Annotated in this window: 54 protein-coding genes and 1 riboswitch (1 of these 55 running past the window's edge); of the genes, 40 read left to right on the forward strand and 14 right to left on the reverse strand. The window is 48.0% G+C overall.

Annotated elements, in window-relative coordinates:
• From ACTHPG_RS26615 to ACTHPG_RS26640, 6 genes are all read left to right on the forward strand, one after another.
• The coding region (locus tag ACTHPG_RS26615; RefSeq protein WP_440392377.1) for a hypothetical protein at positions 1 to 401 on the forward strand (401 nt) is incomplete at its 5' end.
• Positions 402 to 553: 152 nt separating this feature from the next.
• Complete coding sequence (locus ACTHPG_RS26620) at positions 554 to 817, forward strand: AbrB/MazE/SpoVT family DNA-binding domain-containing protein (protein WP_440392378.1); 264 nt, start codon at positions 554 to 556, stop codon at positions 815 to 817.
• Positions 814 to 1,221: a type II toxin-antitoxin system death-on-curing family toxin gene (locus ACTHPG_RS26625; protein WP_440392379.1), complete on the forward strand. Its 408-nt coding sequence runs from the start codon at positions 814 to 816 to the stop codon at positions 1,219 to 1,221. Before ACTHPG_RS26620 ends, ACTHPG_RS26625 begins: the two co-directional genes overlap by 4 nt.
• Positions 1,222 to 1,402: 181 nt before the next feature.
• A complete protein-coding gene (locus tag ACTHPG_RS26630) occupies positions 1,403 to 2,134 on the forward strand; it encodes an ABC transporter ATP-binding protein (RefSeq protein WP_440392380.1) in 732 nt (243 codons plus the stop codon).
• Positions 2,135 to 2,154: 20 nt separating this feature from the next.
• On the forward strand, positions 2,155 to 3,402 hold the full coding sequence (locus tag ACTHPG_RS26635) for an ABC transporter permease (RefSeq protein ID WP_440392381.1): 1,248 nt from the start codon (positions 2,155 to 2,157) through the stop codon (positions 3,400 to 3,402).
• Between the two features lie 109 nt (positions 3,403 to 3,511).
• Positions 3,512 to 3,898, forward strand: coding sequence for a hypothetical protein (locus ACTHPG_RS26640; protein WP_440392382.1), 387 nt, complete (start codon positions 3,512 to 3,514; stop codon positions 3,896 to 3,898).
• Between the two features lie 167 nt (positions 3,899 to 4,065).
• On the opposite strand, the gene ACTHPG_RS26645 is transcribed toward ACTHPG_RS26640, so the two are convergent.
• Complete coding sequence (locus ACTHPG_RS26645) at positions 4,066 to 5,334, reverse strand: NAD(P)/FAD-dependent oxidoreductase (protein ID WP_440392383.1); 1,269 nt, start codon at positions 5,332 to 5,334, stop codon at positions 4,066 to 4,068.
• A 195-nt stretch (positions 5,335 to 5,529) separates the two neighbouring features.
• On the opposite strand from ACTHPG_RS26645, the gene ACTHPG_RS26650 reads away from it, so the two are divergent.
• The 3 genes from ACTHPG_RS26650 (at position 5,530) to nadE (ending at position 8,829) form a co-directional block, all read left to right on the forward strand.
• Positions 5,530 to 7,224: a two-component system sensor histidine kinase NtrB gene (locus tag ACTHPG_RS26650; RefSeq protein WP_440392384.1), complete on the forward strand. Its 1,695-nt coding sequence runs from the start codon at positions 5,530 to 5,532 to the stop codon at positions 7,222 to 7,224.
• Between the two features lie 222 nt (positions 7,225 to 7,446).
• Positions 7,447 to 7,881, forward strand: a complete 435-nt coding sequence (locus tag ACTHPG_RS26655) for a BrxA/BrxB family bacilliredoxin (RefSeq protein WP_440392385.1) — start codon at positions 7,447 to 7,449, stop codon at positions 7,879 to 7,881.
• Between the two features lie 138 nt (positions 7,882 to 8,019).
• A complete protein-coding gene (nadE, locus tag ACTHPG_RS26660) occupies positions 8,020 to 8,829 on the forward strand; it encodes an ammonia-dependent NAD(+) synthetase (RefSeq protein WP_440392386.1) in 810 nt (269 codons plus the stop codon).
• Between the two features lie 130 nt (positions 8,830 to 8,959).
• On the opposite strand, the gene ACTHPG_RS26665 is transcribed toward nadE, so the two are convergent.
• A complete protein-coding gene (locus ACTHPG_RS26665) occupies positions 8,960 to 9,775 on the reverse strand; it encodes an alpha/beta fold hydrolase (RefSeq protein WP_440392387.1) in 816 nt (271 codons plus the stop codon).
• 248 nt (positions 9,776 to 10,023) lie between these two features.
• Between ACTHPG_RS26665 and acpS the strand changes: the two genes are divergently transcribed.
• Both acpS and mutY read left to right on the forward strand, forming a co-directional pair.
• On the forward strand, positions 10,024 to 10,422 hold the full coding sequence (acpS, locus tag ACTHPG_RS26670; protein ID WP_339239409.1) for a holo-ACP synthase: 399 nt from the start codon (positions 10,024 to 10,026) through the stop codon (positions 10,420 to 10,422).
• Between the two features lie 29 nt (positions 10,423 to 10,451).
• Positions 10,452 to 11,816 carry an A/G-specific adenine glycosylase gene (gene mutY / locus ACTHPG_RS26675; RefSeq protein ID WP_440392388.1) on the forward strand — a complete coding sequence of 455 codons (1,365 nt, stop codon included), beginning with the start codon at positions 10,452 to 10,454 and terminating at the stop codon, positions 11,814 to 11,816.
• A gap of 315 nt (positions 11,817 to 12,131) precedes the next feature.
• Here the strand turns inward: mutY and ACTHPG_RS26680 are convergent, their stop codons facing one another.
• Positions 12,132 to 12,743 (reverse strand): superoxide dismutase, encoded by a 612-nt coding sequence (locus tag ACTHPG_RS26680; protein WP_150364015.1) that lies wholly within the window; start codon positions 12,741 to 12,743, stop codon positions 12,132 to 12,134.
• Positions 12,744 to 13,162: 419 nt separating this feature from the next.
• Here ACTHPG_RS26680 and ACTHPG_RS26685 point away from each other — a divergent pair, with 419 nt between their 5' ends.
• From ACTHPG_RS26685 to ACTHPG_RS26720, 8 genes are all read left to right on the forward strand, one after another.
• Positions 13,163 to 13,588, forward strand: a complete 426-nt coding sequence (locus tag ACTHPG_RS26685) for a GNAT family N-acetyltransferase (RefSeq protein WP_145326471.1) — start codon at positions 13,163 to 13,165, stop codon at positions 13,586 to 13,588.
• A 344-nt stretch (positions 13,589 to 13,932) separates the two neighbouring features.
• Positions 13,933 to 14,517, forward strand: coding sequence for a signal peptidase I (lepB, locus tag ACTHPG_RS26690; RefSeq protein ID WP_440392436.1), 585 nt, complete (start codon positions 13,933 to 13,935; stop codon positions 14,515 to 14,517).
• Positions 14,518 to 14,688: 171 nt separating this feature from the next.
• Positions 14,689 to 16,563, forward strand: a complete 1,875-nt coding sequence (queG, locus tag ACTHPG_RS26695) for a tRNA epoxyqueuosine(34) reductase QueG (protein WP_440392389.1) — start codon at positions 14,689 to 14,691, stop codon at positions 16,561 to 16,563.
• Between the two features lie 15 nt (positions 16,564 to 16,578).
• The gene (locus ACTHPG_RS26700; RefSeq protein ID WP_440392390.1) at positions 16,579 to 17,610 is read left to right on the forward strand and encodes an HD domain-containing phosphohydrolase; all 1,032 of its coding nucleotides are present in this window, start codon (positions 16,579 to 16,581) and stop codon (positions 17,608 to 17,610) included.
• 165 nt (positions 17,611 to 17,775) lie between these two features.
• The gene (locus ACTHPG_RS26705; RefSeq protein ID WP_017690778.1) at positions 17,776 to 18,039 is read left to right on the forward strand and encodes a YneF family protein; all 264 of its coding nucleotides are present in this window, start codon (positions 17,776 to 17,778) and stop codon (positions 18,037 to 18,039) included.
• 114 nt (positions 18,040 to 18,153) lie between these two features.
• Complete coding sequence (gene folE, locus ACTHPG_RS26710; protein WP_440392391.1) at positions 18,154 to 18,747, forward strand: GTP cyclohydrolase I FolE; 594 nt, start codon at positions 18,154 to 18,156, stop codon at positions 18,745 to 18,747.
• Positions 18,748 to 18,940: 193 nt separating this feature from the next.
• Positions 18,941 to 19,795, forward strand: coding sequence for a lipoate--protein ligase family protein (locus ACTHPG_RS26715; protein ID WP_440392392.1), 855 nt, complete (start codon positions 18,941 to 18,943; stop codon positions 19,793 to 19,795).
• A 71-nt stretch (positions 19,796 to 19,866) separates the two neighbouring features.
• Entirely contained in the window at positions 19,867 to 20,091 is a 225-nt protein-coding gene (locus ACTHPG_RS26720) for a hypothetical protein (protein ID WP_091039003.1), read from the forward strand.
• Between the two features lie 153 nt (positions 20,092 to 20,244).
• Here the strand turns inward: ACTHPG_RS26720 and ACTHPG_RS26725 are convergent, their stop codons facing one another.
• Both ACTHPG_RS26725 and ACTHPG_RS26730 read right to left on the reverse strand, forming a co-directional pair.
• Complete coding sequence (locus ACTHPG_RS26725) at positions 20,245 to 21,525, reverse strand: Fe-Mn family superoxide dismutase (RefSeq protein ID WP_440392393.1); 1,281 nt, start codon at positions 21,523 to 21,525, stop codon at positions 20,245 to 20,247.
• A gap of 156 nt (positions 21,526 to 21,681) precedes the next feature.
• Complete coding sequence (locus ACTHPG_RS26730; protein WP_440392394.1) at positions 21,682 to 22,707, reverse strand: alpha/beta hydrolase; 1,026 nt, start codon at positions 22,705 to 22,707, stop codon at positions 21,682 to 21,684.
• Positions 22,708 to 23,066: 359 nt separating this feature from the next.
• Here ACTHPG_RS26730 and ACTHPG_RS26735 point away from each other — a divergent pair, with 359 nt between their 5' ends.
• Both ACTHPG_RS26735 and thiC read left to right on the forward strand, forming a co-directional pair.
• Entirely contained in the window at positions 23,067 to 23,810 is a 744-nt protein-coding gene (locus tag ACTHPG_RS26735) for an IclR family transcriptional regulator (protein ID WP_076216717.1), read from the forward strand.
• 148 nt (positions 23,811 to 23,958) lie between these two features.
• A riboswitch (TPP riboswitch) is annotated at positions 23,959 to 24,072 on the forward strand.
• Positions 24,073 to 24,490: 418 nt separating this feature from the next.
• A complete protein-coding gene (thiC, locus tag ACTHPG_RS26740) occupies positions 24,491 to 26,275 on the forward strand; it encodes a phosphomethylpyrimidine synthase ThiC (protein WP_440392437.1) in 1,785 nt (594 codons plus the stop codon).
• Positions 26,276 to 26,823: 548 nt separating this feature from the next.
• Here the strand turns inward: thiC and ACTHPG_RS26745 are convergent.
• The 4 genes from ACTHPG_RS26745 to ACTHPG_RS26760 form a co-directional block, all read right to left on the reverse strand.
• Positions 26,824 to 27,513, reverse strand: coding sequence for a hypothetical protein (locus ACTHPG_RS26745; protein WP_440392395.1), 690 nt, complete (start codon positions 27,511 to 27,513; stop codon positions 26,824 to 26,826).
• Positions 27,514 to 27,692: 179 nt separating this feature from the next.
• The gene (locus ACTHPG_RS26750) at positions 27,693 to 27,860 is read right to left on the reverse strand and encodes a hypothetical protein (protein WP_440392396.1); all 168 of its coding nucleotides are present in this window, start codon (positions 27,858 to 27,860) and stop codon (positions 27,693 to 27,695) included.
• 496 nt (positions 27,861 to 28,356) lie between these two features.
• Positions 28,357 to 29,199, reverse strand: a complete 843-nt coding sequence (locus ACTHPG_RS26755; protein WP_440392397.1) for a zinc ribbon domain-containing protein — start codon at positions 29,197 to 29,199, stop codon at positions 28,357 to 28,359.
• Between the two features lie 81 nt (positions 29,200 to 29,280).
• Positions 29,281 to 30,231: a helix-turn-helix transcriptional regulator gene (locus ACTHPG_RS26760; RefSeq protein ID WP_440392398.1), complete on the reverse strand. Its 951-nt coding sequence runs from the start codon at positions 30,229 to 30,231 to the stop codon at positions 29,281 to 29,283.
• 348 nt (positions 30,232 to 30,579) lie between these two features.
• On the opposite strand from ACTHPG_RS26760, the gene ACTHPG_RS26765 reads away from it, so the two are divergent.
• From ACTHPG_RS26765 to ACTHPG_RS26785, 5 genes are all read left to right on the forward strand, one after another.
• Positions 30,580 to 31,278, forward strand: coding sequence for a response regulator transcription factor (locus tag ACTHPG_RS26765; RefSeq protein WP_253429893.1), 699 nt, complete (start codon positions 30,580 to 30,582; stop codon positions 31,276 to 31,278).
• Positions 31,271 to 32,377 carry an ATP-binding protein gene (locus ACTHPG_RS26770; RefSeq protein ID WP_440392399.1) on the forward strand — a complete coding sequence of 369 codons (1,107 nt, stop codon included), beginning with the start codon at positions 31,271 to 31,273 and terminating at the stop codon, positions 32,375 to 32,377. Before ACTHPG_RS26765 ends, ACTHPG_RS26770 begins: the two co-directional genes overlap by 8 nt.
• An 80-nt stretch (positions 32,378 to 32,457) precedes the next feature.
• Positions 32,458 to 33,321, forward strand: coding sequence for a M15 family metallopeptidase (locus tag ACTHPG_RS26775; protein ID WP_440392400.1), 864 nt, complete (start codon positions 32,458 to 32,460; stop codon positions 33,319 to 33,321).
• Between the two features lie 28 nt (positions 33,322 to 33,349).
• On the forward strand, positions 33,350 to 33,910 hold the full coding sequence (locus ACTHPG_RS26780) for a VanZ family protein (protein WP_440392401.1): 561 nt from the start codon (positions 33,350 to 33,352) through the stop codon (positions 33,908 to 33,910).
• 12 nt (positions 33,911 to 33,922) lie between these two features.
• Positions 33,923 to 34,132, forward strand: coding sequence for a hypothetical protein (locus tag ACTHPG_RS26785; RefSeq protein WP_440392402.1), 210 nt, complete (start codon positions 33,923 to 33,925; stop codon positions 34,130 to 34,132).
• 133 nt (positions 34,133 to 34,265) lie between these two features.
• Here the strand turns inward: ACTHPG_RS26785 and acnA are convergent, their stop codons facing one another.
• A complete protein-coding gene (gene acnA / locus ACTHPG_RS26790; protein ID WP_440392403.1) occupies positions 34,266 to 36,980 on the reverse strand; it encodes an aconitate hydratase AcnA in 2,715 nt (904 codons plus the stop codon).
• Between the two features lie 362 nt (positions 36,981 to 37,342).
• Between acnA and ACTHPG_RS26795 the strand changes: the two genes are divergently transcribed.
• The 14 genes from ACTHPG_RS26795 to ACTHPG_RS26860 all read left to right on the forward strand — a co-directional run bounded on the left by ACTHPG_RS26795 (position 37,343) and on the right by ACTHPG_RS26860 (position 53,178).
• The gene (locus ACTHPG_RS26795; protein WP_047841417.1) at positions 37,343 to 38,362 is read left to right on the forward strand and encodes an amidase domain-containing protein; all 1,020 of its coding nucleotides are present in this window, start codon (positions 37,343 to 37,345) and stop codon (positions 38,360 to 38,362) included.
• A gap of 137 nt (positions 38,363 to 38,499) precedes the next feature.
• A complete protein-coding gene (locus tag ACTHPG_RS26800) occupies positions 38,500 to 39,600 on the forward strand; it encodes a D-alanine--D-alanine ligase (protein ID WP_440392404.1) in 1,101 nt (366 codons plus the stop codon).
• A gap of 31 nt (positions 39,601 to 39,631) precedes the next feature.
• Entirely contained in the window at positions 39,632 to 39,955 is a 324-nt protein-coding gene (locus ACTHPG_RS26805) for a hypothetical protein (protein ID WP_062837611.1), read from the forward strand.
• A gap of 155 nt (positions 39,956 to 40,110) precedes the next feature.
• Positions 40,111 to 41,112, forward strand: a complete 1,002-nt coding sequence (gene uvsE, locus ACTHPG_RS26810; protein ID WP_440392405.1) for a UV DNA damage repair endonuclease UvsE — start codon at positions 40,111 to 40,113, stop codon at positions 41,110 to 41,112.
• 107 nt (positions 41,113 to 41,219) lie between these two features.
• Positions 41,220 to 42,083 (forward strand): inositol monophosphatase family protein, encoded by an 864-nt coding sequence (locus tag ACTHPG_RS26815; RefSeq protein ID WP_440392406.1) that lies wholly within the window; start codon positions 41,220 to 41,222, stop codon positions 42,081 to 42,083.
• Between the two features lie 229 nt (positions 42,084 to 42,312).
• The gene (locus ACTHPG_RS26820; RefSeq protein WP_440392407.1) at positions 42,313 to 42,603 is read left to right on the forward strand and encodes a hypothetical protein; all 291 of its coding nucleotides are present in this window, start codon (positions 42,313 to 42,315) and stop codon (positions 42,601 to 42,603) included.
• 205 nt (positions 42,604 to 42,808) lie between these two features.
• On the forward strand, positions 42,809 to 44,131 hold the full coding sequence (locus tag ACTHPG_RS26825) for a stalk domain-containing protein (protein ID WP_440392408.1): 1,323 nt from the start codon (positions 42,809 to 42,811) through the stop codon (positions 44,129 to 44,131).
• A 249-nt stretch (positions 44,132 to 44,380) separates the two neighbouring features.
• The gene (locus ACTHPG_RS26830) at positions 44,381 to 46,168 is read left to right on the forward strand and encodes a histidine kinase (RefSeq protein ID WP_440392409.1); all 1,788 of its coding nucleotides are present in this window, start codon (positions 44,381 to 44,383) and stop codon (positions 46,166 to 46,168) included.
• Positions 46,143 to 47,696 carry a response regulator transcription factor gene (locus ACTHPG_RS26835; RefSeq protein ID WP_440392410.1) on the forward strand — a complete coding sequence of 518 codons (1,554 nt, stop codon included), beginning with the start codon at positions 46,143 to 46,145 and terminating at the stop codon, positions 47,694 to 47,696. Before ACTHPG_RS26830 ends, ACTHPG_RS26835 begins: the two co-directional genes overlap by 26 nt.
• Before the next feature lie 220 nt (positions 47,697 to 47,916).
• The gene (locus ACTHPG_RS26840; protein ID WP_440392411.1) at positions 47,917 to 49,200 is read left to right on the forward strand and encodes an ABC transporter substrate-binding protein; all 1,284 of its coding nucleotides are present in this window, start codon (positions 47,917 to 47,919) and stop codon (positions 49,198 to 49,200) included.
• 139 nt (positions 49,201 to 49,339) lie between these two features.
• Positions 49,340 to 50,242, forward strand: coding sequence for a carbohydrate ABC transporter permease (locus tag ACTHPG_RS26845; RefSeq protein ID WP_440392412.1), 903 nt, complete (start codon positions 49,340 to 49,342; stop codon positions 50,240 to 50,242).
• A 5-nt stretch (positions 50,243 to 50,247) separates the two neighbouring features.
• On the forward strand, positions 50,248 to 51,087 hold the full coding sequence (locus ACTHPG_RS26850; RefSeq protein WP_253442366.1) for a carbohydrate ABC transporter permease: 840 nt from the start codon (positions 50,248 to 50,250) through the stop codon (positions 51,085 to 51,087).
• A gap of 133 nt (positions 51,088 to 51,220) precedes the next feature.
• Positions 51,221 to 52,402 carry a rhamnogalacturonan acetylesterase gene (locus tag ACTHPG_RS26855; RefSeq protein ID WP_440392438.1) on the forward strand — a complete coding sequence of 394 codons (1,182 nt, stop codon included), beginning with the start codon at positions 51,221 to 51,223 and terminating at the stop codon, positions 52,400 to 52,402.
• 359 nt (positions 52,403 to 52,761) lie between these two features.
• Positions 52,762 to 53,178: a sensory rhodopsin transducer gene (locus ACTHPG_RS26860; protein ID WP_440392413.1), complete on the forward strand. Its 417-nt coding sequence runs from the start codon at positions 52,762 to 52,764 to the stop codon at positions 53,176 to 53,178.
• 56 nt (positions 53,179 to 53,234) lie between these two features.
• Here the strand turns inward: ACTHPG_RS26860 and ACTHPG_RS26865 are convergent, their stop codons facing one another.
• From ACTHPG_RS26865 to ACTHPG_RS26880, 4 genes are all read right to left on the reverse strand, one after another.
• Positions 53,235 to 54,392 carry a Ger(x)C family spore germination protein gene (locus ACTHPG_RS26865; protein WP_440392414.1) on the reverse strand — a complete coding sequence of 386 codons (1,158 nt, stop codon included), beginning with the start codon at positions 54,390 to 54,392 and terminating at the stop codon, positions 53,235 to 53,237.
• A complete protein-coding gene (locus tag ACTHPG_RS26870) occupies positions 54,389 to 55,858 on the reverse strand; it encodes a spore germination protein (protein WP_440392415.1) in 1,470 nt (489 codons plus the stop codon). Before ACTHPG_RS26870 ends, ACTHPG_RS26865 begins: the two co-directional genes overlap by 4 nt.
• Positions 55,839 to 56,945 (reverse strand): GerAB/ArcD/ProY family transporter, encoded by a 1,107-nt coding sequence (locus ACTHPG_RS26875; protein ID WP_440392416.1) that lies wholly within the window; start codon positions 56,943 to 56,945, stop codon positions 55,839 to 55,841. The genes ACTHPG_RS26870 and ACTHPG_RS26875 overlap by 20 nt, the downstream gene beginning before the upstream one ends.
• 182 nt (positions 56,946 to 57,127) lie before the next feature.
• A protein-coding gene (locus ACTHPG_RS26880; protein WP_440392417.1) for a DMT family transporter crosses the window boundary here: on the reverse strand, positions 57,128 to 57,671 show its 3' portion. The gene runs 392 nt beyond the window's last position; 544 of the gene's 936 nt are visible here — the last part of the coding sequence; the start codon falls outside the window, past its right edge; its stop codon occupies positions 57,128 to 57,130.

The following is a 57,671-nucleotide window of genomic DNA, read 5'->3' on the forward strand; positions in this document are numbered from 1 at the left end:
AACGCAATAACAGCGTGAACGACCGTGAGCGTAACACGAGCAGTAACTTCATGAATGAAAGCCGCGGTGCGCTGGATCTGGGTCTGAACGCCAAAGCGGAAGGTGAGAGTGCAACAATGGCTCAAACTGAACGCAATAACAGCGTGAAAGACAGCGAGCGTAACGTGAGCAAAAACGTTGCGAGCGAAAGCCGTGGCGCCTTGGATCTGGGTCTGAACGCGAAGGCTGAAGGAGAGAGTGCAACGATGGCTCAAACTGAACGCAACAACAGCGTGAAAGACAGCGAGCGTAACGTGAACAGCAGCTATGCGAGCGAAAGCCGCGGTGCCCTGGATCTGGGTCTGAACGTGGATGCGGATGCAGAGAGCGAAACTACATCTATGGTGGAGACAAATCGCTAATATGAGATTTTCACTGTAATATGAAGAAGCAGGGGCTCCGGAACCCCTGCTTCTTTTTTATGCTTTTTAAAATTCAAAATAATATGCAAATGGACAAGAATTTCAGTATAATTGTTATAACAGTTGAATAGTATAACTAAGGAGGGAAATGAATGAATAGGGTGAGTGAAATGGAACGAAAAGTAACGAAATTTGGTAATAGTCTTGGATTAACCATGACGGATGCCTTCAAACAAATTGGTCTTGAACAAGGTGACATGGTTCAAATTGAGGTAAATCAGTCTAACGGGGAAATTATTATTAAGAAGTCTACAAAAGTCAATTTGCCTAACGGAATCAGTAATGATTTTATGGATACATTAGCTGATGTGATAGGTGAATACGATCAAACTTTGAAAGGTCTCAAGGATAGATGAGCATGACCCGGTATTTGAGCATACAAGAGGTTATTGCGATCAATGTCGCTATGATTAAGCGTTACAGTCCTGGAGAGCAGATTGGAGTTAAAGATTCTGGTCTGCTTGAATCCGCGATTATAAGAGCGCAATCATCAGCTTTTGGTAACGATGCCTACCCATCTATATATGAAAAATCTGCTGCGATTTTTCAATCTTTGGGCCAAAATCACCCTTTTCATAATGCCAATAAAGGAACGGCTTTTACCGCACTGGTAATCTTCCTGCGTTATAACAATGTGTATCTTAAAATGGATCAAACTTTTGCTGAGGACTTTACTGTCGATATGGTGAACCACAAGTACACATTCGAAGAACTGGTCTCGATTATTCGTACATACTGTGTTACTGAAAATGAAATATAATAGTAAGCAATAAGTCATACAATACTATGATTTATTGCTTTATTTTTTGCGGAAATAACAACGATCGAAAGTCGTTCTGTCATCGGAGTGCGAGTGTGAATAGTCTTTAATTCAACGGATGTAGATTACAATAAACTTAAAGAACGAATGAAACACCTGATCAGAACAGGGAGTGAATGATATGGGAACGGAATATAACAGTACAGCCATACAGGAGTCCATATTGGACGTACATATTACAGAGGCAGGATACGAGCCAGGACAATCGACCATTCGCAATATTCGAATGAATGTGGCGCGAGGAGAGCTGGTAGGCATTATCGGACCAAATGGTGCGGGCAAAAGTACCACGATTAAGACACTGCTTGGGCTGCTGGAACATGCGAACTATGAAGTGACGATTGGGGGAGAGGGTCGCTATGCCTATATCCCGGAGCAACCGGTTTTTTACGAATATATGACCCTGTGGGAACATCTCGATCTGGCCGCAGCGGCGTATGAAATGGAGGAAGAATTCTTTGTCGCCAGAGCGGAGGAACTGTTGATTCGTTTCGGCATGGACCACGTCCGGAATGATCTTCCAGCCAGTTTTTCGAAGGGCATGCGGCAGAAAATGATGCTAATGATCGGATTTCTGTCTTCGCCGGATATCTATATCGTGGACGAGCCGTTCATCGGGCTGGACCCTCGTGCAACCAAGGATTTTCTGAAATTACTGGATGATGAACGTCGCCGCGGCGCGGGTGTGCTCATGTCTACGCATGTACTGGATACCGCTGAACGAATCTGCGACCGATTTATTCTGATTGCTTCAGGCAGATCTGCTGCCGAAGGATCATTGGATGAGATCCGTGAAGCGGCAGGATTGCCGGAAGCCTCTTTGTTTGACTGTTTCGATGTACTGACGTCTTAGATAGAGAGAGGTGAGAGAGGATGGAAACTTCCCAGCATTATACACCACTTCGTTTATACAGGAGAAGACGCAAGGAGCATTTCAGGGAACAGATCAAAAATCTCAGACTCGTCGTGGATTGGACGGTGTGGGTATACCTGCTTGTTCCAGGTTTGCTCTATCTGATTGGGTGGTACATAAGTCTGTGGACCAAACCACTGCCTGCATGGGCGACAGGATTACCGCTCCCCGTACTGACTGGGCTGATTGATGTGGTTATGCTTACCGGTGGTGTGTTGATCTTTGTAGAGGAAGCGGATGTATTGTTTTTGAAATCAAGGCCGTTGTGGATGCGCACGTTAATGAGGCAAGGGCTCTACCGCGCCTGTCTGCAACATCTGGGCAAAATGATCGTGATTACAGCACTGACTGCCCCTCTGTGGTCCCGGGTCTATGAGATGTCGAACCTTCAGATTGCACTTATGGCTGTCTGGTTCGGTGCAGTCGCTTCATTCCAAGCCATAACATTGCATATGACGAAGGTTCGACATACAGGATGGCGACGCTGGATTCAGATGATTCCTCTCGTCATTGGCATAGGTTACATGACCATTCAGGCAACATTATGGATGTATGGACAGACGTGGAAAGTCATATTGGGTATCGGGGTGATCATGCTTCTTCTGATTACAGTTGGACAGATGAGGCTGTTGATGAAGGGAACGTTTGAAGGGGATGTGCGAGAGGATCTGCGGAGCAGACTTCAGCTTACAGCTCTAATGTTAAGTCGGGTGGTGAGCAAGCCGAATGCTCCACGAACACGTTCTATTATCTTCCGCAAACCGCGTAAACTGTTACGCCATCGGTCCATCGCGAATCGGACAGCGGAGATTGCTTTCAAGGCATTTTTCCGGAACTCAGCTACGATGAAATTGTATATGCAGCTTGGAGGACTATCTATCGCCGCGGTTGCATTACCACCTTTTCCGGTCAATGTTATTGTGTGTGCATTACTAATCATCATGTTGACGGTGATGTTTTATCGTTCCTGGGACGTTTTTGCAACGTCAGACTATGTTCAGCTCATAACGTATGACTCGGAGGCGCTGCATCTTGCAGGCTCAATGATGGTTCGGATGTTGTTTGTCCCAATTGGAATTCTGATGGGATTCACACTGGGATTGGCCTGGCTCGGCTGGATCGTGGGTATTCTGACCGCTGCAGGTGCGGTAGCCTTCGGACTCTGTGTATTATCTATTGCCGGATGGGTTCGGCTTACCCGTACCTAAAGGAATTCCTTTCTAAGTGAGAGCATATCACGCGCTATAACTGCCCATGCTATAGAAGTAGAATCTCATCTATGGATGATCAGAGATTAGCTGTAGCAAGGAGGAAGAGATGATGATGGATAATAGCGAACTACAGGTGCATTTCTCAGACGGTTCAGCGTTGAATGCCGCGAGGGCAACTTTGGAGGAATTGGGATATAAGCCGTATCAGTCCGGCCCGCTGGAATTGTATATCCCCACAGATCGCCAAGATCCGCAGTCTGCCGTAGAGATTGTTCAATCTCATGGAGGAAGTGCCGTATTTTCCTCGCAAACGGAAGAACTGGATCAGTTTCAGAATATATCGATTCCGGCTCATCTCGTGAATGAGGACTGGAATGAGGGGTATGCAAGCGGTAACCAGGAAATCCAAACGGAGCAAGGCAGACATAACTATAGCGAGGACCCAGCGTACGATGATTCGGCTGATGGATTCTCAGGCAGTGTCAAAGCATAGAGAAGGGAAAGACTACAAGCTAGAAGTGGTTCGTTCCATCTTTTCAAAAAGGGATAATGCCCAAAAACCCCGATATTCCACAGATAGTGGATATCGGGGTTTTTGGCATGTGAAGCAATTCATCATGCGATTAAAGTGTGTAATAGCTATTATTAAACAACCTCTTCTTATGAATTAACATGTTTATACCCAGCCGCATGCATGCCAGCCGTATATCCGGTGGAGAATGCAGCGGTGATATTATACCCTCCGGTGTAGCCGTGAATGTCCAGAACTTCACCGCAAAAGAATAGTCCTGGCAGCAGCTTGGATTCCATAGTTTTTGGGTATATCTCTTTTAAGTGAATTCCTCCTCCAGTGACGAAGGCTTCTTTGAGCGATCTCGTTCCGTCTGCACGGAAGGTAAAAGCTTTCATTAGCCCGCACAAGTTGCTCAACATGCCTTTGGGGAAATGGTGAAAAGTGAGGTCATCACTGATCTCTGCGCGTCTCATCAATAATGGAATCATGCGCTCTGGAACCCATGTTTTGAGTATATTTTTGACAGCCTTGCGGGACTCTTGTTCCAATACCTGTTGAACCTGTGCTTCCAATGCGCCTGCAGATAACTCCGGGAACAGATCAATACTCATGATAACCTGTGTGTTTCCAGACTTCATCTGCACTTTGCGGATAAATTGGCTACAACGCAGTGCAACCGGTCCAGACACTCCAAAATGCGTGAAGATCATATCCCCGCGATGAGAAATGACCGTTTTTCCTTTGACGTCCAATACAGATAAACCGATATCCCTCAAAGACAAACCTTGCAGTTCCTTGGATTGGATCCAACTCTCCCCAGACACAATAGGTACTTCGGTTGGATACAACTCCGTAATCGTGTGGCCCGCAGCCTCAGCCCAGGGGTAACCGTCTCCGGTTGATCCGGTTTGGGGTACGGATTTGCCACCAGTAGCGATAATGACAGAACGTCCAAGAATCGTTTTACCAGACATCAATTTAACACCCTGTACTTGCTGACCATTCTGAATGAGTTCCTTCACCGGTTCTTTGGTACGTATCTCGACACCGAGGAAGACAATTTTGCCTACCAGCGCATCCACAACTGTTTTCGCTTTATCGGTTACAGGGAACATTCTGCCGTTGTCTTCTTCTTTCAGGGCAATTCCGAGATTCTCGAAGAAACGCATGATTCCCTGGTTGTCCAGATTCTGAAAAGAACTGTATAAAAAGCGCCCATTACCCGGAATATGCCGGATGAGTTCATCCGTCTCCTTGGCATTGGTTACATTGCATCGACCTCCGCCAGAGATGCCGAGTTTACGACCCAGTTGATCTCCTTTATCCAGCAGAAGCACGGAGGCTCCATGCTCGGCGGCGGCAACGCAAGCCATTAGGCCCGCAGATCCACCACCAATTACAATGACATCATACATATGTTATTACCCTCTTTTTTCATTGAATTTGTCTGTTTTACGTAAAATGTGTCTACTCCTGGCTTTTTCTGAAATATAATGGAGTTACGAGCAGTTCTATTATGCAGTCTTAAGGGATATATTGTAATAAACTGTCGCCTATGTTTTAATCAGAAATACATGAGGGAATGTGCAGGCAGAGGAGGAGATGGCATTGTGGTTGCGTTAAAGGACATGCTTTTACAAGTACTGCTGGCAGGGTCGGCGGTATTTCTGATTCCCTTATTCCGTCTGGTACTTTCCAAGCGGGCTATTTTCAGAATGGAACATGCCGGAACCTTTCATACCAGTTTTGCCGTGACAAGTGTCGCGAGCATGTTACTGTGTCTGCTGTTTGCGCTCTATGCAAGCCCGGTAACCGTACCCATATCATTAAGCATCGTACCTGTGATACTTGTTATTTTGTATTGTAAGTCCGCTATAGGCGTAACGGTGTCCATTCTACATATTCTCTTCTATCTTCTGTTTGCGCATCCCTATGATCTGTACGGATTTCTTCTTTATACGGGCATTCTTCTCTATCCTATTGTATGGTTGTCTGCCAAACGATTCAAGCCTAATACACCTTCGCGCAAAATGGCGATCCTTATCATCCTGATTACAATGGAACTGGTTGTAACGAGTCTGTTATGGATCGTATCCCTCCAGAATGAATCCACATACTCTGCGACCTACATGATACTTACAGCACTTGGATATACCGCTGGAGCCATTATTACGGGCAGTCTGAGTCTGCTATGGCTGGAACGGATGAAGCACTATCGCGGGCTGGAGCAGCATCTCTCGGAAGTCCACCATCGATACATAGCCGAAACGGAGAAACTTCATCAGATTTTGAACGCAGTGCCGCTTTCCATTGCCACCGTAGATAAACAAGGCACGGTGATGTTTGTCAATGAAATGATGGAGCAAACCGCAAGAGAGCAGCTTCCTTGTACCTCCACGCCTGATCTCATTGGACAGCCAGCCAGTCAATTTGTTGAACAAGGTCAGGCGGATAAAATGGATAAAAGCATTCGCAGAGCTGTTGTTCATGGTGAGATTAGTGGATTAACCGTTCGTTACGGTGCGCACGTATTTCAGTCCCGAACCGTACCGATCTATGCCTTTCCAACAGACAATACGAGAGAAGTTACAGGTGCCATGCTGATCATTCAGGATATCACGGAGCTTGAGATGTTGCGAAGTGAACTGGATAATGTGGATCGTCTCAGTCTGGTGGGGCAGATGGCTGCAAGCATTACGCATGAGGTGCGTAATCCAATGGCGGTCGTGCGGGGCTTTCTTCAACTCATGCAGGAAAAGAGTCCGGACTCCCTGGATCACTATTACCGGATCGTTCTGGAAGAGCTGGACAGGGCCAACAGTATCATTAATGATTTCCTGTCTCTGGCCCAGAATCGTATTGCCGAGAAAGAGGAATCCCAGCTGCACGATATCATACATGAGCTCAGTCCATTGTTATGGGCTGATGCGAACCTGCGTGGTCAGAGTATTGAACTCATGCTGGCCCATAATGTGCCGAAGCTGCATCTCAATTCAAAGGAAATCAAACAGGTGGTGTTGAACCTGGCCCGTAACGGGATGGAAGCCATGAATGAGAAGGGTGTGCTTACGCTGGAGACGCGGATTGTGGATGATAAGGTGGAACTGTGTGTTCATGATACAGGACCGGGTATACCCAGGGTGAAAAAGGAAAAGCTGTTTGAACCTTTTTATACGACAAAAGCCAAGGGAACCGGACTTGGATTGTCCATGTGCCTGAGTATTGTTGAACGACATAATGGAACCATTACTGTGGAATCGGAGGAAGGCCAGGGTACCACCTTCAAAGTCGCATTTGAACGTTAGTCATTCAGCATATTTTGCCAGACATTGAGACATAATATTATGGAAGAAGCCTTTCCGCAGGCGGTTTCTGAACCTTGCTTTCATTGCTTATGGATGTATAATAGGAATAGCACATCATTACATCCATAATGTTCGATATGAATGTAACGTTGTTTTGGAAAGTTATTTGCCTTTAAATTCTATCGAGATCATAGAACAACCATTTATAAGGAGTGAAACCGAATGTCGATGTCATTTGATCAATACATGAAAGATATGGTTCAACCCATGCGGGATGAGTTAACTCGTCTAGGAATCCAGGAGTTGCGTACTCCAGAAGAAGTGGAAGCAAGCCTGCCGGATGCAAAAGGAACAGCACTGGTTGTCATTAACTCTGTGTGCGGATGTGCCGCAGGTCAATGTCGCCCAGGTGTGTCCCAAGCACTTCAGCACGATATTACACCGGATCACCTGTACACTGTATTTGCTGGTCAGGACAAGGAAGCAACTGCAAAAGCACGTGAATTCTTCGCACCGTATCCGCCATCTTCACCGTCCATTGCCCTGATGAAAGACGGAGAACTCGTTCACTTTATCGAGCGTCATCAAGTGGAAGACCGTTCTGCAGAGGAAATTGCGGCTGATCTGACAAGTGCATTTGAACGTTATTGCCGTTAATTCGCTCCATAGAACGCCCCGCCCTTCGGATCACCGATGCCGGGGCGTTTCATTTTGGATAGATAAGGTTATTGAACCATTCGGACCTTTCAAGATGGACATCAAATTTCATTAATTTAGAAACGGGGTGTGTGAACGATGAGTTTGCAACAACAGATCATCGCTGAATTGAAGGTTAAACCAAGCATCAATGAAGAAGAGGAAGTACGCAAGCGTGTTGATTTTTTGAAGACGTATGTGAAAAATGCGGGTGCCAAGGGCTTGCTGATTGCGATCAGCGGCGGTATTGACAGTGCAGTGGCTACGGCACTTTGCAAACAAGCAACGGACGAGCTTACGCAAGAAAACAACCAGGAGTACAAAACACTGGGGGTATTCCAACCTTATGGTGAGCAATCCGATATCGACCACAGCTATGCTGTAGCAAAAGCATACGACCTGAAGAATGTTGTGGAAACGAATATCGAAGATGCAGTGAATGAAATTGCACTGGAAGTGGAGCAAGGGTTCAAATCCTTGGGTAGCCCACGCCATATGACTCACCAAGGCAAAGGTAACGTTAAGGCGAGAACTCGCATGGTAATGCAATATGCGCTTTCGTTTGAAGAAAACCTGCTCGTTGTAGGTACGGACCATGCATCCGAAGCCATCACGGGCTTCTACACCAAATGGGGCGATGGCGCTGTCGATATCACGCCGCTGAGCACACTAAACAAACGTCAGGTACGTCAACTGGCAGCATATCTGAAGGTGCCACAGGCTATTTTGGACAAGGCACCATCTGCAGGGCTATGGGAAGGTCAGACGGACGAAGATGAGCTGGGAATTTCGTATGAAGCGAACAGTGACTATCTTGAAGGCAAACAGATTGATCCGGCTGCACAAGAGCGCCTCGAAGCGTTCTATACGCGTACACATCACAAACGCAATGCCATTCCTGGTATCTAATACGAATAATGAGCATGCTTGTTATATTAGGCAATGCACAAAAAAGAGTCGCTGCTCAGGGCAGTGACTCTTTTTTGTTATGTGGAATGGGCAAAAGAAAAATCGCGGCTCTACTAATGGTAAAGATGAGTTAGTTACTCCAGTCTTTGATCTGTTGCAGGGTCTGGGTGAGGGCTTGTTCCAGCTGTGGAGTGGTTTCTTTAAATGGATGAACGGTATTGAAGGTATGGGTTCCCTCATTAATCTGGTGCCATGGGATATCAGGGCGTGCTTGCACAAGTGCGGCAGAACCGTCCCGCAGGCGCTGGGGATCTTCTGTTCCCTGAATGAGTGCGACTCGCAAAGGTGAAGATGCCAGGCGGTCAATAATAGCGTAACGTTCGCTATGCTTGTCCAAGTCTTCCAGTATAGACACGTCCAGTGGCATCTGCTGACCTGTACGTCCGTTAACGACATGGCTGCGGCCATGCGTACGCATTTCTTCTTTCTGCTCCGCAGTGAAGAGATCCAGATTGGTTATGCCATTCCAGGAGATGACACCTGCCACCTGTTGGGGATGATCCATTGCATAGACGAGACTTACGCCCGCACCGCGGCTATGACCAACCAGGTATACAGGAAGTCCGGTGAATTCAGGCTGTGTAGCCACATGTTCCAGTACCAGGGCCAGATCGGCAAGCTCCCGGCTGTACGTATTCACTGCGAACTTTTCGAGTTCAGAGAATTGCTCCGGATATTCGCCGATACCGTTGTGAGAGAAATTAAAGGTCAACACATGATGCGTCTGGCTTAGTTGTGAAGCTGCATAGGGGAACATGCCCCAGTCTTTGAAGCCTTTGTATCCGTGTAACAGAATGATGACGCCTTGAGCGGATTGTTGTGCAGGGAAAAAGTCCCCGCGAATGATAGCCTCTACGTCAGTGGGCAATTCAAAAGTTATGGGCATGATTCAGACCTCCTTAGAATTTCAGACGATTCCTGATTCATATTTTAGCATATATGGTAATGCGGACAGATACTCGCTTCTGGGCGCCCCTCCTGCTACAATAGAATACGTGTTCGGATAGTTACGGATCATGTGATTGAATGGATAATTTATACAATGCATGTTCAAAAAGAGCGGTTTTCAGTACCGAGAAGATGAACCTTGTCAACTACCTTTATAGTATAAAAGATTAAGCGGGTGAAGCGTTGATGATATATGGCATTGGCAATGATGTGCTGGAGATAGGGCGTATGCGGAAGTTGCTGTCCGGTCGCCATGCTGAAGCTTTTCTCAAACGAATATTAACGCCAGCAGAGCGGGAGATTGCGTTCCATCGAGGGAAGCGGATGACGGAGTTTGTATCCGGTCGATTTGCTGCAAAAGAAGCGGTATCCAAGGCATTTGGCTGCGGGATCGGTGGTGTAATGGGGTTTACTGACATTGAAGTGCTTCCAGATGGGACAGGGCGTCCTGTGGCTTCGCTGTCCAGTCAAGCCTGGGAACGTCTGCAACTGCCTTACGATAAGCAATATGACATTCATTTGAGTATTACGCATCAGACGGAATTGGCAGCGGCCTTTGCAATTGTAGAACAGATGGAAAAGTAGCTAGCTTGGCAATAGGAGAGGAAGGGCTTATGGGTTTACAGGAACAGAAACAACATTTCAGCGTGAATTTGCTGGACTGGTATATGATCAACCGACGGGATTTGCCGTGGCGTCGCCACAATAATCCGTATTTCACATGGGTATCCGAGATTATGCTTCAGCAGACTCGGGTAGATACGGTCATTCCGTATTTCAATCGTTTTATTGGAAATTTTCCGACCGTGCAGGCACTTGCGGAAGCACCGGAGGAGGATGTCCTGAAAAATTGGGAGGGACTCGGCTATTACTCCCGTGCACGTAATCTTCAGGCAGCCGCGAGACAGGTTATGGAGCTGCACGAAGGCGAGATGCCTCAGGACAAGCAGGCTGTCTTCGCATTAAAAGGGGTTGGCCCCTATACGGCCGGGGCCATTCTCAGCATTGCCTTCAACCAGCCGCAGCCTGCGGTAGATGGCAATGTCATGCGGGTCCTGTCCCGATACTTCCTCATCGATGAGGACATTATGAAGGGCAGCACCCGGGTGTTGATGGAAGAGCTCGCAGGAGAGCTCATTCCGGAAGGGCGAGCGCGTGATTTCAATCAGGCGCTGATGGAACTTGGCGCGCTGGTGTGCACGCCCAAAGCGCCGCACTGCCTGACTTGTCCGGTCATGGAGCAATGTTCCGGCCGCATCGCCGGAAGAGAGCTTACGCTGCCGGTCAAGACCAAGGCGAAGCCGCCGCGCCCAGAGCAGCGGCTGGTCGCGATTGTGGAGGGCCGCGGTGATCATCGCGGCCAAGTGCTTGTGCGCCAGCGCCCAGAGACGGGCCTGCTAGCCCGTATGTGGGAGCTGCCGCATGTGCTCGCGGCGCCCGCCGCAGCCAGCAAGAAGGCGGCGCCGCTGGCGGATGAGCCGGCCATGGCATTGCTGGCCGGCAGTCTGTGGGCGGAAGGCTTCGCTGCCCGCCCGGAAGGGCTGGCTACCCATGCGGAGCATGTGTTCAGCCATATTGTCTGGAGCCTGCAAGTGTACAAGTGTACCGAGCAGGACCAGAGCAGTGAGCTTCCGCTGATCGCAGCGGAAGCCAGAGCTGCCTACGATGCACAGGCGGCAGCAAGGGAGGGCACAGCCTCATCATCAGCTGTGTCACCTGAGTCAGAGACAACACATTCATCGCAGCCAGGCACGCCTAATGTGCAGAATATCTCAACATCGCTTAACGATGGAGCGATGTTGGCACCATCTGATGGGAGTGACCTAGCGCTGAGCACCCCGATCATGACAGGTAAAGGCGATGGGTTGACCTACCGCTGGATCGGTCCGGAAGACATGGACAAGATGGCATTCCCGAACATATTTCTGAAGCTGATCAGCAGTTATTTTGCAGGTGCGTATGGTCAAGTGAACGATTAAATGGGGGAGCTAACGAACTCCAGAGGTCTTATATATGGATAAACCACTATTAAGAATTTTAACGAACCTGAGTGATGTTATCATAGCCAAATCAAATGCAAAAGTGCCCATCCAAGCCCGTACTTTGGGGAATAGCTACTCTGAGATTCGTTAGGTTCCGGATACGATGAAATATGGAGCAATAGCGTGTCCTTGGTTCGTTAGAAAGCAATATCCATTAACGATAACTATAGCGATAGCAAAAAGAGAGCCTGATCACGGTCACGATGACCGAATCAGGCTCTCTTTTATGTTATCTGTTGCATGCAAACAGTCTTATTTTGCAGAAGCGTAACGTTTGTTTACTTCATCCCAGTTGATTACATTCCAGAAAGCACCGATGTAATCAGGGCGTTTGTTTTGATATTTCAGGTAGTATGCGTGCTCCCATACATCCAGACCCAGAACCGGAGTCAGACCTTCGAAGAGAGGGCTGTCTTGGTTAGGTGTGCTAGTGATGGACAACTTGCCATCTTTGCCAACTACGAGCCAAGCCCAGCCGGAACCGAAGCGAGTTGTAGCTGCTTTAGCGAAATCTTCTTTGAATTTATCAAAGCCACCCAGTTCGCTATCAATAGCTGCTGCGATGTCGCCTGTAGGAGCTCCGCCGCCATTAGGTCCGATGATTTCCCAGAACAGGCTGTGGTTAGCATGTCCACCACCATTGTTGCGAACCGCTGTGCGGATGCCTTCAGGTACGCTGTCAAGGTTAGCAATCAGATCTTCCAAGCTTTTTTCTTGCAGTTCAGGAGCGCTTTCCAGAGCTGCGTTCAAGTTAGTTACATAAGTATTGTGATGGCGATCGTGGTGGATTTCCATCGTTTGTGCATCGATATGTGGTTCCAATGCGTCGTTAGCGTAAGGAAGTGCCGGTAATTGAAAAGCCATAATGAAATACCTCCTGAGATTTTAGGTTTTTTTTAAAACAGGTACATATGTAATAATACCCTTGCCACTAATATTAAACCGCATTCGAGCTAATTAAGCAACATTTTTGTTTATTAAGTCCCCCGAAGCGTTGATCTAATGATGGGCCAGAGATAACAAACATATTTTACCCTTTATGCAACTATTTATGTGTTTTTGGGTGTTTAAATGGCGATGAAGTTTAATATTCTAATGTAAACGGTTACAATTAAGCGCTTTCAAAAGAAAATGCGTGTTTTATGGAGAAAAGTATGGTTTAATTGACGGAGAAGCGGTATTTTCTCGTTTTTTGTCATTATATGAACATTGGGTTTTTGGTAAAAAGGAATTCCTTTTTGTAAAAAACCTCATCTAAGCTAACGAAAAGGGAGATTTAAGACATGCACGTTCGTTCCTTTCAGTTGAGTGATGCAAGCCAGATGACGGAGCTTCTCCAGGTTGCACTATCGGAAGAGTGTTATGAGAACACGATGGGCCCGTTTGCCCGTCAATTGTCATGGGATTCTGACCTGATCATGGTTGCGGAAGAAGAGGGAGACCTCGTCGGCGCTTTGATCGGTACGATTGATCACAACCAGGGTTGCATCTACCGTATTGCGGTACATCCAGACTATCGTCGCCGTGGAGTCGGCAAAACACTTGTCGAGGCTATGGAACAAAGGTTCCAGCAGCGTAAAGTCAGCCAGGTATGGGTGGCGGGTGATGAGCACAACAAAGTAGCCATGCCTCTGTATGAAGCTATGGGTTACGGTGCCAATCAGATTATGAGCGCTTTCCAGAATCTTAGTATTTTGTCTAAAGCTTAGTTCGTATGTTTAAAAAGAAATAAAAAAGATGTTCATTTCATATTAGGCATATCTCTTTAACGTGTAAGAACGTGAGGGATATGCCTTTCTATTTGTATGAGCTTTCTATACGTAATATTCCTCATATTTTCTCGTTCTCGGAACGCACTTCGGTGAATCCGATTCAATTAGACCACTGAACCTATCCCGGCTGTATTCATGACATCCAAGGTATTGGTGCTCATAACCAATTGTTTCACTCTCCCAAATGAAGTAGACTGAAAGGGAGTGTGGTCATCCATTTTACACATTTAATTCAACTAATTCATAAACGAGGTGTCCCTTTGAATTCCAATAACCTTTCAATGGAACATGTGACTTCCGAGGAACGTAACGAACCGCCAAAGCCTGAACAACCGGGGAAATCCTGGGTAGCTGAGCTGTGGGACTGGGTCAAAACGATAGTGGTTGCTTTTGTAATCATGATGCTGCTGAACCTGTTTGTGTTTAACCTATCGATGGTCAAAGGACAGTCCATGCAGCCGACACTGGTTGAGCGAGATCGCCTTTTCGTCAACAAAATCGTATATCATCTGGGTACGCCTTCCCGATCCGATGTGATTGTACTTCGTGATCCAAGCGAAGGTGTGGAGAAGAAGGATTTTCTGGTGAAACGGATCGTTGGACTTCCGGGAGATACAATTGAGGTCAGGGATCACCATCTATATGTGAACGGCGAGCGGCAAGCGGAAACGTACACCGATATTGAGGTACAAGACCCGGATTTTGGACCAATCACACTGGAGCCGGATCATTTCTTCGTGATGGGGGATAATCGTCATGAAGGCAAAAGTAAGGATAGCCGAGTGTTTGGCAGTATTACATCCGACCAGATTGTAGGCAAGGCTGAATTTATTTTCTGGCCGTTTTCTGAATTGAAGAAATTGTAAAATGCTGACAGGACAACAACTTCAGACTGCATTTTGCGTTAAACCATATAGACTCGTTCCGTTTGAATTCAAGTAAGCAAGGCATATATAGAACATAACGCCTGTCCTCTTATCGTGAGGCGGGCGTTCACTATTTACGGAATAAGTGTCGGAAGAAGAGAGGGAAGAGAAATGACGAGCGTACAGACCGGGGCAGCACAGGCCTCCGTATGGGAGAAGTTAAAACAGGAGATCAAGGCAGCTGGCCCCGGACTGGGCATTGATGATATCGGATTTGCTTCTGCTGATCCCTTTGTTTCCCTGAAGTCGCTGTTGGAGCAGTCGCGGGATAAGGGGTATGCTTCAGGTTTTGAAGAGCCGGATATTGAAAAAAGGGTGCACCCCGCCTTAAAAGATGGCGAGCCCGCTTCACTTATTGCGATCGCCGTGGCATACCCGTCCAAAATGGTGAATCCGCCGAAATCGGAGCCGGGAGCCTATCGGGGGATATTTGCCCGTTCTGCATGGGGGCAGGATTATCACCAGGTTCTGCGTACAGCGATGGACAAGCTGGTTAATTTCATACGGGAGCGCGTACCTGAAGCGATGATCGAAAGCATGGTAGACACCGGAGCACTGGTAGATCGTGCGGTGTCCCAGCGTGCGGGGATTGGCTTTAGCGCCAAGAACTGTGCCATTATATCACCCAAATTCGGATCATGGATTTTTCTCGGGGAACTGGTAACGAATATTCCTTTTCAACCTGACACACCTGTGACCGAAGACTGCGGTGAATGTACGAAATGTATCGATGCCTGTCCGACAGGAGCGCTAGTAGGGCCGGGGCAGTTGAATTCACAGCGTTGTATTTCTTTTGTAACCCAGACCAAAGGGTTCGTAGATGAAGAATTTATGCTGAAAATAGGCAATCGTCTGTACGGTTGTGATACGTGTCAGATCGTCTGTCCGAAGAACCGGGGCAAGAACTGGGATCATCATCCGGAGTTTCACCCCGATCCGGAGATTGTGAAGCCGCTTCTGCTGCCGCTACTGGACATCGGTAACCGGGAATTCAAGGAACGTTTCGGTCAGAGTTCCGCCGCCTGGCGGGGCAAGAAGCCGATTCAGCGCAACGCCGTTATTGCCCTGGGCAATTTCAAAGACAAAAGTGCTGTACCCAAACTTACAGAAGTATTAAAACGTGATCCGCGCCCCGAGTTGCGGGGAACCGCAGCCTGGGCGTTAAGCAGAATTGGAGGAGAAGACGCCATGAGAGCAATTGGGGAAGCTGCCGCTAACGAACAAGATGGGAACGTACTAAGCATGCTGCAGAAGGCCGAGGAGCGACTGCGTTCGTCCGAGACCTTACCCAAACAGCCGCAGGCTGGGCAAGTGAGTGAGAAGCAGCCAGAGCAACATGAAGAGCACAATGCATTACGGGTGTTACAACAGGATTTGAAAATGGAAGCCGGAAGTGAACCGGGTGGTGAGCAACCTGCACAGCCTGCCAAACCGGAGGCCGCAGCGTGGAGGCCCTCGGCAGTGACAGGTCTTCATGGCAAGCCCGTCTACTACGATGAAGTACTGACACCGATTGGTACATTAACATTATGCGCTACGGATGAAGGACTGTGTCACATCGATTTTGGCGCCTTTCACGTACGTGAAGCTCATCTGCAACAATGGGCGCGTACCTGGATTGGCGAGTATCGATATGAGAAGAATGAAGAGAAGCTCAGCGAAGCTGCACAGCAGATCCAGCAGTATTTTGCAGGGGAGAGAAGAACGTTCGACTTGCAGCTTGATCGGCTTGGAACACCATTCCAGCTACAAGTATGGCAAGTTCTGTCCGATATACCTTATGGAGAGGCCTCATCACACCAACAGGTTGCGGAAACCATCGGCAGACCCAAGGCTGTTCGTGCAGTTCTGGACGCCATTAGCAAGAATCCGATTCCGATTATTATTCCCTGTCACCGCATCAGCGGTAAAGACGGCACCCTGGTGGGTTATGTAGGCGGTCTGCAAACCAAGGAGCAATTGCTCGCATTGGAGCAGCAATCGTAAGAGCGGGGGACGTTCATGAAGTATGTAAACGTGGAGAGCGTGGAGGCGGGGGAGCTTCTGGGCAAGACGGTATATTCCAGTAACGGCACGGTACTGCTGTCTTCCGGAGTCCAGCTCACCGTATACATGGTCAATACGCTGAAGCGTATTGGCGTGACCATGCTATACATCCAGGATGAAGCGTACAAAGATGTGGATACAGAAGACATTCTGGATGAAACCACGAAAAGGGCAATAATTAACGAAATGAGTGTCACACTCGAATCCATTCGCTCCGGGAAAGATTGGAGTCCCAGAAAGGTCGCCCTCAGTATAGAGAAGTTGCTGAACGATGTACTGAACGGACGTGAACTGCTGGTGCAACTCACCGATATTCGTACCAAAGACAATGCACAGTATGTTCATGCGATGAATGTATGTTTGTTGTCTTCGGTCATCGGACTGAATATGGGACTCAATTATAATCAACTGAAGGACCTTGCTGTGGGGGCATTATTGCATGATATTGGCAAAGTGGGGGAACCTCCTGGCAGTGGTTCTGCTGCGAATTCTTCCCTGCACCATACATGGCGTGGATTCGAAGTGATTAAGAACAAACGGGAGTTCAGTCTGTTGGTTGCCCATACAGCCCTGCAACATCATGAGCATGTAGATGGTACAGGCATGCCGAGAGGGATCAAAGGCAGTGACATCCATCTGTTTGCGAGAATTGTTAGTGTGGCTAATATCTATGATAATCTCATTAACGGGTTATCCCAGGACAGCTTATTGCCACATGAGGCCTGTGAAGAGATGATGGCGTTGTCTGGCACGAAGCTGGATCGGGACATTCTGATTGAGTTCAACAAGAGTGTATCCGTGTATCCCAATGGTACAGCGGTACGACTATCTACCAAAGAGACTGGCGTCATTGTGCGTCAACATCGGGGATTACCCGGCAGACCTGTCATCAGGGTGGCGCGCGGAAGTACGCGTTATTCTCTGGATGTGGTTGAAATCGATCTGGCTCAGCATACAACCGTTTTCATTGAAGCTGTCATGACGTAGCTTGTGTACGATTCAACTGGAAAATCCGTTTGCTCAAGGCGTGCGGAAATGCTATGATACTTTCAGGAAATCCGGTCTGTGTCAGGTTTGCAACATATGTGTCTAACATCATGAAGTGACACGGGTTATCAGGCTTTTTAGAATGCATACAGAGGTGTCTAAGAGATGGATATTGTTATACCGATTATCACATTGATTGTTGGTCTGGTCGGGGGATTTTTCATCGGGGTGTTCTACTTGCGTAAACAACTCGAGAAAATGCAAAGCAATCCGGACATGCTTCAGAAAATGGCGAAGCAAATGGGCTACAACCTGAATGGCAAGCAAATGCAGCGTGCCCAGCAGATGATGAAGAATCAGCAGCCAGGAGCGAAAATGCCTCAGCCGCAACAGCATCCTGCGCGTAAAAGTTCGGGCCGCCGAAAATAATAGCAGGGAATAACTGCTTAAAGTGCGTGTTCAAAAATGTTGGGTTTTCAGTATTGAGAAGCGAACTTTTTGAACAATCTCTTACAGTAGTGGTTCGAAAGGAGGCGTTCGGCAGTGGCTGGCGTTAAAGATTATATGAATTCAAAAGTATCCGACAATCGGGAAAAGATCGAGTATCATGTAGAGCAGATCCTGAAATTGATCGGAGAAGATAGTACACGTGAAGGGCTGCTTGAAACGCCTGCACGTGTGACCCGAATGTATGAAGAAATCTTTGGTGGATATGAAGTAGACCCTCGTGATGTGCTTGGTGTCACGTTTGACGAGAATCATGAAGAACTGGTCATCGTCAAGGATATTGTCTACTACAGTCAGTGTGAGCACCATATGGCGCCGTTCTTCGGTAAAGTGCACATTGGGTATGTACCAAGCGGCAAGATTGTCGGTTTGAGCAAAATGGCTCGTCTGGTCGAAGTGGTAACACGTCGCCTGCAGGTTCAGGAACGTATTACTTCTCAGATCGCTGACATTCTGACAGAAGCTGTTGAGCCGCATGGCGTTATGGTCGTGGTGGAAGGCGAGCACTTGTGCATGTGTTCCCGCGGCGTGAAGAAACCGGGAAGCAAGACGGTAACGTCTGCAGTACGTGGTTCTTTCCGTGAGAATCCGGCACAACGTGCAGAGTTCTTGTCTCTGGTAAAAGATTAAAATTCGGTACGTCCATTTCATGGACAAGTCGGATGAGTAGGTCCTTGTGGTTTTGGAAGCAGGAGCTTCTGAAGCCGCAGGATAGGATATGATAAGCCGTGTTCCCAGGGGAACCGGCTTATTTATATATGGCGTTATCATTTCTATATATACTGTATACATACGAATTCGTTAAGCCGGAGGTAATGGAACGATGAGTGCGTCTTCCCATTCAGGACACCCGATACAGTCGGAAAAGAAACTACAAGCGGATAAACATGCTACATTGCGTCTGCAAATCTGGGAGACACCACTCAAGCGACAAGGCAGTAGTGTACTCGAAGCCTTTGCATGGGAAGAAGTTATGTGCAGGCGAGTTGGGGCAGGGCATCTGCCTGTTGCACATATATGGCGACATCCAGATGCCTTCGTAGCGGGTCTGCGTGACCGCAGGTTGCCACAGGCTGTAGAAGCGATGGAACGGATAAGGAGCCAAGGGACAGCGGTCTGTGTTCGACCTTCCGGTGGCGCAGCCGTACCTTTGAATCCAGGGGTAGTTAATGTGTCACTGATTCTGCCAAATCCCGGACATGCCATCAATATCCATGATGATTTCCGGGAGATGGCTTCGATTATTGCCGACTCGCTAACGCCATGGTCGAATCAGGCGCAAACGGGTGAGGTTCAGGGTGCTTTTTGCCCGGGGGATTATGATGTCAGTGTAGGCGGGATGAAATTCTGTGGTATTGCCCAGCGCAGACAGGCAAAGGCGTATATTATTACTGCTTTTATCATCGTGGAAGGGCAAGGAGATCAACTGGCAGCGGACGTGCGTCAATTTTATCAGCATGCGGCAGGTGGGGCGAGTGAAGGATATCCTGATGTTCAGCCCGGCACGATGGCAAGTTTGAAGGAGTTGGCAGGTGTCCCTTCTGCGGCAGCATATACCGCCTCTTTGGTTCGGACTCTACGTGATCGCTATCCGCAAGCGGAAGCCGGCAAGGTGCTTAGCGTAGGCTCTGAAGAGGTACGTCTGACGGCTGAGCAGATGAAGCTGCGCTATGATTGAATTCTTGATAATCGGACTTGGAATTGGGTAATAGAGATGATATGATGTGATTTCGGAAGGAGAGTGTTAGGATGGAGACGTTGAGATATACGTACTTATATGAGGTTGTATCTACAGGCGAAAAGTCTGAGTTCAGCCAGATGGCAACAAGCAAGGAAGAGGCTGCTGCATTGATCGTTGCTCGTATTGCCGATCTGGAGTTTACAGATGAGGCAGATATCAAGCTGGGCGATCTGATCGCTATTAGCAAACAGGTTGGCGACAACTATGTGGCGTGCGAGGGCTGTGCTTCTTAAATGAGCATGAGCATGTTGAAATAGCAAGTCTCTCAAAATATAAGCAAGTCTCTTTTTACAGAGGCTTGTTTTTCTGTCTACACCAAAAAGAGATATCTTTCAGTCATTCGGCTGGAGATATCTCTTTTTTCTCTAATCGATTGAACCCAACACTTAATAAGGCGGCCACAACAGCTTGCGTGCTGTTTCGTACCGCTCAGCCACAGCTGGCCAATAGATCACATTCCACCAGTCTTCAATATACTTTTTACGTTCATTCTGATGCTTCAGATAGTAGGCATGTTCCCACACATCCAGGGGCAGGAGCGGTACGATATCGGACTGGGACAGGTTCTGGTGTTTTTCCGCCTGCAAAATCTCCAAACGATGTGCTCTTGGGCTCCAGACAAGCATCGCCCAGCCACTGCCTTCCACTTTGTTTGCAGCTTCCGTGAATTGATTCTTGAACGCTTCATAACTTCCGAAATCCCGCTTGATCTGCTCTGCGAGCATACCGGAAGGTTTACCGCCGCCAGCAGGATTCATAATTGTCCAGAAGATCGTATGCAGGTAGTGACCTGCCCCGTTAAAGGCGAGTTCGCGTTCCCAATGCTTGATGAGTTCAAAATTATTCTTTTTTCGCGATTCCGCCAGCTTTTTCTCTGCTACATTTAGTCCGTCCACATAGGATTGATGGTGTTTGTCATGATGGATACGCATCGTTAGCTCATCAATATGTGGCTCCAGCGCATTGTACGCATAGGGGAGGGGTGGAAGGGTATGTCCTCCAATGGGCACCGGCTTTTCTTTTACGGGAGGTGCTGTAGAACTGGGCGTGGCATGTGTTGTTCCGGTAGAGGGCGGTTGAATGGTTGCGGATTGGATCTGCGCTGAAGTGGCCGGTGCGTTTACATTCTCCTCTGGTGAAGTTGAAGCTTCTGAAGCTTGGCGATGGACGCTCCCTGACCCTGACGTATGCAGTGCATTTTCCAGAAAAAGTGACGGCTCCGAATCCGTTTCTCGCAAGATGCCAGGTTGGCCAAGCGTATCCAATACGCCCAGAAAATACTCCGATTCGCGGATGAAATGCAGAATAAGTACTTTGGCAAGCGGAACAGCTTGCACCGCAGCACTTTGTTCCAAAAGAACATACAGCTGTTTGATGAACTCTCTCGATTGCTGCCGAGCTGCAGACACAAGTTGATCGATACAACGAACGATGTAGGGAGCGGGTGGATGGGTTGCGGGCAATAGTTGTTTTAAAAGCTGATTCGCTACTCGCTCACTGTTCGCAAAGGTAGCTTCCCATTCTTCCAGTAGCTTGACATATGGAGGCTCCAGATCAGGAACCAGAGCACGAATGACGAGTGTATGTTCTTTCTCCTGCTCTTTCCAGAAACGTATTTCCTCCAAAATCCGCAGAGGCAGCAGGTGACCATATCCATACCAGTTCATCTATGTTGAACCTCCTTCAGATGAAATTCATTGCATGCAGACTGTCTTTTCATGCGTCCCAAGAGTATATTCCGCCAGCCTGTTGTCCTATGATTGCAAAAAAAAGAGCCCCGGAGGGGCTCAAGAATCAACAGAATTTTAATTAATTTAGATAGGTTATTCTCCACTATTCGTGTTCTGCACATCGTCACTGCTTGTCTTCGTTACATGACTCAGGAACGTGGAGACACGGCGCAGATATTCTTTTGGATGCTCCCGGAAGATCAACTCATGGTGCGCATCCTGGACGATCCATACATCCGAGTACGGATTGGTCTGGTTGGCAGCGAGCTGCTCTGCAATCGGGTAAGGTGCTTTCTCGTCTTGCGTGCCATGAATGAAGAAAATCGGGAACGGATAATCTTCCTTTTTCACTTCCTGGTACGGAATCTGTTGCAATCCGGTACCATTTAGAACAGGGAACAACAGCTTCATAATCTCCAGTGTAGGCTGACGCGGGAGATCAATCTGGTTATGAATGTTGTGGTACAGCGTATCCGGCTCAAGCAGGAACGTACTGTCCAAAATCATCGCATCCACTTCCTGTGTAATCAGTCCAGTTTGAAGCGCCGTACCGGCACCCATGGAGAAACCCCAGACAACCAGTTCCTGCGCACCGCGCTGCTTGGCGAACTGGATGGCACCCAGCAATTGCTGAGACTCCGCTTTGCCACCTGTGGCTACAGCTTTGTTCACCTGTGAGGCGAAGCCATAATCGAACATGACCACGTTGAACCCAAGTTGATGGGCATAGTGTGCCAGGTCATACATAGGCACCCATGTTTCTTCACGATTGGCACCATAGCCGTGACTGAAAATAATGGTTTTGCTTGCGGCATTGTCAGCAGGTATATACCATCCCTGCATCGTCCGGCTGCCATCTGCTGCCGGGAACGTGATGTCTTCGTATTTCATATTCTTGGCCTGCATCGGATTGGAGAAAACAGGCGCTACCGTTGGATTGGATAATACCCATGCGATATAACCGTGCAGAGCAATAAAACAAAACAGTAGAAAAAATACAACGGAGAGCAGCAACGCTACGATAATATGTTTGAACCGAATCAGCCTCGGTGACAACGAAGAGGGCAGATCGGACACTTTTGTTTGCAGCGGGGCTTCGCTCTGGGATGTTGGATACATGAATGCCCCTCCTTTGAAGTTCAGTTGAAGATAACAACGACATGAAAAGAGAATTGCGTTTATTTCAGAGCCTGCTTCAGAGCGATATCTTAAGATAATATATCTTTATCGTATGTTCCAATATAGTCAAAGTCAATTGATTGAGGGCATTTGTTACGCAATTGTTATATAGTTCTTAAGATATATGGGTAACATTACCTTAGTGTGTAAATTACAGGGGATTAAGTCTTATAAAAAGGAAAAATTTATACTTAGGTTTATTTCAATTTTGGCTCTTTTTGGTTTACAGATGAGACCGTTTCTCATATAATTTATGTAACCAAGTTTCATGTGATGAAACATGAGGAGGGCATTATGCCATGGAAGATCGTAAGTTAACCGTCCGGGCTGTAGAACGGGCGCTGGATATATTATTATGTTTTACCACACGCAGTGATCTGGGACTCACCGAAATTGCCAGCCAAATCGGCTTGCACAAAAGTACAGTACACCGTTTGATGGCTACGCTGGAGGATCGAGGGTTCGTGATCCGCGATGCAGCAACAGAGAAGTACCGACTGGGCATCCGAATCTGGGAGCTGTCGGCTCATATGTCCCGAAGTGATGATCCGGCGATTCTGCTGCTGCCTGCGATGGAGCGACTGAGAGATCGATTGGGGGAGACTGTGAGTCTGTACCTGCGTGATGGCAGTGAACGGATACGGATTCAGGCTGTGCAAAGTGATCAGGCGATACGCCGAGTCGCTCCTGTCGGTGTTAGACTCCCGCTATCTGTGGGCGCTTCCAGCAAAGTCTTGATGGCGTTTGCCACGGACGAGGATCGCGAAGAACTGATGAACGGGCCGGAATGGCCGGTGTTTATTGATCCTGCGGTGTATTTGGCACAGATGGGAGATATCCGGGATAACGGATATGCGACGAGTTATGAGGAACGTGAGCCGGGAGCTGCCGCGGTATCTGTACCGATTATGGACCGTCGAGGCAATATTGCAGCTGCTCTCTCGGTCTCAGGGCCTGTCAGCCGACTATCGCAGGAGACTTTGCACGAATACGCACCTGTGCTAAAGGAAGCTGCTACGCAGATGGGGCTCATGTTATCTTGATGTTGACGTAAGGTCTGTCACCAATGAAGTTGGTGATCTGGAATATAAAGGTTGTTTTTATGTTCCGGTTGCGCTACTCTGTAATGGACGGCCCAGCGGGGTCAGCTTCATTGAATATGAACGGCGGCTTATGTATGCCGCAACTTGTTAACGTTACTGGGGGAGTCCGAATTGTCCGGACTGAGACGGGATCGCATGAGATTCCGGACCCTTTGCACCTGATCTGGATCATACCAGCGTAGGGAAGTAATCGGCGATATGACCACAAACCACCACATGTGACTCTTGAAGGTCTCCGATAAGGAGCTGCAACCAGGAGCATTATTGGTGATGGACATAAAAGTCGGTTCCTTCGGGGACCGGCTTTTTTTATTACAGTGAACGGGCGATAGAATACATACTCCATGGACTGCTTATTCAATAACCTGCGCAAGTGGGCTTGGAAAAGAGACTTTTTGGCTTAGATCCATGATATGTGCTAACTTCATGTCTGTTGTGAACTGTACATGAATAATGTCTCCGCTGGTCTGCTGTAGGATCGCTCTTTCTTCTCTGCGCTCTGCATGATTTGGGATAGGGATGTAAGCGAGCCAATGATGCTACCAACCAAACCAAGCGAACGAACACTGAGGAGGAGATGAGCGAACATGAGTACAGGAAATCAAACGGGACAGCAAGCGATGAAACAGAAACATAAAGGTCAACCGGTGGAAAAGGAAACGGGAGTGGCTGGACGGGTTCAGCCCTTTCCGGGCAGCCGCAAAGTCTACATTCAGGGCTCACGACCGGACATTGCTGTTCCCGAGCGTGAGATAGCCCTTCATGACACGAATACTCCCCAAGGGGTGGAGCATAACGAACCGCTGCGTGTCTACGATACGAGCGGCCCCATGACTGATCCCGAATTCCAGATGGATATTCGGAAGGGATTACCTGCGCTCCGAAATCACTGGATTATGGAACGCGGTGACGTTGAGGCGTATGAGGGCAGAGCCGTTCAACCCGAGGATAACGGATTAAAGCCTGGAGGGCGGAGAGCCGGGGCAGAGGAATACCCTGGATTTCGGGGACAACCGCTGCGTGCTCAGGCTGGGCGCTGTGTCACGCAGATGCATTATGCACGGCAGGGCATGATTACACCGGAGATGGAGTATGCCGCTATCCGTGAAGGGGTGGAACCGGAGTTCGTACGGCAGGAGCTGGCGAGCGGGCGGGCCATCCTGCCCTCCAACATCAATCACCCGGAGAGTGAGCCGATGTTGATTGGTCGTCATTTTCACGTGAAGATCAATGCCAATATCGGTAATTCCGCTGTATCTTCCTCCATCGAGGAGGAGGTCGAGAAGATGACATGGGCGGTACGATGGGGATCGGATACGGTGATGGATCTGTCCACAGGCAAAAACATTCATACGACACGAGAATGGATTATCCGCAATTCACCTGTGCCGATTGGCACGGTGCCGCTGTATCAGGCGCTGGAGAAGGTGAATGGCGAAGCGGAAGCGCTGACCTGGGAGTTGTACCGTGATACGCTCATAGAGCAGGCAGAGCAGGGCGTAGACTACTTTACGATTCATGCAGGCGTGCTGCTGCGGTATATCCCCATGACCGCCAAACGGATGACAGGCATTGTGTCCCGCGGCGGCTCCATTATGGCAGCATGGTGTCTGGCGCATCATCAGGAGAATTTTTTGTACACCCATTTTGAAGAAATCTGCGAGATTATGAAAAGGTATGATGTGGCGTTCTCACTGGGAGATGGACTACGTCCAGGCAGCATCTACGATGCCAATGACGAAGCGCAGATGGCGGAATTGGCTACGCTTGGGGAATTAACGCAGATCGCGTGGAAGCATGATGTGCAGGTCATGATCGAAGGCCCGGGTCATGTGCCGATGCACAAGATCAAGGAGAATGTGGATTTGCAGATGGAAATATGCCAGGAGGCACCGTTTTACACTCTCGGGCCACTGACAACCGACATTGCACCGGGATACGACCATATTACGTCCGCGATTGGGGCGGCCATGATTGGCTGGTTCGGTACGTCCATGCTCTGTTACGTCACGCCGAAGGAGCATCTGGGGCTTCCCAACAAGGATGATGTACGCGAAGGGGTTATTGCCTACAAGATCGCGGCCCATGCCGCCGATCTGGCGAAAGGCCATCCACGCGCCCAGCGCCGGGATGATGCGTTGTCCAAGGCGCGCTTCGAGTTCCGCTGGCGGGATCAGTTTAACCTGTCACTCGACCCGGAACGGGCATTGTCCTACCACGATGAGACGCTGCCGGCAGAAGGGGCCAAAGAAGCTCATTTCTGCTCCATGTGCGGACCAAAGTTCTGCAGCATGCGTATTACGCAGGATATCCGTGCTTTTGCGGCGGATAAAGGATTGTCCGAGAATGAGGCTGTAGCAGCGGGTATGCAGGAAAAGGCCGAGGAATATCGGACACGGTCCTAAGGGAGCCAAGTGATGAAGGTTTTGTGTCTTTAAATTATAAATACGGATTAATGTTTGGATGCGGCCAAACCTTCTTCACCGTAACTTTTGGATTCAATCTAACTTACGCCAAATCCGAAATAGGATGCCTGCGATGACAAACAGCACGCCATCAGATAGTTTAAGATTATTAGCATGTAGAAGTGCGGAAGAACCCATACCGACTAGGAACAAGATAAGAATATATAAAAATCGCATTAATTTATTCACCTCTCTTGTTGAATGAAATGTGTAAAAGAGAACGATTTAATATCGTTCTCTTTTGTGAATTTAACTTTATTCAACCTTATATTACATAAATATCTCTAACAAAGACTTTATTAGTAATTAAAATTTTTAAGTGTGCCTCTGGAATCATTATCAGCCGAGCCTGAGAAGCCAACCTCTAGAGCTCCAAAACTCAATCCTACACTGCCTGTATCTTTAACGTGGTAGTAATTGGATTATATCTGAGATAGACCATCACAGCAGTACATCGAAAATTTGTATCAGTTAATTGTTTGATGCTACTATTGTCGAGTCACTCCCAAATTCTTATCCAAATGCGCCGCAAGCAATGCCAGCGGACTATGGATCGCAATGCCCGTGTCTGCTGTAACCTGAGCAGCTGCGGGAGCCATGGACAGTTGGGCTGCCACTACCATTGTACCCGGATACTGCTCAGCAATCTGCTGTAGTCCTTCACGTACCGCTTCGACATATCCTTGCTGATCTCCACGCATAATCAACTCAAATGTCCCAGGGATGCATACCGCTTCCGTCTGAGATATCTTGGCAACGTGTAGTTGCTCATTCCCATCCTCTTGCTGTAATGCCTGATTCACCCGTGCCATCGTTCCTTCAATGGTTGCCGGGTTGGTGAAGGCTATGATGTAATCTCCCGTGACTCGCCGCATCTCCTGCAATAGCGGATCATCTATGCCAATCACTGGCACAGGGATCTGTGTGGCTTCCTGCTCCAATACTGTCGCAAACAGGGTACATGTGACCAGGATGGCATCGGCATGACACTCGGCGATCCATCGGAGGGTCTGGGCTACTTTCTCGTGGATGATGACATCGGTGAAGTCAGCGTCATGTTTAAGACGATCCAGACCTGGGTCGACGTAATGGACCAATTCAACCTCATAAGCAGCAAGCGTCTCTTCAATTAAAGCGATGTTGGAATAGTGAGCGTGAAAACAACCGATGGTGATCATATGCTAAATCCCCTTTTCCAGTTCGTATATGTCATGGATGATCTCTTAGATATTTAAACCATTATAGAAACATGCCTGAGAACTGTACAGTTGTTTGCTGCTCAACGCCAATAACCGCCCTCCCGCCAAGCTGCGGAAAGACGGTTCATAACCGAAATGGCAATCGTCAGGTATCCGTTTTATCTAAGGGAAGGAGAAGCGGTTTTTTTCGCCATTTTTTGCTGTAAAATTTCATGGAAGGATAGGCCTTGAGTGTTCTCATTTTCCTTTTTGGGTGCATTGGTCGCCGTGTTGCGCGGATATTGGTGGTGATACGGGATCATTTGCTGAATAGGCATGCGGATCATCTTGGTTCCTCCTTACGTGCATGATGGACATGCATCGGTTATTTATATGTATTTTCAACAGTAGTTTTGTTGGTCGAAATAAAATGAATTCAACCTGTACGCATATAGGTACTATGACTTGTTACATGAATAAGCGAGAATTGAATGGTAATTCCGACTCGGATGTAGTGATTTTACCCAGTATTCAGAAGATGTAAACGGTTTTAGGGAAAATCAGGAATATAGAACCTGATATGAAAGGCGGGGTATGGGAGCGTGGTATCGGTTGTTATGCGAATGGACCTAATTTTAGGAAAGTCAATGGTGCTCGCCTCTAAGGCATATGTCCAAGTGACTAGGTATGATATATGCTAACTAACTTGGTCCTATGGTCGGGGTATATTACTCATAAAATGTAAAAAAACTGCCAAGAGCTCTTGGCAGCTACGAAATTCTTCATTAAGTTCTCTCAATAAATTCCCTTTTTCAAGAGGGGCATCCGTTAGTATTAATTCTGTTACCTGCGTTCTTTTACCGCAATATACACATCCACCTGTGTATGCTCCGGGTCTAAACTCCGCTCATCGTAATACTCAAAATCTCCCGTAAATGTGCGGTCACTCTGATGGCTCCACGCCCACACCGCTTCCCACACTTCGCTGACCACTTCAACCATCGGTCCGGTTCTCGAAGTAAACACTGCATAAGTAGCAGGAGGTAGCTGCAGCTCATCGAATCCTTCAGGCAGCAGTTCACTCTCACCGACTTCATGTCCGATCAAAATGGTATATTCTCCGACAATGCCATCTTCGTAATCGGTGTAACAGCCGTAACGTGCAGCTTCAACAGAAGGAATATGTTCGGAGGCAAAATAACGACCCCACAACGCACCGATGCTGCCTTGGCCGCTCATCTCAATTGCGTTGGTCGTACGAGCGGACAGTCCGGCTAGGCGTTTGCCTGGAAGGGTGACATAGCGAATGGGTTCCCCGGCAAGCAGAGCGTCGTTAACCGCAGAAGAAACGTCAGATGACGGTGCTCCGGCATGCATAGGTGCATTAGCGACAGTGGCTGACCCGTCCTGAACGATCCCTACATTTCCTCCATTACGCCAGCGTTTCAAAAAGGGCAGCTGGTTACGCAGCATCGAACGAGCGGATTCCTCATCCATACCCTCGTCCTTCAGAATGCTGGTGCACATCTCCGTCATGCCTTCGAGTGAAATACCGGGCTGTTCGAACATGCCCTCTTTGTAACAATAGATACAGTACTCACGGGTTATACTTCCATCTGCTTCCGTTCCGAATTGGGCAGTTGTTGTGAGCGGCATACCGCAGCTTTGACATACCGTAACGTTCATCTTTCATTCCTCCTTGGGGATATATGCAACTTCAACCTGAACATATTTGAAGTATACGGGGAGGAACTGGACAGCTGTCTGTCAGGTTTGAGCGGAGATTTTATAATTTTGAACAATTTGTTCGGCTATACGGCACACGTTATTCCGAATATGCAAGGGTTCCAGTACCTCAACATCCGCCCCGAAGCCCAGGATGAAGCCGTACAGCCAGTTATCTTCTGGAAAAGCGACCTGGCTGATATAATACCCGCTCCCGTCAGGCAATACATTTTCAATACCGAACCATTCCTCCGCAAGATGACGGATACGTGCATGGAATCTCAGGGTAATCCCAATCTGGTTGTCTGGCCGGCTCCATTCCTGCTGCCATGGCCGGTCTTGAAGGTTGATGGATTTTCGTTCATAGTGCTCTGTAGTAAGAGAGACGTCTTTCATGCGAACCAGCTTGAACATTCGGAATTGATTTCGTTCATGGCAAAAAGCATACAGATACCATGCGTGCCTCTTCAGCACAAGCGTGTGTGGTTCAACCGTGCGATAGGTCCGTGCACCTTCGGCGCTGCAATAGGCGAAATTAATGCATTGAAGCTGATCGATTCCCTGATCGATGACTTTTAATTTCTGTTGCAGCGCTTCAGGGTGCGTCCACGTTGAATGATCCACGATGAATCGGTGGGTGCTGGCTTGAAAATCTTCATTTTTGGCTTCCGGGACGATACTGCTTAGCTTTTCCACCAACAGTTCACGTGCCGCATTTGTATGTGAGGTGGATATACTGCGCAGGGCGGTGACGATGGAAACAAGATCCCTGTCGGTTAACAGATTGCGATCCAGACGATACCCTTCCGCTAGACCGATGCCTCCGCTTGCTCCCTGATAGGTCACGACCGGAATTCCGGCTTGCCCCAATGTGTCGATATCCCGATAGATCGTCCGGATGGAAACTTCAAACATATCGGCCAGGTCTTTTGCCTGTAATCGCCCCCGGTTAATAAGCAGTACAACGATGGCTAACAAACGCTCCAGTTTCATAGCTACCTCTTCCTTTTTTTTATTTGTGTTTATATAAATGAGCTATTTCTTTTACACTTGAACGGAGAGGGCAGAAAAAACCTGAAAAAGCGAAGCTAAAAGCTTTCTGAAAGAAAGCTGCATCGGAAGCATATGCTTCGCCTTTATCACCGGATTTTCCCCTTTGGAAGAGGGAATCAAAAAATCTGGGGATAACAGCGATTGAAAGGTTATTCTGTCATCGGAGTGAACTGTGTAAAACTTTTGTCCAACTTATATAACATTGCTTTCAATTGTTTATCTGGTACTTATCTGTTAGATTCATAGGTGTTATATTGCCCAGCATCCCATATAGGAGTGAAATAAGCAATGAAGCGAATTACGATTCTGATTGCGGACGATGAAGTAGAGATCGCGGATCTGGTGGCTTTACATTTACAAAAAGAAGGCTATCATACCGTCAAGGCATCTGACGGACAGTCAGCACTACAGGCGATTCAGACACATGCCATTGATTTGGCCGTACTGGACATTATGATGCCAGGTATGGACGGGTATGAGGTGACCCGCAAAATACGGGAGCAGCATCATTTTCCGATCATTTTCCTGAGTGCCAAAACCTCGGACATGGATAAAATTACGGGGCTCGTGATGGGTGCCGATGATTATATGACCAAACCGTTTAATCCGATGGAGCTTGTAGCACGCGTGAATTCTCAATTGCGGCGTTCATTGCAATTCAGCCAGTCCACAGCGGCGGTTCAACGCTCGATTCTGGAAAAGGGCGGACTTGTCATTGTACCGGAGCAGCATAGCGTGACGCTTTACGGTAAACCGCTGGAGTTAACACCGAAGGAATTTGATATTTTAGTGCTGCTCGCGAGCAATCCGAAACAGGTCTTTAGCGCAGAAAGCATTTTTGAAAAGGTATGGGGAGAGGCTTATTTCGAAAGTGGCAATACCGTTATGGTACATATTCGGACGCTGCGCAAGAAGCTCGGAGAAGATGTGGACAAGAACAAGTTTATCAAAACCATCTGGGGCGTGGGGTACACGTTCAATGACTAAACGCAGAAGCTTTCGCACAACGATGATTATGCTGCTCGGGCTGAGCATGCTGTCTTCTGGTGCCGTAACATTTATCGTGTACAGGCTGTTGCAGATGTATTATGCAGGGGTCAGAAGAGAAGATCCGCTGGCAGAATATCGTAATATCATGAGAAGTATTGGCGATCTATATGTCTTCATGCTGCTCTTCATCCCGCTTGCGATTTTATTTTTCTACTTGTTTACGAGACCTTATGTCACGTATTTCAAAGAGATTTCCACAGGCATTAATCACTTGGCGAATGGAGACTTTCAGCATCGTGTTCAGATCTCGTCCAAGGATGAATTGGGTTCAATTGCGGAGAGTGTGAATATGGCAAGCCAGAAGCTGCGGGAGGCGATGGAACGAGGTGACTTTGCCGAGAACAGCAAAGATCAGCTTATCGTAAACCTTGCGCATGATCTGCGTACACCGTTAACCTCTGTGCTGGGCTATCTGGATCTGCTGATGAAGGATGAGCAGCTGACGGAGGAACAGGTACGGCATTTTACGTCGATTGCATTCACCAAATCACAGCGTCTGGAGAAGCTCATTGATGATTTGTTCGAAATTACCCGCATGAATTATGGCATGTTGCCTATAAACAAAACACGGCTGGATCTTAGCGAACTGCTGAAGCAGATGAACGAAGAGCTCTATCCTGTATTTGAAAAGAACCAACTGGTTGCCCGGTTGAAAATAGACACGGACCTTACCATCTCCGGTGATGGAGAGTTGCTGGCTCGTGTGTTCGAGAATCTGCTGATTAACGCTGCACGGCACGGCAAGGACGGCATGTACGTGGATATTAACGGATATCGTGATGCAGAACAGGTTATTATTCAGGTGATTAACTATGGTGGACATATTCGCCCAGAGGAATTGCCGCATATCTTCGATATGTATTACACCGGAGATCGTGCCAGAACCCCTCAGGAGGGTGGGACAGGCCTCGGCTTATTTATCGCCCGCAATATTGTGGAACAGCATGATGGTAGGATTTCGGCCCAGAGTGATGTGGTGCGGACGTTATTTGAAGTGCGTTTTCCATACTTCAATGAGGTTCGACGTCAAATTTAAGAAAAACTTAAAAAATGCCCTGCTTTTTCTTTAACTTGTTTTGTCTATCCTTGATGTATGAGGTAAAAGGAGGAACAAGCATGAAGAAGTGGGGCTTTTTGATATGTATCGTTTTGATCGGATATATTGTTACACAATCACCGGGTTGGCTTCAGCAGAAGGATGAATTGCCTATCGAGATTCAGAATACGCGTGAAAATCCTGCAGGTTATACGGTATCTGTCACGGGAAATATTCAGGATCAGGTACATAAGGGCAACCTGTTACTGGTTAATAAGCAATACCCGGTTCACGAGGAGGGGGTTAGATCCGATATTGTACATGTGGCCGATGAGGATGACTTGCTTCGTGGATATGGAATAATGGATCGGAAAATCATGTTATCCCGACTGGTAGCGCAGGAGTTTCGGAAGATGGTTGAAGCAGCAGGCGAAGAGGGAGTCCGGTATTTTCTTGTCAGCAGCGGGTACAGGGATTTTGCGAAGCAGGACGAGCTGTATCGGGAAAAGGGTGAAGACTACGCACTGCCTGCCGGTCACAGTGAGCACAATCTCGGGTTATCCCTGGATGTCGGTTCCACATTGGCTGCCATGAATGAAGCACCAGAAGGGGCCTGGCTGGAGAAGAATGCATGGAAATACGGATTTATTTTACGTTATCCGAAGGATAAAGTGCGTATCACGGGTATACAGTATGAACCATGGCACTTTCGATATGTAGGGCTGCCGCACAGTGCTGTCATGTATAAGAATAATCTGGTGCTGGAAGAGTATCTCGATTTGCTAAAAGAGAAAGAGAACATTAATGTGGAGGTAGAGGGTGAGGCATATCATATTCGCTACTATAGAGCCACCCAAGATATGACCGTTTACATACCTGAGCAAGGCCAAACTGAAATATCGGGCGATAACATGGATGGTGTCATCGTCACCGTAAAGAAATAACAGGGCAACGCAAGGGAGGCTAGACAACATGAATGATAACAACCAGAAGAAAAGCAAATATTACATCCTTTGGATTGCCGTCTTCATGATCTATTTATATCTGCTGACGAAGTTGATCCTGTTCAAAGGAAGTCCAGTCGACTTTGGGATCGTGAAGGTTCGACTTATGGCATTCTTGGAACAACCGGGTCTGATCCATACACGAATTGTCAACCTGACGCCATTTCAGGAAATTTCACGAGACTGGAACAGCCTGTCGTTACATCGCCCGGGCACCGCAATCCATCTGGCAGGAAATGTAGTGGCCTTTATCCCACTGGGCATCTTCATTCCTGTGTTGACGGGCAACAAATTATTCTCTGGAATAAAGGTGTTCGTGCTGTCCCTTCTGCTCAGTCTGGGCTATGAGGTGACACAGTTGTTGACGGGTATGGGCATATTTGATGTGGATGATCTGATGCTTAATACGCTCGGCGGCTTGATTGGATATATTGTTTTCACCATGGCTATGGGCCTGAAAAAGGTGCTGGTGGGAGGAGAATCCCGCGTGACGTCGAAAAAGTATAATTCCAAGGAGAGTCATGTGTAGGGAGGGATCACGTTGATTCTAATGGCTGTACTGTTTATTGGCGCAGGACTAATTTTTCTCGTCTATCCACACAGTGTAACGGATGCTTCGGAGAAACAGATCACGGATCGAGTGATCATGTCGAGATGGGTCGGCGGTTCGTTAATTGCTCTGTCGTGTTTGTTTCTGATCATGGGCACGATTCAACTGTTGGATCAAGCCTCACATCATGTCGGGCATTAACAGACCGTTGATTTAAAGTTTAAGCAACAGCGGACATTTATATATATATCAAAAGCTCCCCGTCACGTGCTGATTGCACGTAATGGGGAGCTTTTTGGTATAACTTCATCATATTAATGATTGATTCAAGTCATTAAGCTTTTTTCATCATTTGACGCAATACGGTTTGCAGGATACCGCCGTTATGGTAGTAATCCACGTCCACCATGCTGTCCAGACGAGCGATGACAGGGAATTCGAACTGTGTACCGTCTTCACGAGTAACGGTTACTTTCAATTCTTGACCTGGTTTCACATCATTGCTGAGGCCAGTAATATCATACGTCTCACGTCCGTTCAGACCGAGGCTGGACCAGCCGTGACCTTCCTGGAATTGCAATGGCATAACGCCCATGCCCACCAGGTTACTGCGGTGGATCCGCTCGAAGCTTTCCGCGATAACGGCTTTGACGCCGAGCAAGAATGTTCCTTTTGCCGCCCAGTCACGGGAGCTTCCTGTACCATACTCTTTACCTGCGATAACGATCAGGTTCTGTCCTTCATCCTGATACTTCATGGAAGCATCGTAGATGGACATTTCTTCGTCTGTTGGCAGGTACTTCGTAATACCGCCCTCGGTGCCCGGAGCCACCTGGTTACGAATACGAATATTGGCAAACGTACCACGCATCATCACTTCATGGTTACCACGGCGGGAACCGTAGGAGTTGAAGTCTTTGCGCTCTACGCCATGTTCTTTCAGGTACAGTCCAGCCGGGCTGGATACTGCAATATTACCAGCTGGCGAGATATGATCCGTTGTTACGGAATCCGCAAGCAATGCCATGACGCGTGCAGAACGGATATCTGCGATATCGTTCAACTTGTCGCCAAGCTCCTGGAAGAATGGAGGATTCTGAATGTACGTGGAATTCGGGTCCCACTCGTACAATTCGCCTTCCGGTACAGAAATTGCATTCCAACGCTCATTGGCTGTAAATACATTTTCGTACTTGTTGCGGAACATCTGAGCGTTCAGGGAACTTGCAATGGTATCCTTGATTTCCTCGGAGCTAGGCCAGAGGTCTTTCAGGAATACAGGCTCATTGTTCGTATCATAACCGATTGGATCGGTTTCAAAGTCAATATTTACAGTACCTGCAAGTGCATATGCCACAACGAGTGGTGGTGATGCCAGATAGTTGGCTTTAACTTGTGCGTGCACACGGCCTTCGAAGTTACGGTTACCGGACAATACAGCCGCAACGGTCATATCGTTCTCAGCAATCGCTTCGCTGACTTCGTCCGGAAGCGGGCCGGAGTTACCGATGCAAGTCGCACAGCCATAGCCGGCAACGTTGAATCCGAGTTGGTCCAGATATGGAATCAGGCCTGCTTTTTCCAGATACTCGGTAACTACAAGGGAACCTGGTGTCAGACTGCTTTTCACATATCCTGGCTTGGTCAGGCCGCGTTCAACTGCTTTTTTCGCCAGCAGTCCCGCTCCAACCATAACACTTGGATTCGAAGTGTTCGTACAACTTGTGATCGCAGCGATCACAACAGCGCCTGCTTTCAGTTCACTGGTGGAACCGTTAGGGTGCTTCAGAGGCACTTTTTGTTCAATTTTCTCATCGCTCAACCCATAACCACCTTTATCTACAGGTGTGCGGATGATGCTATTGAAGCTTTCTTTCATTTGTGTCAGCTCGATGCGATCCTGAGGACGTTTTGGTCCTGCAAGGCTCGGTACAACAGAGCCGAGATCCAGTTCAATCACATCTGTGAATTCAGGGTCAACGGTGCTGGAAGTACGGAACATGCCTTGCGCTTTGTAGTAAGCCTCAACCAATTCAACCTGTTCGTCAGGACGACCCGTGCTGCGCAGATAGTTCAACGTTTCACTATCGACAGGGAAGAAACCGATGGTAGCGCCGTACTCTGGTGCCATATTGGCTACTGTTGCACGGTCAGCCAAACCAATGTTGGCAAGACCTGGTCCGTAGAACTCTACGAATTTACCAACAACGCCTTTTTTACGAAGCAATTGGGTAACGGTCAGTGCCAGATCCGTTGCTGTTGCGCCTTCGCTCAGGCTGCCTGTCAGTTTGAAACCGATAACGTCCGGTGTTACAAAGTAGAGCGGTTGGCCCAGCATGCCTGCTTCGGCCTCAATTCCACCAACACCCCAACCAACAACGCCAAGTCCGTTGATCATGGTGGTGTGGGAGTCTGTACCTACGAGGGAATCCGGGAATACAACGGTCTCGCCGTCAACGGTTTTCGTTGCTGCCACGGAAGCGAGATACTCCAGGTTAACCTGGTGAACAATCCCTGTGGATGGTGGAACGGCACGGAAGTTGTTGAATGCCGTTTGCGCCCAACGCAAGAAGCGATAACGCTCTTCATTACGCTCAAACTCAACTTGGATATTGTAATCCAGTGCATCGTTGGTACCAAAAGCATCAACCATGACGGAGTGGTCGATAACGAGATCGACGGGTACGAGCGGGTTAATCTGTTTAGGATCTCCGCCTGCCTTTTTCACAGTATCACGCATTGCAGCGAGGTCAACGACAACTGGTACACCGGTGAAATCCTGCAGAACGATACGTGCAGGGATGAATGGAATTTCCTTGTTATTATCACGGCCATCTGCCCAGCCGGTCAGTTGTTTTACGTGTTCTTCGGTGATGGCACGTCCGTCGAATTGACGAATTGCTGCTTCAAGCAACACTTTAATGGAGAACGGAAGCCTGGAAAGATCGCCGTGGCCGTTTTCCTGAAGAGCATCGAGACTGTAGTAGCGGTAAGACTTGCCTCCAACCTCAAGACTGCGAGCGGCGGAGAAATGATTCTTTGCTGACATACATGTACCTCCTTGGGATGTGTCGGTGAGATGAAGAAAACGTTCATTTAGGTGAAGAACAGGCCTTCATCGTTCCGTGTTCTTGTTCGTTAGTTTCATCAGATGAAACGTAATTTCATAATCATAACTTTAGTTTTAAGTATACCGTTTTCACTTCCGTACGTAAAGGTCTTTTTGCCTGATCAAGCAAGCTTTTGAACCGATGAAGGCGTTTTCGTGAAGCGAGCAGGAATAAGATATCTCGTGTACCTGTATTTGCCGAATTTCGGATCTCCTTCCCGTGCCGTGTACATACAACCGAAGACCTTCTCATATGAATAGTAGGAGTTTGTATACGCAGTGAAATATTCCGGACAGAACTCATGCCAAAGGGGGACACAGGCTTGGAACGGGAATGGAAGAGTGCCTTATATACTTACGTGAACCAGTACAATCGCTGTGAGATCGACTATCGTCCACAGACCAGCGAACGGATCGTTACCGATCCTGACTTCGTGGTGGAACGGGGAGAGCGTATGGCAAGGCTGGACGAATGGTATCGTAAGCGGCGCGCCGTGCCTCTTCGCAGCGAGACCAGCGCCAAGCTTGTGCGCACGCTTATGGATGGACAGGAAGAAGCGGTGGTTGATGTACAATTGTACAGCAGACTGTTCTACGAGAAGAGCGGGATCACCCATCGGGAGGACCGGATCGAGCGGGAGCGGTTAACCTTTCTGCGGCAGAGTGGTGGATGGATCATTGGACGGGTCGAGCGAGAAGTGCCGGAGCGTCGCCCTGCTGGGGAAGGGCGTCCGTTTCAACAAGCCGATTTTGTACAGGCGATGAATCGGCCGCTGCTGAATCGGGAGGTGCTTGGTCAAGGAAGAAGTTCACGGCAGCAGTCATATCGCAGAGATCTGGCGGTTGCCTATGCGGATCGGTGGTGGAATGCGGGGAATCCGGCATTTGAGGAATTTGATGTGGACTGCACCAATTACGTGTCCCAATGTCTCTTTGCAGGGGGCGCACCCATCCACTATACTGGTAGAAGAGAAGCCGGCTGGTGGTATAAAGGGTATGTCAATGGCTCCGAAATGTGGAGCTACAGCTGGGCAGTCTCCAATAGTCTGGAGCGTTATTTGTCAGGCAGCAGCTGGGGTCTGACTGCGACAGAAGTGGAGCGTCCTGAGCAGCTGATGCTAGGTGATGTTATTCTCTATGATTGGGATGGAGATGGACGATTTCAGCACAGTACTGTTGTAACCGCGTTTGACGCAGGCGGTATGCCGCTGGTTAACGCACATACGGTTAGCAGCCGTCACCGATTTTGGGATTACCGGGATTCTTACGCTTGGACGGAGCGGACGGTATACCGGCTTTTTCATATTGCAGATGAGTTTTGATGACGAAAGATTTTCGGGATGCGGTGACGCAGACATCCAGTTCCGTGTAAAATAAGACCAGATAATGCAAGCAGAATAACAAGGGTGCTGAGCACGCAAAAATGACAGCATCAGGCACAGATAATCGGAGGGTACACATGAGTATGGATAAATTAAAAGTAGGCGTCGTGTATGGCGGAAAATCAGGCGAGCATGAGGTGTCGCTGCAAACGGCGTTTGCTGTAACGAACGCATTTGATTACGAGAAGTATGAACTGGTTCCTTTTTATATCTCCAAGCAGGGGACGTGGAAAAAAGGACCTGTCATGCATGCGCCGTTCGCGCAGATTGAAGATTTGAAGCTGGAGCAATCGGCGGGTGGAACGCAGGATGCGCTGAACGCACTGTTTGGCCGTTTGTATGGCGGAGCGGAAGCGCTGGACGTCATGTTCCCTCTGTTGCATGGTACGTTTGGCGAGGATGGCACCATTCAGGGCATGTTCGAGATGGCGGATATGCCATATGTAGGTGCAGGAGTACTTGCTTCGGCTGGCGGCATGGACAAAGTGGTCATGAAAAAGCTGTTCGCACAGGCTGGCATTGACCAATGTGCCTTTACGTATTTTAACGCGACACAATGGAAACAGTCAGAGCACGAAATGATCGTACAAGTCGAAGATCAGCTGGGGTATCCTTGTTTTATCAAACCGGCCAATCTGGGCTCCAGTGTGGGCATTTCCAAAGCGCGTAACCGCGATGAGCTGAAGACAGCTGTCGAGTTCGCACTACGGTATGATACGAAGGTTGTCATTGAGGAGTTCGTTGAAGCACGTGAAGTTGAGGTCAGCGTCCTCGGCAATGATGAGCCAATGGCTTCCGTTCCAGGCGAGATCGTATCCTCCGGTGAGTATTATGACTATGCAGCCAAGTATATTGATGGTCAATCACAGATGCTGATTCCGGCTCCACTGGACCCGGAGGCCGCAGATCGCATTCGCGAGGCAGCTCTGCAGGCGTTCCGTGCCATTGAAGGTAATGGCATTTCACGTGCAGACTTCTTCATTCGGAAAAATGACGGCGCATTGCTTATTAATGAAGTTAACACCATGCCTGGTTTCACACCGTACAGTATGTATCCACTGTTGTGGCGTGAGACAGGTGTATCGTATGCCGAGCTGCTGGATCGCATGATTGAGCTGGCGCTGGAACGTTATAACCGCAAGCAGGCACTGAATTACGAGAACGGCGTACAGGCGTAGACGAAGACGATAAGAATCAGGAGGGGTATGCATGGGATTTCAGACTGAATTCAATTCTGTATGCAAATTCAAGAGTGAGCAGGAGCTGTTCGAACTGCTTGAATACGGTCGAGGCAAAATGGTCAAACAGGGCTTCCGGGTATTTCCTACCGGCCAGAAAGTGATTGCATACACACCGGATAACGTGGCTGTAGCCATCGTCAAGATCGTGGTTTCCATTGCAGAGATCAACTTCCAGGGGCAAGAGGTAACTGAGGTGGAGATGCAACTCATCCGCAAATTGACGGAGGAAGAATCCCGCATCCAGACTGCCCTTGCGGATGAGATGTTCTTTGGAGAGCAAGCACAGGAATAGTTGTTGACTGTCAATGAGGATCGGATGGACTGATTTGCGAGAATACGATTATGGTCACTCTTTTAGGGTAAAACTTGGTTATATACAGTGACGGTACATCCTGACGGCTGAATATGCCGTGCGGGTTCTCCGCCCTAACAGAGAGGAAGAAATTCATGCTCGTACGCTTTGGTTACGTGGCCATGTCCGTGCTTATTGAGAACGCTTCGCCTTCCCGGACCATGACCATGTCGAGTTTTAACAAAATCGATGACAGGGAGGCGGCGATCCGCAAGCTCGAACGGATTGCAGCCGAGAACCTGCACAATACATTACGTTTGCTCAGGCACAACAAGGGCAGCCATATTCATGTATATCGTTTCTCTTCCAAATTGATTCCGCTGGCAACCCACGAGGACCTGAATGACTGGGACCCGTTCCCGGCATTGAAGCAGGACTTTGCGGCCATTGGTGATTTTGTGAAGGAAAATCATATGCGTGTGTCCTTTCATCCGGATCATTTTACCGTACTTAGTACACCCCGCGAGCAAGTTCTGCGTAACTCGATTCGCGATCTTCGCCATCATGTTCGGATGCTGGATGCCATGGAACTGAATGCCACTGCCAAGAACAATATACATATTGGTGGTGCATATGGGGACAAGCCTTCGGCGGCACTCCGTTTCGAAGAGAACTTTTTGAAGCTGGATCGGGACATCCAGGAGCGGTTGACACTCGAAAATGATGACAAAACGTTCAATGCGCCCGAGACACTGGCCGTTTGCCAGCGCCTGGGATTGCCTATGGTACTGGATATCCATCACCAGTGGGTGAACAACGAAGGAGAACAACCATGGGATCTGTGGCCTGATATTCTGAAGACCTGGCAGTCACCACTTGCCCAGGCAGATTCACCGGCTGATCAGCCATTGCCGCCCAAAATCCATGTCTCCAGTCCGAAGAGTGAAAAGGATCTGCGAGGTCATGCGGATGGCGTGGAGGTAGAACCTTTGCTCGACTTCCTGCGTCATATCGCAGCACACACACCAAGGCTAGACGTGATGATTGAGGCCAAACGTAAGGATGAGGCTCTTGTGCAATTGATGCAGAAGCTGGCATTCTATCACGAAGAGGGCGTGGAGTGGGTGGACGAGTCTACCGTCATCATTCATCCGTAGAGCCAAAAGGGGCTTGGGCAACGAGAAACTTTACGACCTGCGGGGCGTATACTTTTAACAAGTATTTCAACTTTTCGTAGATTGATATAGAAAGTAGAGTGAACGCTTTGAATGAGAAGGAAAAGATACCTTATGTCGTGACAAGCAAAAGCTATACTGCCGTTGCTATTAATGCAGCTTCCAAAGCTGGCGAATGGATCAAAAGCCGTCTTGGGACGGTAACCGAACCAGGCACCAAATATTCACCGCAGGATCTGGTAACCGAAGTGGATAAAGGAGCGGAGCAGATGATCCGCCGCCTGATTCTCACACATTTCCCTCACCATGCCATTCTGGGTGAAGAAGGCGTGGAACCGGGACCGGAAGCTTCGGCAAAAGCACTGAAAGAGGCCGAGGAAGAAGAGTTCCTCTGGATTGTTGATCCGGTGGATGGAACGACGAACTTCGTACATGGATTCCCTTTTTATTCGGTTTCCATCGCATTGGCTCATAATGGTGAAGTCATTGTTGGCGTAATATACGACCCTTCCCGTGATGAACTGTTTGTTGCGGAAAAAGGTAAAGGAGCTTACGTCCACGGCAACCGAATGCAAGTATCTGGTGAACAGGAACTGGCTCAGAGCCTGATTGCAGTTGGATTCCCGGCAGATACAACCTTTGCTTTGCCATTGAATATGGCAGCTGTGCAAGCGCTGGCTCCGCAAGTTCGTAACTTGCGTGCAGGCGGCTCGGCCGCCCTTCATCTGGCGTATGTTGCCGCAGGACGTCTCAGCGCCTACACCGAAGTTGGCCTGAAACCGTGGGATATAGCGGCAGGTGCACTGCTGGTTGAGGAGTCCGGCGGCAGGGTAACGGATACGGTCGGAACGCCATATCAACTGTCTGTGAATCATGTGGTTGCCAGCAACGACAAAATCCATGATGCACTGACAGATGTGCTGAAGGAAGCGAAGGCTACTGGGCTGGAGTGAGTTTATTCAACCCATCGATGCTTTAATAACCTGTAATTGTACGTTAACGGAGGGGACAGAAAGCATTTGAAGAAACGAAGTGCTCGCCTTTATCACCTGATTTCTTCCTTGGAAAAGGGAGTCAAAGAAATCTGGGGATAACAGCGATCGGAAGATGATTCTGTATACGAAGTGAAAGTACAATAGTATAGGTAACGCATGTATGACTTTAATTAAAGGAGCGAAAACAATGGATGAATCCAAAGAACTGGAACGACGGCTCAGTGATATGCTGACGGAAGGGGACATGGAAGAGTCCGGCGACACCGATCAGCGTGAACGCCAGCTGATTCCTCCCAAATACGAAGTACGAATCCAGACAGAGCGTGATCCGATTGTCGAGGAAACGTTAAAGTACCGGAAGATGGCACGCGAAGTGGATGATCGTTATGATCGATATCTGGAGCGAGCGGCCGGGAACAAACTAGAGAGCGACAAGGGTCATTCGAATTCTGAGAACTCGGATAAGCCGCAATCTTAACGAATCACTGACAGTCATAGTTGTGCTTCACCAAGAACAGGCTCCCGATCAGGGAGTCTGTTCTTTCATGTGTGCTTCCAGCAGAGAAGACAGCGCCTGCTTTAAAATGATAGAATAGAGTAACACGAATCGATTGTCATTGGAACAAGCGATGTACTATACATTTAGTGTAAATATAGATTCATGAAAAGGAGTGTTACCCCGAATGAAGCGTAAACGTATATGGGAAAATACGGCTGCCGGTTTAACGGTGAGCATGCTGGCAGGAATGCTGCTCTTCACCTCTTCTGCATTGCCTGCACATGCTGCTGACACCAAAACCGGTGTATTGCCAGCGGGTACAAATGAGGCCTCACTGACTGCGAAGAAAGATGCAGTAGTCGTAACCAAGGAGTTCCGCATCGTCACATTGGGAGATTCCATAACGGTAGGTTATGAGCCCAACACGAAAGAATTGCCTTATGGTTATGTAGAACGTCTGCAGGAGCAAGGTTTGCTGCATGGACGTACACAGGTGGACAACTACGGGATTGCCGGATTGAAAACCAGTGGTCTTAAAAACTTCACTACTGCAATTAAGGATGGCAAGACGCTGACTTCTGAAGCCATTCAACCAAGCCTTCCTGATCCAAGAGCAGGACAGATTGGAGCCAATACTGCCGTAATCCGGGAGAGTGTAGCACAGGCCAATCTGGTTGCAATTACCATTGGGGGAAATGATGTATCTGAGCTTCTCGGTACAGCAGACAAACTGAGTGATCAGGAACTGCAAGCGAAGGTAAAAGAATTACTCGCAACATATACAGACAATGTTAATGCAACGATTAATACGATCCATGAGATTAATCCAACTGCTACAATTGTTATCGCCGACCAGTATCAACCGATGCCAGAAGTAGCAGGCAAGGCACTCTATGCCAAATTGATGGAGGCATCCAAAGGCTTCACACAGACGATTGATGGAATCGCAGCTCAATTCTCTGCTCAAGGTACTGATGTCAAAGTTGCACACGTGGCCAAAGAGTTTGTTGGCGGTGAAGGCACAATGACTCATATGATTAAAGATCGTGATTTCCACCCGAATCAATTCGGATATACGGCCATTGCCGAAGTATTTGCCAAAACGATCTGGGGAGATTACACCAAACTGACTGCACCTGCCACAGGTGAGCCAATGAATATTATCGTGAGTGGCAAAACCTTGAATACACCGTACAAACCGATTATCCGTAACGGCAAAAACTTTGTGGCGATCCAAGATATTGTGAATGCTGTTGGTGCTACCACGGTATGGGATAACAAGACTTCAACCGCAACCATTACATATGGAGACCGAAAGGTTGCTGTGAAGATTGGTGCCAATGCTGTGAAGGTAAATGGAGCATCGGTTACCGTGGATACACCTGCGTTCCTGAACAAGGTAGGCAAGGAGTCCAAAACCTATGTCCCTCTTGCCATGGTGGCTGAAGGACTTGGCTTTGATGTGCAATATGTAGCGAAGCTGAAAACTGTTTTTGTTAATCCGTAAGATATATTTCATGCTTTAGCATGATGTGATCCAACAGCCAGAATGTCTTGATCTGTTCAAGGTATTCTGGCTGTTTTGTGTTCTGTTTGAGTTGCTGACACAGATGTATAGCATCTCTAATGACCTGGAATGTTGCATAAATATATCTTGTCAGATGACCAATGGATGTGTAAATATGAAAATAACTTACAATAAAACCACTAACGCATAGTATGACAGCACCCTTCGCAAGCCAAAGGAGCGCTTAGGATGAGCAAAATTAAGAACGCTTTCACAACACTGCCGATTCATCACAAAACGATTCTTCTCATCGGAATGTTGATGTTAATCAGCTTTACGTTTTATGCGTCCGTACTCCGATATGTGTTCAGTATCTATGACCGTCAGATTTACGAGAAGTCCTCTCAAGTCCTCAATATGTCTTCAGTAGGCATTGAGAATCAACTGCGCGAGATTTCCAACCTCTCGTTCAAGGTGATGTCGGACGAGCCGCTTCAGCAATATCTGCTTCAATTGAAAAAGGTCGAAACGGGTTATGAGAAAAATGGATTGCGTAAAAAGATTACCAACAGATTAGTCGCTTACGCTGGTTCCGAGAAATACGTCTATTCCATGTTATTTATCGATAATGATAATAACGTTATGGCCGCAGGCAATCGGGAGGGAATCTCAGAATCGAAGCAAAAGGAACTGGTTGCGCTGGGTCAGCAATATTCGGGCTCCAATGCCTGGCATACCAGCGGGGATAAACAGTCCCGACTCTTGTCAGTTCGACAGGTGAAATCCTTTATTGGCGGCGCATTTACATTGGAGGACCTTGGCACACTGATCATCCGTGTACGGCTGGACCGCATTGTACAGGATCAGATGCAAGAACCGGCTGAGGACTCCCAACTACTGATTACCGATGGAAAAGAAGTGATCTATCCTACAGAATCAGCCGTCAGTGAAGCTGAGATTGAGTCTGAACTGAAGCGCACCCAGCCCTATGGAATTGCCATGTTGGAGAAGGGGAGACACTTTGTAGCGCGTGCCCATTCTTCCTATACGGATTGGAATTATTTGTACACCACCCCGTATGACCAGATGTTTAAACAGATCCAGTTTGTCAAACAGTTGGTCACGGTGATCTTCATCATGATTTTTCTGGCGGCGCTGATCATTGGAGCGAGATTCTCCCGCAGTATTACTCACCCAATTGCGCAATTGATCAAAAAAATGCGTAATATTGAAAAAGGAGATTTGGATAAACTGGAGGAGGCTGCCCTCGGCAACGTTCCAATGTCTCCGCAGAATGAGGTGGGGTTGCTGCATCGCACTTTCAAGATGATGCTTCAACGAATACGTGAATTGATTGATGAGAATTATGCCAAGCAACTGGTGATTCGCGAAACTGAGTTGAAAGCGCTTCAGGCGCAGATTAATCCACATTTTTTATACAACACGCTGGAATCGATTAACTGGCTCGCTAAAGTACAGAAGCAACGACAGATTTCGGAAATGGTTGAGGCCCTCGGATTTTTGCTGCGTAGCTCCGTGAATATGTCCGAGAAGTGGATCACGCTGGAAAGAGAGCTGGACATTGTACGCAGTTACGTGACCATTCAGCGCACCCGTTTTGAGGAAAGACTGGATTTCGACATGGAGATTGCCCCGGAGGTGGGAACGGCTCGAATTCCCAAGTTAACATTACAGCCTTTGGTGGAGAACGCCATACATTATGCACTCGAACCAAGCATTGACCCTTGCCGCATCCGTATTCGGGCGAGGGCAGATGGAGATAAGGTGATAATTGAAGTCGAGGACGATGGTCCGGGGATGACACCGGAGTTCCTGGAACAACTGCACGAAGGACGTATTCAGACAAGAGGACAGGGCATTGGGTTATCTAACATCCAGGAACGAATCAGACTGACCTTCGGTGATGAAGGTGGAATGGTGATGAGCAGCAAGCCCGGATCAGGAACTGTAGTATCGATCAGCATACCTTGGATTAGAGAGGACGATGACGATGTACAAAGTGATGCTCGTAGATGACGAACGTGTCATTCTGGAGGGGATTTCCCAAGTGGTCGATTGGGCCGCAGCAGGTACGGAATTGGTGGGAACGGCGAGGAATGGAATCGAGGCATTGGATAAAATCGGGCAGTCGAGACCTGATATTATCATCACGGATATTTCCATGCCAGGTCTGGATGGTCTGGGACTCATAGAGAAGGCATCTGAAGCATACCCGGGAGTGCGTTTCATCATGTTATCTGGTTACAAGGAGTTTGAATATGCCCGCAGAGCCATGCAATATGGTGTGAAGCATTATTTGCTCAAACCCTGCAATGAGAATCAGATCCATGATGCGTTAACTGAACTATTGCAGGAACATCAGGATGCCCAGGTGAAGGAGCATGTTGCCGGTGAGATGAAACAGCGATTGCAGCGTGTTCTTCCACATGTGAAGGAGCAATTTTTGCTGGAGTTCATGACCAACCGTACCTATGGGCCGGTTGATCTGGAGTATTATCAGAAGCTGTTTGATCTGGAGCTTGAAGAGAATGCGGTTCGGTTACTCCTGCTTAGAATCGTGGATGAGCATGATTACAGTCACTTATTTGCGATCAAAAACATTGCCAGTGACCTGCTCCCACATGTCCTGTTGAGCACAACCATTGAAGGCAAACTCCTGATTCTGCTCGCGGATTCAGCTGATCCTGCCGGACTGAAAGAAAGCATCGAAGAGGTTCGGGCTGCATTTAGCAGACTATATAAATTGGAAGTGACTGCTGCGCTGAGTGAAGCAGATCGAATGATCCAGTCCCGGCGGTTGTTTCGTGAGGCATTGCAGTACCTGAACCATCGCTTTTTTATTGGTGAAGGCAAGTTGATTACGAAGAACGATCTGGTTCTGGCCGGAGAATGCGACGGCGTGCATGTAGAACAGGATGCGGAGCAACTGTGTCAGTTGATCAAATCAGGCAATATTGAAGAGACAGCGGTAGAGGTGGATCGTCTGTTTGATCTATTATCACGTCAGCAGCTGGAGATTGACGTGACCCGCTCTTATGTAGTGCAACTGTACTCGGCGATGGTTCATGTCTGTCCGCCTGAGGAGGCAACGGAATTCACCCAGCGTATGGCAGAACTGCCTCATATCGATACGTTGTCTGGTTTGAAGTCTTTTGTTGCAAGCAGTGCAGCCCGATTAACTTCCGGTTATTACAAAAACCATATCAGTCGCCAATCCTCTGCCGTGGAGAAGATGATGGATATCGTGGATCGTCATTATGGAGAGGCGGATCTCTCTCTGAATGGAGTCGCCCATCAAATGTTGTATATGAATCCGGATTACCTGGGCAAGATTTTCAAAAAAGTCACTGGCGAGAATTTCTCCAACTACGTAAATCGTCTGCGCATTGAACGCGCATGTGACCATATCCGCAGAGGCGGCGATGTGAAAGTATTCGAGCTTGCTGAAATGTTTGGATTCGGTGGCAATTCGCAATATTTCAGTCAGGTGTTCAAAAAGTGGACCGGTATGACACCTACGGAATTCCGCAGGTTCGGCATATAACAATGGACTACCAACCATGTAATTCATGTCTGGGGAGGACGGACAGCGCCGAGAGGAGGCTGTTGTCCTCCTCTGTTTTTTGAACCAACAAGACGGTTTTGTGTATTCAACTCTGGTCGTACATTTGCGAAAATGACATTAACAAGTTTGTGAAAGCGTTATCAGAAACGAGAGGATAACTCGTTCACACAACCATATCAACATAAAAGGGGAGATTGGCATGGTGAAAAAGGCAATATTCCTGATGATGGCTGCATTGCTCGTTTTTACAGCGGCGTGTAGTTCAGGTGGAGGTAGCGAACAGGGCTCATCGGATGGATCGGTTACCCTGCGGATCGCTTGGTGGGGCTCGGATGCGCGGCATGAATATACACAGAAGGTCATCGACCTGTACAAATCGAAAAACCCGAATGTCAAAATCGATGTGGAATATGCTTCATTTGATGACTACTGGAAAAAACTCGCACCACAAGCAGCGGCAAATCAGTTGCCTGACATCGTACAGATGGATATTTCCTACATCAGCCAATATGCACAGAATGGTCAGCTTGAGGATCTTGCACCTTATCTGGGCAATCAGATCAAAGTGGACGATGTATCCGAGAATGTCATTAGCACAGGTGTAATTAACGGTAAACAATACGGTGTACCTGCCGGTGTTAACGTTCTGGGATTCCAATATGATCCGGCGTTGCTTAAAAAGGCAGGCGTGGATGCAATTCCAGAGAACATGACTTGGGAATCGTACGAAGCACTGGGTAAACAAGCCGCTGAGAAAGGTCTGTATTTGGATGGAGGGGTAGCTCCGGATATCTTCTTCCATTACTTCCTGCGTACCAAAGGATTGTCGCTATACAATGCGGAAGGTACAGGTCTTGGTTATGATGATGACCAATTGTTTGTGGAGTTCTTCGGACTTATGCGCCGCATGATTGAGCAGGGCGCAGCACCTACACCGGATGTAGCCAACCAAACCAAAGGCATTATTGAAGAATCGGATCTTGTAAAGGAAAAAGGAATTGGCGTATGGCAATGGTCCAACCAGTTCGTAGCCTTGCAACAGGTAGCGAACCGTCCGCTCGAAATCGCTCCAATGCCAGGACCGGATATGGAAAAAGGACTTTATATGCAACCAAGTATGTACTGGGGTGTAACGTCCAACTCCAAAGTGAAGGAAGAAGCGGCTAAATTCATTGATTTCTGGGTGAACGATGTGGAAGCCAACAAGCTGATCAAAGGGGAGCGCGGTGTGCCAATCTCAGGAGCCATCAAAGAAGCCATCGCACCTGAGCTGAGTGATGCCACGAAACAGGTCTTTGAATTCGTAGCAGCCATGGAGCCTAAGGCTTCCCCAATGAGTCCTCCGCCACCGGTGGGTTCACCTGAAGTAATCTCTTCTTTGGCAGATGTGGTCGAAGAGTTGAACTTTGGCAAAATCACACCTGAACAGGCAGCAGAAACATTCCGCAAGAACGCCGAATCTGTCCTTGCGAACAATAAATAACAGTTGAATGATGGCTTGCTCGTCCCACTGCAGGGATGGTCGGGAATGGGGCTGCTCGCGAATGCGAGGGCCTTTCCCCGTCCAGATGACCGAAGCGAGGATGAGGGAGCAAGCTGATCCATGAAGGAGGTTCGTTCCATTGAGGCAGTATTCGTCGTTACGTAGAAACTTAACCGGATATGCGTTCATAAGCCCGTTTATTATTGGGTTCCTGGGCTTTACGCTGATCCCCATGTTTGTGTCCTTATATATGTCGTTTACGAGTTATAACTTGTTCACTTCTCCGCGGTGGATTGGGCTCGATAACTACACCAAAATGTTTTTTGATGATCCGAAATATTGGAATTCGGTCAAAGTGACGTTTCTGTATGTATTCATTGGGGTACCGTTAAGATTGATCTTTGCCCTCTTCGTAGCGATGGTCCTGAACACTGGCTCTCGTATGATTGGAACGTATCGGACGTTGTATTACCTGCCATCCATTATCGGTGGTAGTGTGGCCGTATCCATTATGTGGCGTAACCTCTTCAGTAATGAGGGTGTTATCAACAGTGCTCTAACGGCAATTGGGATTGGACCTATCAGCTGGTTTGGTGACCCGAATGCGTCCCTGGTAATGCTTATCTCACTGTCTGTATGGCAGTTCGGTTCGTCCATGCTGATCTTCCTGGCCGGTCTCAAAAATATCTCGCCTGAGATGTACGAGGCAGCAGGCGTGGATGGTGCGAATCCTGTTCGGAAATTTTTCAGCATCACGTTGCCGCTCCTTAGCCCAATTGTCCTGTTCAATATGATTATGCAGACGATTGGAGCATTCATGACCTTCGTACCTGCTTACATTATCTCCAAAGGCGAAGGCGGCCCAATGGATGGTACCATGCTGTACTCCCTGTATCTGTTCCGTCAGGCATTTATGTTTAACAACATGGGGTATGCTTCGGCAATGGCCTGGATCATGCTCATTATGATAGGAATACTCACGGTAGCCGTGTTCCTGACATCCAGGTACTGGGTATTCTACGAATCTGAAGGAGGGAAGTAACGATGATGGTATGGAAAAATGTAAAATGGCCCGTGTATCACCTGTTCGTTGCAGCTCTTGCCCTCCTGATGCTCTATCCCGTACTCTGGATGCTCTTCAGTTCCTTCAAGGAAAGCCGCACGATCTTTGTCACTGCAGACACCCTGTTTCCTACCGAGTGGATTTGGAGTAACTATGTGGATGGTTGGAAAGGTACAGCTGGGAGACCGTTCATGGATTACATCACCAACTCCCTTGTGATCGTAGTTATCTCTACCATCGGTGCTGTGATATCGTCATCGCTGATCGCTTTTGGCTTTGCCAGACTTAGCTTCAAAGGTCGTAGCTTCTGGTTCTCCATTATGATGTTGACACTGATGCTGCCACATGACGTGGTATTGGTGCCTCAATACATTATCTTCACGAAGCTGGGTTGGCTGAATACGATTCTGCCAATCGTTGTTCCTACATTCTTCGGAATGCCGTTCTTCATCTTCCTGATGGTACAGTTCATTCGAACGATTCCGAAGGAATTGGATGAGGCTGCAACCATTGATGGATGTAACAAATTTAGACTGTATATCCAGATTATTATGCCACTGATCAAGTCATCTCTGGCAACCGCAGCGATTTTCTCCTTCTACTGGAGATGGGAGGATCTGCTCGGTCCGGTATTGTACCTGAACTCACCTGAGAAATATACCGTGTCGATGGCGCTGAAAATGTTCCTGGATAGCGAATCTGCTTCCAACTGGGGTGCCATGTTTGCGATGTCCATCGTTAGTCTGGTTCCGGTTGTCGCTGTGTTCTTTATCTTCCAGAAACAAATTGTTCAAGGGATGAGCACCAGCGGATTGAAAGGATAAGCAGGATTCACTGTATCTTTGTATCTTCGCCCGATTGAACGTTTACGAAAGTTAACCAAGGAGGTTATCGCTTTTGAATAAAGCTCAGGATAGTCATGCCGTTGCCAAGGAGGCAGCGGCAGAGGGCCAGGCAGTGTCCGTGACCAGCTGGAAGTTTAACTTTGGACCGGACTCGGGAAGAGCAGATGAGACAGAGGATTATCTGAACGTAACTGCAACAACTGCATATGAGGAACGAGGAGGATACGGATTCGAAGCAGGTTCTCTGGTGTATGAGAAACAACGCATCGTAGATGATGATACGCCGAATTCCACGAAACAACATCATAACAATCCGGGGCAGACAACCATGTCTGCCCGATTGCGTTCGGGCTTCTGTATTCCACTCAAAGCATCCTTCATCGTGGATGTTCCCGATGGAACCTATCAAGTTTTACTTGTTGCAGGTGATGAATTGGCTGAGACCGTGACCCGTGTGAAAGCTGGTGAGGGCAGGCTTGTACTGCCAACCATTCGTACACTTCCTGGGCAATTTGCAGAGATGCGATTCTCGGTCGTTGTTCGCGGCGGCAGACTTCGCCTGTCATTCTCCGGTCCCGCGCCAAGAATTAATGCTTTGGAAATCACCCTTGCGAATCAGACGATGACCGTATTTCTTGCCGGGGATTCAACCGTAACAGATCAGCCGGAAAGTGGATATCCGTATTGCGGTTGGGGCCAACTCTTGCCAGCACAGTTCAAACATGATGTTGCAGTGGATAATCATGCCCAGTCAGGGCGCAGTTCCCGCAGTTTTATTCATGAGGGCAGACTCAGCGCCATTATGGAGCGAATCAAGCCCAAAGATTTTTTATTTATTCAATTTGGACATAACGATGAGAAGCCGGACCCTGAACGTGGGACCGACCCATTCACAACATATAAGGGATATTTGAAAAAGTATATCGATGCTGCCCGTGAAGCCAACGCTCGTCCGGTGCTCATAACCCCGGTGCATCGTCGCTATTTCGCGGAAGATGGTACATTGGCCGATACCCATGGCGATTATATCATCGCCGTACGTGAGCTGGCGGAAGAGGAAGATGTCCCGCTGATCGATCTGGCTGAGCGCAGCCGTCTTCTGTTTGAGCAGGCAGGCGTGGAAGCTACCAAGGACGACTTTATGTGGGTGCTGCCAGGCGAGTATGTGAACTTTCCCTCAGGCGTGGAGGATAACACGCATTTTCAGGAACGCGGTGCCCGCCGCCTTGCCCAGCAGGTGGCAGAAGCTATCCGCGAGTTACAATTGCAACCGTTGCAGATGTATCTGCGGTAGCAAGCAATCGCAGAATTCATTTTTACTGCTCTAGGAGATAAGCTACCGCAGGATCTTAAGTCCTGTGCGTCTGTATTTAAGCGAAGCGAGTTAAACGAAGTAACGAGCCAACAAAAAGTTGCCCAGCGAAGAGCGAAGGCAATAATTTTCTAAAATCAGTTCGGCGAGCGTAGCAGCGGAGGAGGACGGAATCGGGTAGAGGGAGCGAAGCGTCCGCCTTTGGAGCGGGATTTCCCCTGCTGAGGGGGAATGAACAGGAATCCCGAGCCAACAGCGGCCCATAGCCCGATCCGTCCACCGGAGCGACTGCCGTGCGAGCCAGCCCTTGTTTTTAATCTAATTATTGGAGGATAAATTCAATGACATTGGACCCGACCAAACAAGGCACTTCAGTCCATCAGACGGCTCCAGCAGCTACAGGTCACACCTACTGGGTTATCCCGGATGGCTACATTCCCCCAGAGAGCCGTGGGACACTGGAGAGTCATGAGAGTATTTGTGTGCTGAATACAGGTTTGGAAGATGCAGCTCTCAACATAACGATCTTTTTTGAAGACAGGGATCCCATAGAGAATATTGAGGCTATCGTACCTGGCAGAAGAACCAGCCACATTCGAACCGCATCACTGCATTCCGGAGATCAGTATATTCCCGCTGGTGTTCCATATGCGATCACTGTATCCAGCAGTGTCCCTGTCATCATCCAGTATAGTCGTTTGGACACGACCCAGCCTGAACTGGCACTGATGAGTGTCATCGCATTTCCGCTGAATTGAAGTAAAGACGGCCAGTAACCATGCATTCGCTGCAGGTGACTGGTCGTCTTTGTGCATTACTCGGTATATTTGTACGTGCTGGCATTGAGGATTTTCACATGAACCTCCACTTTGCCAAGATTGAAACGTTTGATGGGATCAGCCCGTTGCTGGACCAGTTCTTTCCACACCGCAAGATCATGACGATATAGATGTTCCGCAAGGCCGTAGGAATCAATGTTACGAGATTTGTTTTTTTCGAAGGTTGTCCGAATTTCAGATTCTATCTGTTCCTCGGCAGCTTTTTCCATCGTGCGGGGAGAATTATGGGAGCCATTATCTTCAACGATGACGCTTTTCACCGAAGTAGTCAGGTCGAAAGTGACCCCATTGCCTACTTTCCTTGATGAAATCTTTGTCTGCGGATTATGGAGGCGAAGTGTAAGATCAGGAGTTTTGCTCCCATTCTTATACACGTAAAGCGGATACTGGTAGACATGATTATAATTTACGAATCGAGTACCATCCGCATCCTTGCCCGCCACCTTCCCTTGGCTTCTGCCGTTCGAGATGACAAAAAATCCATCCGTTTTAATCAAGGCAGGAGCTTTATCTCCATTGAACCAGGTTTTGTTTTTATCGGTTATAGAGGGTAACAGGATAACCGAAGCAGGATCACGGAAACCGTCAAGAAACTCATGAAGACGGATGGGTTCGAAGGCAGAATGTTGCTTATACAGCTTGACCGGTTCGAATAGCTCAATGGTCTGGGTAGATTGGTTCAGCAGGGCAGAGGGGGAAAGCACTTCGGGTATGCTTTGTTCCGTGCCGTAGATCCATGGTGTGTATCTCAGCTGACCTGAATGCAACAGCGTGTTAAAGATTTCCTCCAACCGCCCACTCATTGCATTTTTTGATAAAACAATTGCTTTAACATGGGTCCACAATGTTTGTTGCTGGGAAGTTTGATAGAGGTCGTTAATTGCCATGCTTAGCGTCGTGCCTTCGCCTCGACCAACCCAGATATCACTTTCTTCCCGCGAAGTCGGTCCCTCTTGTTTGGCGATGCTGGAGAAATCAATTAATTGAGCATAAGCGACATATTTGTTATCCTCATAATCTATTCCTATTCCCGTGATAAAGTTAATGCTTTGAACCTCTTTGGAATCCCAGCACCCCGACAGTATAATCAGGCAGCTCATAAGCAAGCACAACAGGTGAATCCATTTGCTCATTGGCGTTTTCTCCCACGCGTGGAATCCTGAGTATGGAGTGCAGCTGGACGCTTGGTTCTCTTCATGGATGGATACATGGATACGGCTTGGGTGAAGTCGCCGGGAATATAGGGAGAAACGGGGGACAGATAGGAAACACCATAACACTCCAAGGAATCAAGGTGAATCAGCAGAGCAAATAATCCCAGCATGAAACCGAATAATCCAAGGATGGAAGAAATAATAAGCATCCCTATCCGAACATGAGCAGTAGCCCCACTGAGTACCGTATTCACCAGAATATAACTGGAGATAACTGAAATTGCTACCGTGACAATGATGGTAGGGGAAGTAATTCCGGCACGAATAGCTGCGTCTCCAATAATGAGTCCGCCGACCACACTGACAGTTTGCCCCAAAGCTCGAGGCAGTCTGCGACCAGCTTCATTGAACAACTCAAACATAAAAATCATTAGAAATGCTTCCAGTGTTACAGGCATGGGCAGCCCCATACGAGTCCCGGCAATCGTTGCCAGAAGAGGCAGAGGGATCTGTTCCACATTGAAACTGGTGAGTCCGATATAGAAAGCAGGAAAAAAGCAGGCAATCAGCAAACCGGAAATTCGCAGAATGCGTTCAAAGGTCACAATGAAGAAAGGAGTGTTTTCGTCTTCCGGTGATTTCAACTGGTTGAACAGTGTGGTTGGAGCGATGACTGCCACGGGCGAACCTTCAATTAGAACAGCGAAGCGCCCATTTAAGAGCGAGTTCACGACATAGTCCGGTCGCTCTGTATTATCGGTGAGAGGAAAGATACTGCGAATGCCTCCCATAACTGCTCGTTCCATAACAGAAGTTCCAATAATACCATCGACTTCGATTTTGTCCAGATTTTTCCGCGCTTCTTTAAGAATCTCCGGATTTATAATGTCCTTTACATACAATAGGCCGATAGCGGTCTGAGTTCGTCCACCTTTAACGTATTTTTCATAGCACATGGAAGAGGTTTTCATCCGTTTACGAATGAGTGCGATATTTACATTCAGCTCTTCGGTAAATCCATCGCGAGGCCCTTTTACGGAAGACTCGATGGCAGATTCTTCTGGGTTGCGCCCTGGTATGCTCGCAATATCCAAACTGCAGGATTGATCGCCGTTGCCGAAGATTAACAGCAGTTGTCCACTAAAAAGCAATAGATTTAATTGATCCGTATCTTGAAGGTCTTCTATTGGATTTAATGTTAAGCCCAGTTCTTTCGGGTGTAAATCTTCTTCGAACAGGGAATGCTCCTCGAGCCGGGGAATGATAAACTGATTGATTTGTTTGGCATCCGTCAAACCATCGCAATATAGCACAATAATCGGCAGATCAAGTTCATCTTTTGCTGGAAAAGTTTGAATGACAACATCCGCGCAGGGGTTGAATTGCTCTTTCAAAGAGGCAAGCAGTGTTTCATGGGACGTGTTGTCAATCGTTGGGTGCTCCATGATGTTTCCTCCTCTGATGGCGTGAGCTGATGAGTGCAACCGTTGTTGCGATTATAGCAAGTCCGCTAAGATAGATGAGATTGAACGGGAATATGTAATCGACAAGCAGCTTTTCGAATGTGATATCGTCTAGACGGTAAAGCATGGAGAGCATAAATAGAACGGCTAAAGAGACACAACTGATCCTCCTTTTAGAGGTGCTCTTAATATCCCAAATTTCCACTACAATATACATGGCAAGACTAATCCGGGTAAATGAGCCGGCGAGCCATTGGTAGATGGAAAAGAAGTCAGTTTGCGCGATGTATTTGCCCAAGGAGGCTATCCGCCACTCTTCAAAAGCGGGATAACGCATTTTGGCAGCCTCAAAAGGATTAAATTCCACGATAGCACCAATGAGTGGCCCCAGTGTCAGACCTGCAATGACGAGTGCGAGCATCACATATTGCCATGGAAGAATCCTTTTGGAGAGATGAGGTTGTATGTACCACAAGAGCAGCAGCTCGAACATGCCTGCAAGGCTGTAAACCATGCCATGAAGCACGGGAGGCCAGCCATGTTCAAGTACAGGAAGCAGACGACTGTAATCCTTGTATTGGGTATTGACGATTGCAACATAGAAGCCGAGCAGTACAACGAGAGGGAGGACCAGTCCTGCTGTAAAAGCCAGTGAACGAATACCTTTATAGGCTGCATAGGCACAGAGCGACATGAGCGCAATGCTTGTAAAAAATACGGGTGTCTCCGTCAGGTAACTGGTTTTGGCCCATGTGGTCGTGTCATGCAGGGTGAAGTAGATCACGGACAAGAAAAAGAGGCTGTTCCCAATCCGGAAAAGAAAGCCGAGGGGCTTGCCCAGATGTGAAGTCAGCCATTCATGCAGGGTTTGATGCTGGAGAAAACGAGATACATAGGCAAGCATTAGGGAAAATACAAGGTAAGGACCTACGGATAGCAGGACCGAGATCCATGAATCCCTTTTGGCTGCACTCAATAGGGCGGGAATGATCAGCACGTGGCTAATCAGTCCGACGGATAACATAATTAACATCATGGCTTGCAAAAAAGAAGGTTGTCTAGGTTTCATGCTGAGGAGGCCCCTTTTCGCGATAGACTGTCCTCAGCAGTGTTAACGTGATTGGAGCGCTTCATACTGTCAGTCGAAATAACGAATACCCATGGCTTCTCTTACCTCCAGCATCGTTTTCCGGTCAGCTTTCCTGCCTGTCGGGTTCTCTGAATAAGGATGGCTCTTTCACCCGATCTGTATCACGCTTTGATCCCACTGACCAGCCTGTGTTTGCGGCCGCTCATATTGGTGCCAAGCACACCGGCAATGATCAATAGTGCTCCGACATAGTGGTAGCCACCCACAGGTTCATGCAGTATCCATGCCCCCCCTACAATAGAGATGAGCGTGGACAGATTGCTGAATACACTCATTTGGGAAGCTTCCAGATGGGTCAGGGCATAGCTCGCCAGCAGGGTGGAGACCATGGTGGAGAGAATCGCCAGATAAGCGAGTGCACCCAAATAGGTTGCATCACCAAATGGTTTGATGTAATCCATCATGGAGCCGCTGGAAGCATGGCGGATCAGGGAAGCGGCGTTAAACACAATACAACCAACCATCAGAGTGACCCATGTTAATTCCATCGGTTTATATTTCTGGGTTAATGGTCTTGCAAGCACGCCATAACCTGCAAAACAGACCGTGGATAACAGCAATAATGCAATGCCCTTCAGGTTACCTATGGACATCCCGCTTCCTTGCATTATGAAAATAAAGACCACTCCAGCAACAGACAGCAGC

The organism is Paenibacillus sp. SAF-068 (assembly GCF_051967555.1).
Taxonomy (GTDB): Bacteria; Bacillota; Bacilli; order Paenibacillales; family Paenibacillaceae; genus Paenibacillus.

Bases quoted from the DNA above. Each gene is read 5' to 3' on its own strand.
- ACTHPG_RS26730 (WP_440392394.1), bottom strand. From the start codon at position 22,707: ATGTATCCAACATCCCAGAGCGAAGCCCCGCTGCAAACAAAAGTGTCC.
- ACTHPG_RS26765 (WP_253429893.1), top strand. From the start codon at position 30,580: ATGAAGCGAATTACGATTCTGATTGCGGACGATGAAGTAGAGATCGCG.
- thiC (WP_440392437.1), top strand. From the start codon at position 24,491: ATGAAACAGAAACATAAAGGTCAACCGGTGGAAAAGGAAACGGGAGTG.
- ACTHPG_RS26835 (WP_440392410.1), top strand. From the start codon at position 46,143: ATGTACAAAGTGATGCTCGTAGATGACGAACGTGTCATTCTGGAGGGG.
- ACTHPG_RS26860 (WP_440392413.1), top strand. From the start codon at position 52,762: ATGACATTGGACCCGACCAAACAAGGCACTTCAGTCCATCAGACGGCT.
- acpS (WP_339239409.1), top strand. From the start codon at position 10,024: ATGATATATGGCATTGGCAATGATGTGCTGGAGATAGGGCGTATGCGG.
- uvsE (WP_440392405.1), top strand. From the start codon at position 40,111: ATGCTCGTACGCTTTGGTTACGTGGCCATGTCCGTGCTTATTGAGAAC.
- ACTHPG_RS26750 (WP_440392396.1), bottom strand. From the start codon at position 27,860: ATGATCCGCATGCCTATTCAGCAAATGATCCCGTATCACCACCAATAT.
- ACTHPG_RS26680 (WP_150364015.1), bottom strand. From the start codon at position 12,743: ATGGCTTTTCAATTACCGGCACTTCCTTACGCTAACGACGCATTGGAA.
- ACTHPG_RS26865 (WP_440392414.1), bottom strand. From the start codon at position 54,392: ATGAGCAAATGGATTCACCTGTTGTGCTTGCTTATGAGCTGCCTGATT.
- ACTHPG_RS26840 (WP_440392411.1), top strand. From the start codon at position 47,917: ATGGTGAAAAAGGCAATATTCCTGATGATGGCTGCATTGCTCGTTTTT.
- mutY (WP_440392388.1), top strand. From the start codon at position 10,452: ATGGGTTTACAGGAACAGAAACAACATTTCAGCGTGAATTTGCTGGAC.
- ACTHPG_RS26780 (WP_440392401.1), top strand. From the start codon at position 33,350: ATGAATGATAACAACCAGAAGAAAAGCAAATATTACATCCTTTGGATT.
- ACTHPG_RS26795 (WP_047841417.1), top strand. From the start codon at position 37,343: ATGCCAAAGGGGGACACAGGCTTGGAACGGGAATGGAAGAGTGCCTTA.
- ACTHPG_RS26705 (WP_017690778.1), top strand. From the start codon at position 17,776: ATGGATATTGTTATACCGATTATCACATTGATTGTTGGTCTGGTCGGG.
- ACTHPG_RS26645 (WP_440392383.1), bottom strand. From the start codon at position 5,334: ATGTATGATGTCATTGTAATTGGTGGTGGATCTGCGGGCCTAATGGCT.
- acnA (WP_440392403.1), bottom strand. From the start codon at position 36,980: ATGTCAGCAAAGAATCATTTCTCCGCCGCTCGCAGTCTTGAGGTTGGA.
- ACTHPG_RS26620 (WP_440392378.1), top strand. From the start codon at position 554: ATGAATAGGGTGAGTGAAATGGAACGAAAAGTAACGAAATTTGGTAAT.
- ACTHPG_RS26800 (WP_440392404.1), top strand. From the start codon at position 38,500: ATGAGTATGGATAAATTAAAAGTAGGCGTCGTGTATGGCGGAAAATCA.
- ACTHPG_RS26850 (WP_253442366.1), top strand. From the start codon at position 50,248: ATGGTATGGAAAAATGTAAAATGGCCCGTGTATCACCTGTTCGTTGCA.
- ACTHPG_RS26745 (WP_440392395.1), bottom strand. From the start codon at position 27,513: ATGATCACCATCGGTTGTTTTCACGCTCACTATTCCAACATCGCTTTA.
- ACTHPG_RS26665 (WP_440392387.1), bottom strand. From the start codon at position 9,775: ATGCCCATAACTTTTGAATTGCCCACTGACGTAGAGGCTATCATTCGC.
- ACTHPG_RS26770 (WP_440392399.1), top strand. From the start codon at position 31,271: ATGACTAAACGCAGAAGCTTTCGCACAACGATGATTATGCTGCTCGGG.
- queG (WP_440392389.1), top strand. From the start codon at position 14,689: ATGACGAGCGTACAGACCGGGGCAGCACAGGCCTCCGTATGGGAGAAG.
- ACTHPG_RS26625 (WP_440392379.1), top strand. From the start codon at position 814: ATGAGCATGACCCGGTATTTGAGCATACAAGAGGTTATTGCGATCAAT.
- ACTHPG_RS26760 (WP_440392398.1), bottom strand. From the start codon at position 30,231: ATGAAACTGGAGCGTTTGTTAGCCATCGTTGTACTGCTTATTAACCGG.
- ACTHPG_RS26735 (WP_076216717.1), top strand. From the start codon at position 23,067: ATGGAAGATCGTAAGTTAACCGTCCGGGCTGTAGAACGGGCGCTGGAT.
- ACTHPG_RS26825 (WP_440392408.1), top strand. From the start codon at position 42,809: ATGAAGCGTAAACGTATATGGGAAAATACGGCTGCCGGTTTAACGGTG.
- ACTHPG_RS26805 (WP_062837611.1), top strand. From the start codon at position 39,632: ATGGGATTTCAGACTGAATTCAATTCTGTATGCAAATTCAAGAGTGAG.
- ACTHPG_RS26685 (WP_145326471.1), top strand. From the start codon at position 13,163: ATGCACGTTCGTTCCTTTCAGTTGAGTGATGCAAGCCAGATGACGGAG.
- ACTHPG_RS26830 (WP_440392409.1), top strand. From the start codon at position 44,381: ATGAGCAAAATTAAGAACGCTTTCACAACACTGCCGATTCATCACAAA.
- ACTHPG_RS26755 (WP_440392397.1), bottom strand. From the start codon at position 29,199: ATGAACGTTACGGTATGTCAAAGCTGCGGTATGCCGCTCACAACAACT.
- ACTHPG_RS26700 (WP_440392390.1), top strand. From the start codon at position 16,579: ATGAAGTATGTAAACGTGGAGAGCGTGGAGGCGGGGGAGCTTCTGGGC.
- ACTHPG_RS26875 (WP_440392416.1), bottom strand. From the start codon at position 56,945: ATGAAACCTAGACAACCTTCTTTTTTGCAAGCCATGATGTTAATTATG.
- ACTHPG_RS26725 (WP_440392393.1), bottom strand. From the start codon at position 21,525: ATGAACTGGTATGGATATGGTCACCTGCTGCCTCTGCGGATTTTGGAG.
- ACTHPG_RS26820 (WP_440392407.1), top strand. From the start codon at position 42,313: ATGGATGAATCCAAAGAACTGGAACGACGGCTCAGTGATATGCTGACG.
- lepB (WP_440392436.1), top strand. From the start codon at position 13,933: ATGGAACATGTGACTTCCGAGGAACGTAACGAACCGCCAAAGCCTGAA.
- ACTHPG_RS26720 (WP_091039003.1), top strand. From the start codon at position 19,867: ATGGAGACGTTGAGATATACGTACTTATATGAGGTTGTATCTACAGGC.
- ACTHPG_RS26775 (WP_440392400.1), top strand. From the start codon at position 32,458: ATGAAGAAGTGGGGCTTTTTGATATGTATCGTTTTGATCGGATATATT.
- nadE (WP_440392386.1), top strand. From the start codon at position 8,020: ATGAGTTTGCAACAACAGATCATCGCTGAATTGAAGGTTAAACCAAGC.
- ACTHPG_RS26655 (WP_440392385.1), top strand. From the start codon at position 7,447: ATGTCGATGTCATTTGATCAATACATGAAAGATATGGTTCAACCCATG.
- ACTHPG_RS26870 (WP_440392415.1), bottom strand. From the start codon at position 55,858: ATGGAGCACCCAACGATTGACAACACGTCCCATGAAACACTGCTTGCC.
- ACTHPG_RS26630 (WP_440392380.1), top strand. From the start codon at position 1,403: ATGGGAACGGAATATAACAGTACAGCCATACAGGAGTCCATATTGGAC.
- ACTHPG_RS26715 (WP_440392392.1), top strand. From the start codon at position 18,941: ATGAGTGCGTCTTCCCATTCAGGACACCCGATACAGTCGGAAAAGAAA.
- ACTHPG_RS26635 (WP_440392381.1), top strand. From the start codon at position 2,155: ATGGAAACTTCCCAGCATTATACACCACTTCGTTTATACAGGAGAAGA.
- ACTHPG_RS26640 (WP_440392382.1), top strand. From the start codon at position 3,512: ATGATGATGGATAATAGCGAACTACAGGTGCATTTCTCAGACGGTTCA.